The 43739-nt window shown below is 41.4% G+C and carries 36 protein-coding genes and 1 tRNA gene; 17 read left to right on the top strand and 20 right to left on the bottom strand.

The features are described 5' to 3' along the window. Positions 1 to 225: 225 nt before the first annotated feature. Positions 226 to 507 (top strand): hypothetical protein, encoded by a 282-nt coding sequence (locus L2737_RS21210; protein ID WP_102529805.1) that lies wholly within the window; start codon positions 226 to 228, stop codon positions 505 to 507. A gap of 275 nt (positions 508 to 782) precedes the next feature. Here L2737_RS21210 and L2737_RS21205 read toward each other — a convergent pair whose 3' ends face one another. Then, on the bottom strand, positions 783 to 2573 hold the full coding sequence (locus L2737_RS21205) for an acyl-CoA dehydrogenase C-terminal domain-containing protein (RefSeq protein ID WP_248957027.1): 1791 nt from the start codon (positions 2571 to 2573) through the stop codon (positions 783 to 785). 245 nt (positions 2574 to 2818) lie between these two features. Further along, on the bottom strand, positions 2819 to 3724 hold the full coding sequence (locus tag L2737_RS21200; protein ID WP_248957026.1) for an alpha/beta fold hydrolase: 906 nt from the start codon (positions 3722 to 3724) through the stop codon (positions 2819 to 2821). A 458-nt stretch (positions 3725 to 4182) separates the two neighbouring features. Between L2737_RS21200 and L2737_RS21195 the strand changes: the two genes are divergently transcribed. Next, positions 4183 to 4686 carry a TlpA family protein disulfide reductase gene (locus tag L2737_RS21195; RefSeq protein WP_248957025.1) on the top strand — a complete coding sequence of 168 codons (504 nt, stop codon included), beginning with the start codon at positions 4183 to 4185 and terminating at the stop codon, positions 4684 to 4686. Positions 4687 to 4887: 201 nt separating this feature from the next. Here the strand turns inward: L2737_RS21195 and L2737_RS21190 are convergent, their stop codons facing one another. Beyond that, positions 4888 to 6234: a coproporphyrinogen III oxidase family protein gene (locus tag L2737_RS21190; RefSeq protein ID WP_248957024.1), complete on the bottom strand. Its 1347-nt coding sequence runs from the start codon at positions 6232 to 6234 to the stop codon at positions 4888 to 4890. Positions 6235 to 6702: 468 nt separating this feature from the next. Between L2737_RS21190 and L2737_RS21185 the strand changes: the two genes are divergently transcribed. The 3 genes from L2737_RS21185 to L2737_RS21175 all read left to right on the top strand — a co-directional run bounded on the left by L2737_RS21185 (position 6703) and on the right by L2737_RS21175 (position 8865). After that, a complete protein-coding gene (locus L2737_RS21185; RefSeq protein ID WP_248957023.1) occupies positions 6703 to 7194 on the top strand; it encodes a DUF1097 domain-containing protein in 492 nt (163 codons plus the stop codon). Between the two features lie 423 nt (positions 7195 to 7617). Further along, the gene (locus tag L2737_RS21180) at positions 7618 to 8067 is read left to right on the top strand and encodes a hypothetical protein (RefSeq protein WP_102528820.1); all 450 of its coding nucleotides are present in this window, start codon (positions 7618 to 7620) and stop codon (positions 8065 to 8067) included. Positions 8068 to 8463: 396 nt separating this feature from the next. Then, positions 8464 to 8865 carry a hypothetical protein gene (locus L2737_RS21175; protein ID WP_248957022.1) on the top strand — a complete coding sequence of 134 codons (402 nt, stop codon included), beginning with the start codon at positions 8464 to 8466 and terminating at the stop codon, positions 8863 to 8865. 120 nt (positions 8866 to 8985) lie between these two features. On the opposite strand, the gene L2737_RS21170 is transcribed toward L2737_RS21175, so the two are convergent. Then, positions 8986 to 10566 carry a M28 family metallopeptidase gene (locus tag L2737_RS21170; protein WP_428848413.1) on the bottom strand — a complete coding sequence of 527 codons (1581 nt, stop codon included), beginning with the start codon at positions 10564 to 10566 and terminating at the stop codon, positions 8986 to 8988. A 280-nt stretch (positions 10567 to 10846) separates the two neighbouring features. On the opposite strand from L2737_RS21170, the gene azu reads away from it, so the two are divergent. Then, a complete protein-coding gene (gene azu / locus L2737_RS21165; protein WP_102528823.1) occupies positions 10847 to 11302 on the top strand; it encodes an azurin in 456 nt (151 codons plus the stop codon). A gap of 221 nt (positions 11303 to 11523) precedes the next feature. On the opposite strand, the gene gltS is transcribed toward azu, so the two are convergent. Beyond that, on the bottom strand, positions 11524 to 12753 hold the full coding sequence (gene gltS, locus L2737_RS21160) for a sodium/glutamate symporter (RefSeq protein ID WP_248957021.1): 1230 nt from the start codon (positions 12751 to 12753) through the stop codon (positions 11524 to 11526). A gap of 390 nt (positions 12754 to 13143) precedes the next feature. Here gltS and L2737_RS21155 point away from each other — a divergent pair, with 390 nt between their 5' ends. From L2737_RS21155 to L2737_RS21145, 3 genes are all read left to right on the top strand, one after another. Beyond that, the gene (locus L2737_RS21155) at positions 13144 to 13485 is read left to right on the top strand and encodes an FKBP-type peptidyl-prolyl cis-trans isomerase (RefSeq protein ID WP_102528825.1); all 342 of its coding nucleotides are present in this window, start codon (positions 13144 to 13146) and stop codon (positions 13483 to 13485) included. Between the two features lie 1126 nt (positions 13486 to 14611). Beyond that, positions 14612 to 14839 carry a DUF2188 domain-containing protein gene (locus L2737_RS21150; RefSeq protein WP_248957020.1) on the top strand — a complete coding sequence of 76 codons (228 nt, stop codon included), beginning with the start codon at positions 14612 to 14614 and terminating at the stop codon, positions 14837 to 14839. Positions 14840 to 14916: 77 nt separating this feature from the next. Then, on the top strand, positions 14917 to 15306 hold the full coding sequence (locus tag L2737_RS21145) for a GntR family transcriptional regulator (protein WP_248957019.1): 390 nt from the start codon (positions 14917 to 14919) through the stop codon (positions 15304 to 15306). A gap of 381 nt (positions 15307 to 15687) precedes the next feature. Here the strand turns inward: L2737_RS21145 and L2737_RS21140 are convergent, their stop codons facing one another. The 8 genes from L2737_RS21140 to L2737_RS21105 all read right to left on the bottom strand — a co-directional run bounded on the left by L2737_RS21140 (position 15688) and on the right by L2737_RS21105 (position 24683). Further along, positions 15688 to 16344 (bottom strand): 3-oxoacid CoA-transferase subunit B, encoded by a 657-nt coding sequence (locus tag L2737_RS21140; protein ID WP_102528827.1) that lies wholly within the window; start codon positions 16342 to 16344, stop codon positions 15688 to 15690. A gap of 10 nt (positions 16345 to 16354) precedes the next feature. After that, on the bottom strand, positions 16355 to 17071 hold the full coding sequence (locus L2737_RS21135; protein WP_229372436.1) for a CoA transferase subunit A: 717 nt from the start codon (positions 17069 to 17071) through the stop codon (positions 16355 to 16357). 129 nt (positions 17072 to 17200) lie between these two features. Then, positions 17201 to 18109: a hydroxymethylglutaryl-CoA lyase gene (locus L2737_RS21130; RefSeq protein WP_283108432.1), complete on the bottom strand. Its 909-nt coding sequence runs from the start codon at positions 18107 to 18109 to the stop codon at positions 17201 to 17203. Further along, positions 18109 to 20145 (bottom strand): acetyl/propionyl/methylcrotonyl-CoA carboxylase subunit alpha, encoded by a 2037-nt coding sequence (locus tag L2737_RS21125; protein WP_248957018.1) that lies wholly within the window; start codon positions 20143 to 20145, stop codon positions 18109 to 18111. Before L2737_RS21125 ends, L2737_RS21130 begins: the two co-directional genes overlap by 1 nt. Next, complete coding sequence (locus L2737_RS21120) at positions 20145 to 21005, bottom strand: enoyl-CoA hydratase-related protein (protein WP_248957017.1); 861 nt, start codon at positions 21003 to 21005, stop codon at positions 20145 to 20147. Before L2737_RS21120 ends, L2737_RS21125 begins: the two co-directional genes overlap by 1 nt. A gap of 23 nt (positions 21006 to 21028) precedes the next feature. Further along, positions 21029 to 22636 (bottom strand): carboxyl transferase domain-containing protein, encoded by a 1608-nt coding sequence (locus L2737_RS21115; RefSeq protein WP_248957016.1) that lies wholly within the window; start codon positions 22634 to 22636, stop codon positions 21029 to 21031. A gap of 155 nt (positions 22637 to 22791) precedes the next feature. Further along, positions 22792 to 23961 carry an isovaleryl-CoA dehydrogenase gene (locus L2737_RS21110; protein ID WP_102528832.1) on the bottom strand — a complete coding sequence of 390 codons (1170 nt, stop codon included), beginning with the start codon at positions 23959 to 23961 and terminating at the stop codon, positions 22792 to 22794. Positions 23962 to 24287: 326 nt separating this feature from the next. Then, a complete protein-coding gene (locus L2737_RS21105; RefSeq protein WP_102528841.1) occupies positions 24288 to 24683 on the bottom strand; it encodes a MerR family transcriptional regulator in 396 nt (131 codons plus the stop codon). A gap of 383 nt (positions 24684 to 25066) precedes the next feature. On the opposite strand from L2737_RS21105, the gene L2737_RS21100 reads away from it, so the two are divergent. Together L2737_RS21100 and L2737_RS21095 are read left to right on the top strand one after the other, a co-directional pair. Next, positions 25067 to 26986: a propionyl-CoA synthetase gene (locus tag L2737_RS21100; protein ID WP_102528833.1), complete on the top strand. Its 1920-nt coding sequence runs from the start codon at positions 25067 to 25069 to the stop codon at positions 26984 to 26986. Positions 26987 to 27296: 310 nt separating this feature from the next. After that, positions 27297 to 27773, top strand: coding sequence for a hypothetical protein (locus L2737_RS21095; protein WP_248957015.1), 477 nt, complete (start codon positions 27297 to 27299; stop codon positions 27771 to 27773). A 171-nt stretch (positions 27774 to 27944) separates the two neighbouring features. On the opposite strand, the gene L2737_RS21090 is transcribed toward L2737_RS21095, so the two are convergent. The 5 genes from L2737_RS21090 to L2737_RS21070 all read right to left on the bottom strand — a co-directional run bounded on the left by L2737_RS21090 (position 27945) and on the right by L2737_RS21070 (position 33750). After that, positions 27945 to 28694 carry an SDR family oxidoreductase gene (locus L2737_RS21090; RefSeq protein ID WP_248957014.1) on the bottom strand — a complete coding sequence of 250 codons (750 nt, stop codon included), beginning with the start codon at positions 28692 to 28694 and terminating at the stop codon, positions 27945 to 27947. A 193-nt stretch (positions 28695 to 28887) separates the two neighbouring features. Then, on the bottom strand, positions 28888 to 29898 hold the full coding sequence (locus L2737_RS21085) for a LysR family transcriptional regulator (RefSeq protein ID WP_248957013.1): 1011 nt from the start codon (positions 29896 to 29898) through the stop codon (positions 28888 to 28890). A 385-nt stretch (positions 29899 to 30283) separates the two neighbouring features. Further along, a complete protein-coding gene (locus tag L2737_RS21080) occupies positions 30284 to 30817 on the bottom strand; it encodes a hypothetical protein (protein WP_248957012.1) in 534 nt (177 codons plus the stop codon). Between the two features lie 38 nt (positions 30818 to 30855). Further along, positions 30856 to 33081: an aldehyde ferredoxin oxidoreductase gene (locus L2737_RS21075; RefSeq protein WP_248957011.1), complete on the bottom strand. Its 2226-nt coding sequence runs from the start codon at positions 33079 to 33081 to the stop codon at positions 30856 to 30858. Between the two features lie 21 nt (positions 33082 to 33102). Further along, complete coding sequence (locus L2737_RS21070) at positions 33103 to 33750, bottom strand: 4Fe-4S dicluster domain-containing protein (RefSeq protein WP_102528838.1); 648 nt, start codon at positions 33748 to 33750, stop codon at positions 33103 to 33105. Positions 33751 to 34141: 391 nt separating this feature from the next. On the opposite strand from L2737_RS21070, the gene L2737_RS21065 reads away from it, so the two are divergent. From L2737_RS21065 to L2737_RS21055, 3 genes are all read left to right on the top strand, one after another. Next, a complete protein-coding gene (locus L2737_RS21065) occupies positions 34142 to 36541 on the top strand; it encodes an OmcA/MtrC family decaheme c-type cytochrome (protein WP_248957010.1) in 2400 nt (799 codons plus the stop codon). A gap of 406 nt (positions 36542 to 36947) precedes the next feature. Beyond that, positions 36948 to 38477, top strand: coding sequence for an NADP-dependent phosphogluconate dehydrogenase (gene gndA, locus L2737_RS21060; RefSeq protein WP_248957009.1), 1530 nt, complete (start codon positions 36948 to 36950; stop codon positions 38475 to 38477). Positions 38478 to 38818: 341 nt separating this feature from the next. Then, positions 38819 to 39124, top strand: a complete 306-nt coding sequence (locus L2737_RS21055) for a hypothetical protein (protein WP_102529626.1) — start codon at positions 38819 to 38821, stop codon at positions 39122 to 39124. Positions 39125 to 39314: 190 nt separating this feature from the next. On the opposite strand, the gene L2737_RS21050 is transcribed toward L2737_RS21055, so the two are convergent. Next, positions 39315 to 40193 (bottom strand): 1,4-dihydroxy-2-naphthoate polyprenyltransferase, encoded by an 879-nt coding sequence (locus L2737_RS21050; protein WP_102529625.1) that lies wholly within the window; start codon positions 40191 to 40193, stop codon positions 39315 to 39317. 234 nt (positions 40194 to 40427) lie between these two features. Between L2737_RS21050 and tesB the strand changes: the two genes are divergently transcribed. From tesB to L2737_RS21035, 3 genes are all read left to right on the top strand, one after another. Further along, a complete protein-coding gene (gene tesB / locus L2737_RS21045; RefSeq protein ID WP_102529624.1) occupies positions 40428 to 41291 on the top strand; it encodes an acyl-CoA thioesterase II in 864 nt (287 codons plus the stop codon). 5 nt (positions 41292 to 41296) lie between these two features. After that, on the top strand, positions 41297 to 41692 hold the full coding sequence (locus tag L2737_RS21040) for a YbaY family lipoprotein (protein ID WP_102529623.1): 396 nt from the start codon (positions 41297 to 41299) through the stop codon (positions 41690 to 41692). A gap of 170 nt (positions 41693 to 41862) precedes the next feature. Continuing rightward, complete coding sequence (locus tag L2737_RS21035; RefSeq protein WP_248957028.1) at positions 41863 to 43098, top strand: MFS transporter; 1236 nt, start codon at positions 41863 to 41865, stop codon at positions 43096 to 43098. Between the two features lie 532 nt (positions 43099 to 43630). Here the strand turns inward: L2737_RS21035 and L2737_RS21030 are convergent. Then, positions 43631 to 43706: transfer RNA gene (locus L2737_RS21030), tRNA-Glu, on the bottom strand. Positions 43707 to 43739: the final 33 nt, after the last annotated feature.

Genomic DNA, 43739 nt, shown 5'->3' with positions numbered 1-43739 from the left:
GCTCAATCGAACTACGACAAGGAATGCTTTAGTTGCAGCTAAAGCCTGGGTCTCACATTACCCGAAACAGGGAAGTATTTGTAAATTAGGTGGGTTTATTATCCATACAAGTCGCTCAAGAAAGGACGTAAAACGCTTGGTTTGCGCTCATTCTTCGCTAATTATAACCAAGCATTTTGCGCCTCTTAGCGAGGCGTTATATGCCCTGAAAGGATTCGGAAATTCTTGAATAAATTTAACTATAGATTAGACGCCGCGCCTAATTTCAAGGCTAAAATAATTCGTCATATCGTATATGCATCTCTTGTGTTTTTAGCCACTTTCTCTGTAGTTTATTTTACGCACTATATGGGAGGTCTTTTAAACGTTGACGTTGACCAACCATTGAGAGAAATTCCAACCCAAGTTGTCCTCATGGGGTTAGCGGGAATATTTGTAACTTTTGTTATTGTATATGTGGTTGTACTCTGGGTGGCTAGAACGATATTTGTAAAGCTCAAGGTTTAAAACGGGCATATAACAAGTCAATGAAGAGCGGACCGCTAACGGTTGGTTGTGTTTCGTTCCTCAACAATTTTAACCAACCATTATCTGGCCTCTTATTGAGGCGTTACAAACTCGTTTCTTTCCAAAAGTGATTTTAAAAATGATTAAACTTTATTATAAGCAAGTGACTTTCATTCCTAGATAAATTATTAATCATCGTTATGATCATAAAACAGCGCCTATTGGCGCTGTTTTTGTTTTTTGGTGGCAGAGTTAATGCGGTTTAAGAGCACCGCTTAAAAGTCATTGTCATCAAAGGCTGCAATATTTGCGCTGCTCATTTCTACTTGTTTGCGTAAGCTACGTGTCTGACAACCCCAATATTTCATGTAAAAGCTGGCTGTGTTTAACTTAGCTTGATAAAAAGCCTGTTCATCAGTTCCAGCTTCAATGGCTGCAAGAGAAGTAGCTGCAATACGTGCCCACATCCAAGCGAGAGCCGAGATACCAAATAATTGCATATAAGGCATCGAAGCTGCACCAATCATGTCTGGGTTAGTGGCGGCTGATTTTGCAATAAAGCCAGTGGCTTTTTCTAAATCTGCAGCAGCATCCATTAGCCCTGCAATGTACGGCTTCATTGCGTCATTAGCGCTGTGCTCACCAATAAACTGTTTCACCATGTCTGACCAAAGGCTTAATGTCGCCCCTTTATCAGATAACAATTTACGACCCACTAAATCTAACGCTTGAACGCCGTTAGTGCCTTCATAAAGCATGGCAATACGAATATCGCGGACAAATTGCTCCATGCCCCATTCATTGATGTAGCCATGACCACCATAAATTTGCTGCGCATCAACACAGGCTTTAAAGCCTTGGTCGGTGACAAAACCTTTAACGATAGGCGTAAATAATGCCGCAAGCGCAGACGCTTGTTTGGCTTTGACAGGATCGGAGTGGCGCTCAGCTGTATCTAACCACAATGCTTGCTGGCCCATTAGTGCTCGGGTTGCTTCATTGAATGACTTTTGCGACAACAACATGCGGCGGACATCACCATGAACCAGGATAGGATCCGCTGCTTGGTCGGCATGTTTTATCCCAGATAATGCGCGGCCTTGGACTCGGTCTTTGGCGTACACCAAGGCATTTTGGTAGGCAATATCTGAAACACCTAACCCTTGAATACCCACACCGAGTCTGGCTTGGTTCATCATAGTAAACATGGCTTTTAGGCCTTGATGAGGCGCACCGACTAATTCACCTACAGCGCCATCAAATAACATCACGCAGGTTGAGTTACCATGAATGCCCATTTTATGCTCAAGTGCGGTGGCACTTAAGCTGTTTTCTTTGCCTAAAGAACCGTCATCGTTGACCATAAATTTAGGCACCGCGAATAATGAGATACCTTTGACGCCTTCAGGGGCATCAGGTAATTTTGCTAACACTAAGTGAATGATGTTTTCAGCTAAGTCGTGATCCCCTGATGAGATAAATATCTTCTCGCCGCTAATCGCAAACGTGTCATCGGCAAGGGGCTTAGCTTTAGTGCGCAGTAAGGCTAGATCTGTCCCTGCATGAGACTCAGTTAAGTTCATGGTGCCAGTCCATTCACCACTGACGAGTTTTTCTAAATACTTTTGTTTGAGTTTATCGCTGCCATGAACATGAATCGCTGAATAAGCCCCATGGGTTAATCCCGGGTACATGGCAAATGCCATATTGGTGGCGGTTTTCATTTCGGTGGCAAAGGTGCCAATCACTTCGGGTAAGCCTTGACCGCCGTATTCAGGGTCGCAGGTAAGGGTTGCCCAACCATCATCAATGTATTGCTGATATGCGGCTTTAAACCCCTTTGGTGTTATCACTTTTCCGTCTTCAAGCTTACATCCTTCAAGATCACCAGAGGCATTAAGCGGCAACATGATATCGGTGGTGAAGTCAGCCACGCCTTGTAAAATGGCATCGGTAAGTTCAGGGTCGACTTCATCAAAACCTTTAAGGTCAGTTTGCTGATAAATATTGAGTAACTCAGATAAGATGAATTGATAGTCGCGAAGGGGAGCTTGATAAATCGGCATAATACGGTCCTTTGTTGTTTGCTATCTGTCAAACTGCCGATACTAGCGAAGCAAGGTTAACAGACTCCATAACTGTTTATCGTGTCGGTTCAGCTGTGCAAATACATGGGCAGACAGCTGAACCTTTTGCTTATTATTTACTGTGCAATTTCGCTTATTTGTTAGGCGATAAACTACCTTAACCAATTTCGAGTAAAAACTCAGCTTTATTTTTAAGCGATGTTTTAGCTAGGTAAATGTAGGCTTTAAGTCATTATTTTATGGCTTTTCCAGAACGAGAATGCATGTTCAATAACTTGCTCTGGCGCTTCAACTTGTGGGTAATGTCCCACGCCGTTAAGGCTGATGGTATCTGCATCGGTTATCAGCTCTTGGTAGCGTTTAAGCATGTCATGCCCTGAAATAGGGTCTTCTAAACCATTAATAAAACGCATGGGTTGTTTATATTGTTGCAATGCACCGACCCAGCGATCACGATGTTCAACCCGTTCTTTCATGTATTGGATCAGCTTGTGAAAGATACGGTCGCCTTGGTTATGTTGGATCAGTTGCCAATATTTTCTCAGTTCAATATCGTCAATGTTAATACAACAGATATTGTCGAAATTACGTTTGAAAGCGTCATAAGCCATGCCTTTAGCCACAATAAAACCTATGGGGCTTAGTAACAGTTTTTGGATGAGAATTGGATGAATCACTTCGGGGAAAATGCCGCCATTAAGTAATAAACAGCTTAATATTTCAAAGCAAGGCGACGTTTGCTTTTGCTTAGCATCATTGTTTCTTGCCAATAATTCTTGAGTGACGGTATTACCGTAATCATGGGATAAAATATGAACTTGATTAATATCTAATGACGTAAGTACATCTTCGATTAAATTAGCTTGAGCAGCAAAAGAATAGGGGAAGTCTGTCGGCTTATCGGAATAACCAAAACCAATCATATCTAAGGTAATCAGATAAAAGTGTGGGCTTAAGCTATCCCAAATTGGTTGCCAATCATAACTGCAAGTGGGGAATCCGTGGATCAGTAATAATGCTGGTTTGGACTTATCGCCCTCATGCCTGACAAAAATGTTATTTTCAAAGTGTGGTTTAAAGGCATGTTTATGAAAACGACCTTGATTTAACCAATGGGTTAATTTTTGCATAGATATTCCCCAATAATCCATTTTGTTTTTTTTGTTTTATACCAAACTAACGTGATTAATCCTGTTTGTAAAACGTTCTTAACGTCGAATTCTTATTTTCAAACATGCGTAAACACTAATCTAAATCAGTCACTTAACAAGCCGTTGAAAAACTGGCGAGCTGTGTTCTCGTTTAGCAGTAAGCTGCCCTGAATAAAAAAGGTGTTTTAGTCGGTCTTAATATTCAAGTGCGAATGCTTATCGCTGATTGTCGACTTTATTAATAGGATTGAATGCTTATGAAACCTATCAACGGACTGACCTTAAACGGACAGAGCTTAAATGGACTTAATTTAAACAGGTTGATTTTAAATAGCCCGATTTTAAATAGGCAGAATTTAAACAGACTGATTTTAAACAGACTGATTTCAAACAGACTGATTTTAAACAGACGGTATCGTGAAATTGCAGCGGAGGTAATGACCTTTACTTTAATGAGCTTGTTAATGTTGCTTTTTTCAACTGCTGCGCGGGCAGATGAGACACTAACTGATGAACATCATTTTCCTCAAGCTGAAGCATTTATACTCAATGATGCCCAAGGCAATGAATGGTCATTGGCTGAGCAAGCGGGCAAACCGGTTGTGATTCATTTTTGGGCCACTTGGTGCCCTTATTGTAAAAAGCTTCAACCAGGGCTTGAACGATTAAGGTTAGCGAATAGTGAATCTGATCTTGAAATGGTGGCGATTAGCTTCAATGAAGATAAAGGTGCAATGCCAGCGAAGGTGTTAAAGGAGCGAGGCATCGACATGACAACCTTGATAAATGGTGACAAGGTTGCGAAACGTTATGGTGTAACAGGTACTCCAACGACTGTGTTTATTAATCGACAAGGACAAGTGGTTTGGGTGACGCGAATATCAGATCCAGATTCACCTAAATTAGTTCAGGCAATTGATTTTCTATTATCTGAGCAATAATGAAATAAACATGACCACCAGGTTGATAGGGATATAAAACAGCAACTAGCATTATAAAAACACTCTGCCTTATAAAAAATCCGCTTTATAAAATCAATCTGCTTTATAAAAAGAACCCGCTTTATAAAAAGCGGGTTATGTTTTCTGTATTGGTTTAACTGAATAAGCAGTTAAACCAAGCTTGAGCTTATTTGTGACGACTTATCCAGTAAAGATAGCAGACTCATCAGATTTGTTTTCTGCAGATTCATCAACAGCCATGGTTAAAGGCAAGTCTCGTGCTTGTTCACGTAAGTAATCCATACCAGCCAAAAAGCCTGAGAACATTTTCAGTGCAATAAATTGACCTCCAACCGTGGTCTGGTAATTATTGCCTTTCTTAGTCAAAGCCCCAGCGGAAATCAGATAACTCATTTCCAGTGGAAAAGCTTGCCAAAGTGTTTTGCCTGTATGGGCTTTAAACTGCTGATTGTCCAGTGTGCCGTGACCCATCATCATCATTAAGTGATGTTGTAATAGGGCTTTGGCTTCTAATGGTTTGGTATAACAGGTACCTGTTTGCCCTGATTCGATTCGGCTAATATAGTCAGGAATATCAAAACTTGAAATTCTAAACTGTTCACCAAAACGACCAAAAGCACCTGAGCCAACGCCAAAGCAATCTTCGCCATCTAAAACGTATTTATTTTCTACTGGCTGACCAAAGTTACGGCTGAATGTCCACGGGAACTCCATGATGTAACGTTCAGCCATTGCTTCTTTTACCGCTAAGAATTGTGGCCATAATTCTTCAGGACTACCTGCTAAACAACCTGCTTTCTTGCGATTTTGGCCTATGCCAACGGTTAATGGGTAAGTGGTGATTTGATCTGGGCTTAAGCGAATGGTTTGAGCTAAATCACTGGCAACAGTCTCTGGCGTTTGCATCTTAAAGCCATACATCATGTCCAAGTTAACTGTTGGGATCACTTCAATGGCGCGGCTAACGTATTCAGCTTGTTGCAAACCACTGCCGAATTTTTCAAATCGGCCACTGGCTTTTAGAATTTTATCATCAAAGCTTTGCACCCCAATCGACATGCGATCTACCAAACCTTTGAGTAAATGTGGATTACCTTCTTTAAAGTAGATTGGATCACTTTCACAGGACACTTCTCGTACCGTGGTAATAGATTTAATCATCTCGATGGTTTTAATCAACTCATCTTCTAATATGGTTGTCGTCCCGCCACCAATGTATACCCGATTAAAGCGATAACCTTGGGCTATCACCATGCGAATTTCTTGTCTTAACGCCTTAAAATAAGCCTTGGCGACACCTTCATTAAATTTAATTTTGTGAAATGAACAAAAACGGCAAAGGGTATGGCAAAAAGGAATATGAATATAAAGTGTTTCGATGGGCTTTTCTGGCACAGTCAGCTTAGTCACATCAGTTAATGCGACGGCATCTTTTAAACTGAGCGATTGCTTAATCGTCATCCCCATTACCCAGTCTAAAGAGCTGGTAGCAAGGTTCAGCCTAGAAGTAGATAAGTATTTTTTCATGAGCAAGCCTTAGTCTTTTGGTTTCACCAACTGTGCAAGCTTTTCATTTGAAAAGGGCGATTGGTTTGTAATCATTTATTAGATGGATATCAGCGTAAATGACTCAATAAGTCCAAACTGTTGTGTAAAGCATGAAAATGCAAATCTATACCTTTTTTATGTAGTTGATTTACCAAAATTTGATGCCTATCACTTGTTCAGTTTTAAATTCAATACTTATACGACAAAAAAATGATTGAAGCAGATTTCTAATGATTAGCAAAAGTGGTTCCTACAGTCGTCACAAGCTATATCTTAAATTAGTAATATTGAATGTTTACGTGTTTTTTATCGAAAATTTGTTGATTCATTCATCAAAACTGGGCTTGGGTCGCTTTTTTTTAGTGCCTGAATAGCGTAAATTAACCTCTATTGTGTTATTTTGTAAACACTCAGTTTCTCAATAAAGACTATTTCAAGAGGTTAGCTATGGAACATCGTTGGCAAATCGCGATTTCAGCAGGTTTATTAGCAGCATTGTGGGCAGGCGTTGCCGACGTTTTCCAATTAGTGACTTGGATAGGTTTTTTAAGTTGCAGCACTTTTTTTGCTCAAACCGAAACCGGTATTAAAGGCATGTTTATGGCCATGAGTACTAATTTATCGGGCGTGTTTTGGGGATGGTTAATCATTTCAGGCAGTAGTTTCTTTATATCTCCGATAATAGGTTATGCCTTTACGGGTATTGCTACAGCAGCAATGTGTTTACAGGCAAGTTATAAAAAGCTCGCTTTTATCCCTGGCGCTTTTATAGGTTGTTGCATTACTTTTGCAATGAGTGCAGAGCTTGCCGCGATTTTACCGCCATTATTCATCGGTGCTGTACTGGGTTATAGCATGAGCTTACTGACTGCTCAGTTGATTAGTATTACACCCAAAATACAAAGTCTATTTGCAGGCAATACTGCCAAAGAGCTTTAATCTTGTTATCCAATATTGTGACTTTAAATTGCGATTATCGTTAGGAAAACGCTTTTATCAACAGGCTAGTTATTGCCGATAAATAGCGTACAACCAAAGTGCTACATTTAAGCCTGTTAACACAACGTTTAACAGGCTTTTTTTAGGGGCTTATAATGGAGTTAGTTGATCATTTCAATACCAGCGTTTGTTGCTGAACATTCGGTGTCATTCTTAAGTATCCTTTTTTTATCTATATTCATCATAAGCTTGTATTACTTTTGAATGACATCACTTTATTTTGTCAGTATAAATTTTAATCTAATAAACTGAAAAGACTGACGTTTGCATTTAATCATGCGTTTATAGCCCATTTGGCTATACTTTCTATGCACATTTGGTCGCTATATCGTGACCAAAATGATTGCAATAGGAGTGAACGACATGAACAAGACCTTAATATTATTGTTATGCGTTTTAGTAAGTGGTTCTGCATTTTCAAAGGATAGATTAGAAGTATTTGAAGATTATGATCTTGGCACCGAAATAATGATGATGACGACGGTGCGTGTTGATCCGAATATGGGTGATATTTACCTAGCGGGTTTACGCAGTAGTTGGGTTAAAGCTGTAAAGCTACAAAAGGAGCTTGGTTATATTAAAGATTGGAAGATATACGGCAGTGATTTACCGACGAGCGGTGATTTTAATATGTTGCTGGTGGTCAGTTTTGCTAATGCTGCTGATATCGAACCGAATAAAACTAAGTACCAAGAGTTTATGAAAAAATGGAGTGAGTCAGACGAGAAAAAGTCTAACGAAATTTCAGCCAAATACCCTGAAGTTAGAACCTTAACCGGTGAATATAGAATGCGAGAAATTATCTTAAAGTAAGATAATCGGAACTTGTTCATAGAGTGAGATGTATTTGAATCGGTTCCGAACTCGTTACCTTCTTGAGTAGGGGGCGCTTACAGATTTAACCCTAGCTATTTTCTCTTTCTTTGTTTATCTCTTTTTTACAATCTCAGTCAATCTAGCAACTGCTCATCTTAGCGCGCTATTATTTTTCACCAACAGCTTCTTCATCTTCATCAACAGCCTTGTCACCACGCTTCTCATTTCAGGATTTCACTCTTTAGTTTGATGCTATTACGCTATCAAATGGTTATCAGAATTGAAGCTTTATTATAAATAAATGTTCATAAAAGAAAGGACAGGGGTTTCTAATTTACACTGATATGCAATCTCGCTAGGATGTCGATTTTTAAGCATCTAGCAAGGATATTCATGAAGTCTGCGACACTGTTTACCTCAATCATCATTTTCATAACCATAATGATTTCAGCGCCAGCCAAAGCGGCTCCAGAAGTGGGACTTATGGTCGGTAGTGACTCAGGTATTAATATCAAAATGGATAATTATAAGTTTGGTGTAGGCTTAGATGATTTATCATTTACCTTAGATAAAACATTCAATTTTCAAGACCATCCCCATTTTTACTGGGGCATTGGCGGTAAGGTTGCTGACTCTAAAAGCAATGATATTCAATTAGGTGCTAGAGCAATATTTGGTGCTCACACTAAGGTAGAGCGATTCACCTTTTTTATCGAAGCACAGCCAACCTTGTATTTACTGGATGATGTTAAAGTCGAGCTAGAAGCAATAGGCGGTGTGCGCTACCACTTCTAGAATGAATTATTGTCTTTAGCTTCGTTCTTTATCGCATAAATTAGAAAGCGAACCTTAATTGGTTCGCTTTTTGATTTACTGAGCTTTTACAGTAATGACAGAAAAGTCATATAGTGCCTATTACCGTGCATCTTCAGCTCGGCGTTTTTTGAAATCAGATTCTTCAATCCATTTTGGCCAATCATCATTATTAGCAAGTTTTTCAATGATATCTGAGATTAATGCCAAATCTTGCTTTACGCCACCAAGGTCCCAATTGGGATTATAATCATCGGCAGTTTGATGGTATTTATGTGAAATGTATTCAGGGTCGGTGTCGCCTAGGCTCATAAACATTAACCCTGGCACGCCCTGTTTAGCTAATGCAAAATGATCTGAGCGGAACATTAAACCATTTTGAGGACGGGGATCAGCTTTAACTGACCGACCTTGAGCTTTAGCGGCATTATCTAAATACGTTTCTAGTTCAGATACATTTTCACCATAACGCAAAATGTAATCGACACCTTTACCAACATTCATCCCATCGATATTTAAAAATGACACAATTTGTTTAGTGGGTACAGGTGGGTGAGCAGCAAAATATTGTGCGCCAATTAACCCTGTTTCTTCAGCAGTAAAGGCGGTGAAAAGAATAGCGCGTTTTGGAGCTAACTTTTGTTGTTTAAAGTGACGCGCTAATTGCATGACGCCAGCAACGCCAGAAGCATTGTCGACTGCGCCATTATATATATGACTTTTACCATCTTTAATCGTTTTACCAAGGTGATCCCAATGGGCATGCATCACTAAGTACTCATCACCTTGGCTAGTGCCTGGAATTAACCCTGCGACATTATAAGATGTGGCTAATTCAATATCGTTTTTTACAGACAAATTAGCTTTAAGGTTTAATGGAATAGCGTTAAAACTTGGTTTTGCAGCTGTGTCTTTTAATTTATCGAAGTCTAAGTTTGCGGCCTTAAAAATTTGTTTGGCTACATCATGTTGTATCCAACCCATGACACCAATATAAGACTGGTTTTTATCCTCATCGACTAAAGTGTATTTAGTATTGGTATTGCTGTTTTGTACGACATTCCAACCATAGGCTGCCGGTGCGGTTTCATGCACAATAAAAACGGCTTTGGCACCTTGTCTTGCCGCTTCTTCATATTTATAAGTCCAACGACCGTAGTAAGTCATAGCGTTACCCTTGAAGATGCTAGGGTCTTGGGTCGCAAAACCAGGATCATTTACTAAAATAATCACGGTCTTACCTTGTACATCAAGGTTAGCGTAATCATTCCATTGATACTCTGGGGCATTAATTCCATAGCCGACAAAGACTACATCACTATTATTTAGCGCAAGCTGAGGTAAAACTTGTTCAGTTCTGGCGGTAAAGTCGCTGCCATTATTGAAAACTAAATCGTCAATTTTTAGCTGCATGTTTTGGTCTGCGGTAATTTTAGCCATAGGCACAGCTTGGCGATAACTGTCACCAAAACCGGGTTCAAGCCCCATCGCTTTGTAGGCATTTTCTAAATACTCAACAGTCAGCTTTTCTCCCTTAGATAAAGGACCTCGGCCCTCAAACTCGTCGCTGGCGAGAGTTTTGACATCTTCATGATAAATCTTTTGATCAAATTGAAATGGCGCAGCATCAACGCTTGGTAGCAAAAGCAGACTACATACGGTCAATAAACGAAAAGTTTTCACAGGTTACGTCCAGTATTTAGGGGGAAAATTCATTGTAACAGTATGATGGCGGAGAGAAAGTGTCGAGTGTAACGATAAGTTACAACTTGATTTTCAATGGCGTTATTAACAATATTGCCGAACTGTTGATGATCACTTTGAGTCAGTCACATTCGTAGTAGGCTAATTTAATCTTTAACTTATTTACTATTGATAATCATTCTCATTTACTTGTTATTGATTTAGACTGCCTTTGCTAAGCAGCGCTGCTGCAATCAATACCATATTATAAGGGAGCAATATGACTCACATTACTAAGTTAACAGCGACACTAGCGTTAACTCTCGCAAGTTTAAGTGTCAGTGCTAATGACTGTGAACTGACTATTACAGCCAATGATGCAATGCAATTTGATAAGAAAACATTAGCTGTACCAGCAACATGTAAACAAGTAACTTTAAACCTGAAGCATTCAGGCACGTTACCTAAATCTGCGATGGGACATAATTGGGTGTTAAGTACGGCCGAGAATATACAAGCAATCGCCAATGATGGAATGACTGCAGGTATTGAACACAGTTATGTTAAACCAGACGATACCAGAGTCATCGCACATACTGGTGTTATTGGTGGTGGTGCAGAGACATCAATCACTTTTAGTATTGAAGGGTTAGACAGCAGTGCAGCTTACCGATTCTTTTGCTCCTTTCCTGGGCATTGGGCGATTATGCAAGGTAGCTTTGTTATAGAGGCTTAAAAATAGCATTTATATGCGAAGGTTTTTAACAGAAACTTTTACATAAGCTTTTAACACAGGTCTATAGCAAATACTGTTAAATTTACAGGTTTAATTGGCTTTGAGTTAATTCACTTTGAGCTTACTCAATTAGGATAAACTCTAACGAGCGAGTGTTAAAAATCAACAGGCGAACCTAAAATGGTTCGCCTTTTTGTTAATTTAAAATGTGTGAGAGATAGTTAAAAGCTCACGAACATATTAATAATCATTGCATTGATGATGTCGATGAAAAACCCGCACACTAAAGGGACGATAATAAAGGCTCTATGGGCGGCGCCATATTGCTGTGATACCGCAGTCATATTAACAATTGCAGTTGCTGTTGAGCCTAAGGTTACCCCGCCAAAACCTGAACAAATCACTGCCGCTTCATAATCTTTACCCATCATTCTAAAGACGACAAAAATGGTAAAGACAACAGACAGAATGACTTGTAAGGTCATTACAACGGAGATGTAAGCGAAGCTGCCCTCGAGTTCCCAGATTTTAAGACTCATTAGCGCCATGGTTAAGAACATACCTAAACAAATATCTTGAATTAAGCTTAGCCCTCTTGACGCTTCTTCAATGTAGGTTTGGTCTCTGTCTTGATTGCGATTCAGTATCGCTCTACCAACGTTGCCGATAATAATACCTGCAAGTAAACAGGCGACAAACATAGGTAACTTAAGGCCTGCGCCTTGCAAACCTAAATCAATAAAATAGCCTATTATCAAGGTGACATTAAGCCATAGCCAAGCGCGCAGTACCCCAAAATAATCGACTTTAATTGATTTACTGTTTTCTTGATGGCTAGCACCAATATCCAGTTCATCATCTTGATTGGGTTTGACCTTATGACGCTTCATTAAATAGGCGGCAATCGGGCCACCAATAACACATGCTGCGATAAGACCTAGGGTATTTGAAGCTATGCCTAGTTCACTGGCGTTGGTAATGCCTAACTCTTCAACAAAGGTTGGGGTCCAAGCCATTGCGGTTCCAACGCCGCCGATGAGAGAAATCGAACCTGACATTAAGCCGGCTTTAGGATCTAAGCCAAATAAGCTTGCAACACTTACCCCCATGACGTTTTGCAGGATAATAAAGGTGCTTGATAAAAATAGTAAAATTAGTAACGGTTTACCGCCTTTAATTAAGGTCGCAAAATCAGCTTTTAAACCAATCCCCGCAAAAAAGTACAGTAATAATATATCTCTTACTTCGAGGTTAAATTCGATTTGAAGTCCAAAGGCATAATACAGAACGCCGACAATAATAGCGCAGAAAAAACCGCCAACAACAGGTTCGGGTATGCTGTATTTTCTAAGCACCTCATATTGCGAGATGATGCCTTTACCAATAAATAAGGTAATAATGGCTAAGGTGAATGATACGAAGTCTTTCACTTCGACTAACTGGGGTTCCATTTTTTGTCCTCTTGAAAGGGTTGTGGTTTACAAACTGGCTTATCTATTTAGGTTAAAGCGCTATCTTTAAGAAATAATTTTAAAGGTGTTAGCTGTTGGTTTAATCGATAACTCATTATCAGGACATCAACTTGATACAAGCTTGATGTAAGATTAAATAGTTGTAATTACTCATTTAAATTACCAGTTGGTTCAGCTGATATTCAGTTTTAGTGAACAATTGAAATTGATGAGAATAGGGCGGTTGAGGGAGATGTATTGGTTAGCTGGAAAAAGTTAATTAGCGGTTAGAAACGATGCTGAATAACTGATTCTTAGTTATTTTTAGCATCAGAATAATGCCCGTTTGCTGTTATAATCTCGGCATTATTTTATAGAAAAGGCATTCGTATGACTTCCCTTGCAGAACTTAATATTACCGACATCACGGTTGGTGAAGGTAAAGCCGCAGAAAAAGGTGCACTAATCACCTGTAAATATACCGGTAAATTAGCCGATGGCAGCGTATTTGATAGCTCAGAAGCTTTTCAAGTGGTGATCTCCGCTAAACGGGTTATCCAAGGTTGGTATCAAGGTATTATTGGTGACAACCCAATGAAGGTAGGCGGAACACGCCAACTGTCAGTCCCTGCTCACCTTGGTTATGGCGAACGCAAAATTGGCGATAAAATCCCGCCTAATTCTGATCTATTCTTTGAAATCGAATTGTTAGAAGTGCTAACACGAGATTGATGAATGGCAACAGTCATGTTGCCATTGTTGTTTATGGCTAACCTGTTCGTAGGTTTAACTGGTTTTTAATTAAGTTTACTTTGTTTTGCTTACAACCTGACGGTTGCTAAAGTCAACGTCGTGGGTATTCCACCCACTCCCGACCAAGAGGGGACACAACAGCAATCCCCCTCTTACTCTTTCTAAGAACCATCCCATGCCGCTCCGACGAAGTGTTGATCCTTATGCTTAATTAAGCGAATTTACTACCGCCTTAGATTGGTATCTGAAGTATAAGGATATACAAATGTCGCGATGACATGGACGTCAAAAAGCGGCCATGGCTCAATCTAAGGCTGTGTCGGCGTCGATAGGCAGGATGCCTGAATGGCATGTTGTTTTGTTTATGACCTTCGGTCACTGGGATGAAAGTCGTGGCGCTTCGCCCACACCAGATGAAAGGGAAACAACAGCATTTCCCTTTTCGATATCCTTTGCCGCTCCGACGAAGTGTTTAACCTCGTACTTATTAGCGAATTAACTACCGCCTCAGATTCGCCATCCATGGCTCAATCTGAGGCTATGTCGGCGTCGATAGGCAGGATGCCTGAATGTCATGTAGTGCAGGGATGCACGAGAATGACCTGCCTCCATCAGGTAAATTAGCTTAACGCATTCGGACACTTCCAACGGAGATCATTGAATCAGCAAGTTAAATTGGAGTCTTTCGAATAAGTATACTCTGACGGATGGTTGGTTATGACTTGCGGTCACTAAGATTTAAAGTCGTGGTGCTTCGCCCACACCAGACGAAAGGGAAACAACAGCATTTCCCTTTTCGATATCCCTTGCCGCTCCGACGAAGTGTTGATCTTCATGCTAAATAAGCAAATTTGCTACCGCCTCAGATTCGCCATCCATGGCTCAACTGAGGCTATGTCGGCGTCCTGCCTCCATCACGTAAATTAGCTAAACGCCCTCAGACACTTCCAACGGAGTGAATTGAGCCCGCAGGTTTCATTGGTATCTTGGCTAAAGCACCCCCTTTGAAATCTATATATGGTGTTTTTGGTGTTAGTTTTCACTACATGTTGTGTTTTTTGGTTGTTTTGTTACTATATAAAGGCATTTCACAACAGAGGTTTATATGCCAAGAAAAAATCAACATGCAATTCCACATCCTGAAGGTGGATGGGGAGTTAAAGGTGCTGGAAACGAAAGGTTCACTAGTCGACACACTACCCAATCTTCTGCAATAGAAGTTGCAAGAGAGATTGCAAAAAATCAGAAATCAGAATTATTTATTCATAGGCAAGATGGTCGAATTCGCAAACGGGATTCTCACGGAAATGATCCATTTCCACCTAAGGGGTAATTGATTTTAAATTAACTGTCAGAAGCAAGAATTCTGATTATTAAACTCTATTATCCATTATATAAATAGGAACCATTATGAATTTAGATGAAAAATTAACACTGACAGGTTTTAAAAACTTAGCCCATCTAGCTGATGTTATTGAAGCACCAAAGTTGAACCTTGAAGAATATAAAATAGAACACCCAAAACTTTTTAACGCATTGATTGACGGAGTGGCATCTCAAGTTAGATTGAATAAAATGTTAAACCAACATTTCCAATTCAGGATTGTTTTTGAATATTTAAATGAGCATTATAAATCTGGTCAGAATTTGCCCTCAGAAAATGACTTAGCTCTCGAAATCGGTTCAGTGAAAAGCGTGATAAGGGAGCAATTAGCTAGATTAGAATCACTAGGTTATATAGATATTATTGAACATGGAAAAAGAAATGTTTGGCGTTCAAACTTATCATTTGACAGTTAAGGTCTATATTTTTTGATAAGTGTAATGAATGTTAAATATCCTCCATTGGAAGTGTCCGATGACGTTAAGCTAATTGACGTGATGGAGGCAGGACGCCGACATAGCCTCAGATTGAGCCATGGATGGCGATTCTGAGGCGGTAGTTAATTGGCTTAGTCAGTCAGAGGAAAAACACTTCGTTGGAGCGGGTGGGTGTTCCAAGAGGGAGTTGCCGTTCACTCCCTTTTGGTCTGGTGTGGGCGAAGCGCCACGACCTTGATTTTGCTGTTATCTTTGTTGTTAAAAACACCCCAAAACTTAAATCACACCAAACAAAAAAGCGAACTTCAATGAAGCCCGCTTTAGTCTTTAATCTAATTTAAATTGAATCACATATTCAATTTAAAACACCATTTCTGGTACATGCTCTGGCACCACCAACTTACCCGCAGTTTTAGATTGGATCTCTTCAACCGACACTCCTGGGGCACGCTCTAACAAGTGGAATGCGCCGTCTTTGATTTCCATAAAGGCTAAGTCAGTCATCACGCGTTTAATGCAGCCATAACCCGTTAAAGGCAGCTCGCATAAAGGCAGTAACTTAGAGTTACCTTTTTTGTCAGCATGCATCATGGTGACAATAATATTGTCAGCCCCAGCCACTAAATCCATGGCGCCGCCCATGCCTTTAATTAACTTGCCAGGGATCATCCATGAGGCGATTGAACCATTAACATCGACTTCAAAAGCGCCCAGTACGGTTAAATCAACATGGCCGCCGCGGATCATCGCAAAGCTTTCTGCTGATGAGAAAAACGATGCGCCATCGACAGCGGTGACGGTTTGCTTACCTGCATTGATAAGGTCTGCATCTATGGTGTCTTCAGTTGGGAACTCACCCATACCTAATAAACCATTTTCAGATTGCAGCATCACGCTCATGCCTTCAGGAATATAGTTAGCCACTAAGGTCGGAATACCGATACCTAAGTTAACGTAAAAGCCATCTTGCATTTCTTGGGCTACACGTTGAGCAAGTTGTTCTCTTGATAATGCCATGTCTTGCTCCTTATTTTGCTGCCGCTGCGTTTGGTTTGACAGTGCGTTGTTCGATGCGCTTCTCGAAACTTGCTTGAATTACGCGGTCAACGTAAATACCTGGGGTATGAATATGGTTAGGGTCTAACTCACCTGGCTGCACAATTTCTTCAGCTTCTACCACGGTGATTTTGCCAGCAGTCGCCATCATAGGGTTAAAGTTCGCTGCGGTTTTACGGAAGATTAAGTTACCCATGGTGTCAGCTTTCCAAGCTCGAACAAGGGCAAAGTCAGCGGTCAATGAGTCTTCAAGCACGTAATGACGGCCTTTGATTTCACGGGTTTCTTTACCGTCAGCAATCGGTGTGCCGTAACCAGTAGCGGTGAAAAAGGCAGGGATACCAGCGCCGCCAGCACGGATTTTTTCAGCTAAAGTGCCTTGTGGCGTTAAGATGACATTAAGTTCACCAGACAACATTTGTTGCTCAAAAGTGGCATTTTCACCAACATAAGAGGCGATCATCGTGGCAATTTGGCGCTCTTTTAGTAGCAAGCCTAAACCAAAGTCATCCACACCGGCATTATTTGAAATAGCGGTTAATCCAGTGACGCCCATTTTGACCATGTGATTAATCAGGCCTTCTGGAATGCCACATAATCCGAAACCGCCGACCATAATGGTCATATCATTACTGAGGCCGTTTAGGGCTTCATCGTAACTGTGAACGACTTTGTTGAGTCCTGCCATCATCTTGTCCTTTTCTGTATTGCGCGAGTGGCAATTAATGCCCATCGCGATGTATTTGGTCTGCTATCTACTTATTACTTATTAGCAAAAAAGTTTATTAGCTAAAAAGCTTACTTAGCTAAAAACGGTTTATTCTGCGCAAATAGCTTGTGCCACTTTTGAGCCTGTTGTTCTGCCTAAAGTGTGGCTTATTTGCTGACCTGCTTTAGCAAGCTTAGTTAAATCAATGCCGGTTTCGATGCCCATCCCGTGCAGCATGTAAACCACATCTTCGGTAGCAAGATTGCCTGATGCGCCTTTGGCATACGGGCAACCGCCAAGGCCTGCAACGGATGAATCAATCACGCTAACGCCTGTGCTTAAACAGGCTGCGATATTAGCTAATGCTTGGCCGTAGGTGTCATGAAAGTGCAGCGCCAGTTTTTCAACCGGGACTAATTTAGCAACGGCTTCAACCATCTTACGGGCTTTAATGGGCGTGCCAACACCTATGGTGTCGCCAAGTGAAATCTCGTAACAGCCCATTTTGTAAAGTATTTCAGACACTCGGGCGACTTCGTTAATATCAATGTCACCTTCGTAAGGGCAACCGAGGACACAGGAAACATAGCCGCGAACGGGGATGTTTCTTTGCTTAGCCAGTGCCATGACTGGCTCAAAGCGTGCTATCGACTCCTCAATAGAGCAGTTGATATTGCGCTGACTGAAGCTTTCAGATGCCGCGCCAAAGATGGCAACTTCATCGGCGCCAGCGTCAAGTGCAAGTTCCAGCCCTTTTAGATTGGGGGTTAGAGCAGAGTAGACCACGCCTTGTTTACGCTTGACAGTTTTAAGCACGTCACCTGAATCAGCCATTTGTGGCACCCATTTAGGCGACACAAAACTGGCGGCTTCAATACGCTTGACCCCTGCATCGGCGAGTTGCTCAATTAAGGTCAGTTTATCTTGGGTGCTAACAGCCTTTTCATTTTGTAAGCCATCACGGGCGCCAACTTCAAAAATACAGACTTTGTTAGGAAGACTCGCTGCATTCATCATTAGGCTTCCTTTTCTGCAACTTCTACATTCAGAGCTTCGACATTAAGCGCTTCAACATTTAATAGCTGAGCGCCATCGGTCACGAGTTCGCCGCTTTGGAAGTAAAACTCACTGACCACACCATCAAATGGCGCTTCAATGGTGTATTCCATTTTCATCGCTTCCATCACTAATAAGCCTTGCCCTTCAGTGACGCTATCGCCCACCTCAACTAAGTGAGTGACCACAGTGCCATTCATTGGCGCTTTTAATTTATCCGCGCTGTCTGCTGTGTCTTCGGCAACTTGTGCCTGAACCGCTTTAAAGTGGTAACTGCCTGACGGTAAGAAAAGAGTAAAATCATCTCCTTCATGGCTGACTGGGACTTTACTTTTATGGCCGTTAATTTCAGCTAATAACATGTCATCAACTATGGAACCAGCAAGCTTGAGCGCTTGACCGTTTAGGCCAAGGTGCAGTGCATCACCTAAGTCAGTAATGACTAAGTTTTGCAACATTTGAACATCATCGAGTAGCGCTACATGGTGCACGCTGGCGCTATTGAGCCTAAAGCCACTGACTTGTCCCCAAGGCGAGTATGGGTCTTCGCTATTGGTGGCGTTAACCTTTGCGGTCTCTTGACGAGAAAGCACTTGATAAAGGCCTGCTAAGGCGAGGGCATTATCCGACTCATTGGTGACGTCACCAATTAAACTGCTGGCGTAACGTTCGATAAAGTCAGTGCAAAAATCAGCTTCAGCAAATGCGGGATGCTCAGCGATATTAGCTAAAAACTCGATGTTATGTTTAAGACCGCTAATTTGGTATGAGCTTAATGCATGAGTCAGACGCTGCAGCGCACGTGGGCGAGACTCGTCCCATACGATTAATTTTGAAATCATCGGGTCGTAAAAGTTACTGATGACGTCGTTTTCACGAATACCAGAATCAATACGCACATGACGGTTTTGATCAGGTTCACGTAAGAAGTTTAATTTACCCGCCGCTGGCAGGAACTCATTACGGGGATCTTCAGCATAGATACGTACTTCAAATGAATGGCCGTGAATACTGACCTCATCTTGCTTAAGGGGTAACTCACTGCCGCTGGCCACCATTAACTGCCATTTTACTAAGTCTTGTCCTGTGACCATTTCGGTTACTGGATGCTCCACTTGCAAACGGGTATTCATTTCCATGAAGTAAAAGCTGTCGTCGGTATCTAATAAGAATTCAACCGTACCTGCGCCCACATAATCAATCGCTTTGGCTGCAGCAACAGCTGCTTCACCCATTTGCTGACGCAGAGCATCAGACAAACCTGGCGCTGGCGCTTCTTCGACCACTTTTTGGTGGCGACGTTGAATTGAACAATCACGATCAGATAAGTAAATGGTGTTGCCAAAAGTATCGGCAAATACTTGCACTTCAACATGGCGAGGCTGACGTAAATAGCGTTCCATCAACAGTTTGTCATTACCAAACGATGATGCTGCTTCACGGCGAGCGGAGTTAATCGCATCAAGTACGTCTGCTTGGCTTTCGACAATACGCATGCCTTTACCGCCGCCGCCATAAGCCGCTTTAATCAGCATGGGATAGCCGACATTTTCTGCTTCAGCAAGTAAGGTGTTGTCGTCCTGTGCATCGCCATGATAACCCGGCACTAGCGGTACATTGGCTGCGCCCATAATGATTTTTGCGGCGCTTTTACTGCCCATTGAGTCAATGGCATCGCTGCCTGGGCCAATGAAAGCTATACCGTTTTGCTCACAGCTGCGAGCAAAACCTGCATTTTCAGATAAGAAACCGTAACCTGGATGTATCGCTTCAGCACCTGATTTTTTGGCGATATCTATGATGACATCACCCTTTAAGTAGGACTCTGCTGGTGCGCTGCCACCAATATGAAATGACTCATCTGCCATGGCAACATGACGGGCATTGGCGTCGGCATCGGAATATAAAGCAACAGTGCGAACGCCCATTGCGCGGGCGGTATTAATAATGCGACAAGCAATTTCACCGCGGTTAGCAATTAATAATTTGGTAAACATTATTTGGCTCCTTGTGCATCAGTCTTGGCGTTTTGTTGTTGGTTGCTTATCCAAGCTGGCGAGCGTTTTTCAAAGAATGCATTAAGGCCTTCTTGGCCTTCATCTGACACACGAATTCGAGCAATTTGCTCACTGGTATGGGCGAGGGTAGCGTCATCAATAACGCCATCTTCAAGGTGCGACACTAAGGTTTTAACCCACGCCATACCTTGAGGACTGTTGCCATTAAAGGCTTCAATAAATGGTTTTGCTGCAGCATCTAAGTCATCATTTATTTCATGAATAACTTGATAAGTTAATGCAACCTCTGCGCTAAATCGCTCGGCGGTTAGCATGTAGCGCCTTGCTTGGCGGTTACCCATTGCGCGAACCACGTATGGGCTTATCACTGCTGGAATAAGCCCGAGTTTGACTTCGCTTAAGCAAAAACTGGCACGTTCATTGGCAATGGCAATATCGCAGCAGCAAATTAGCCCAAGTGCGCCACCAAAGGCTGCACCATTGACTAAAACGATAGTCGGTTTAGGGAACTTATCTAGCACAAGCATTAACCTAGCCAGTTCGTTGGCATCGCTAAGGTTTTGCTCAAAGTCCATTTTTGCTTGTTTGCGCATCCAATTTAAATCAGCACCTGCACTGAAGTTTTTACCGTTTGCTCGCAGTATCAATTGCTGGCATTGACTGTTGATAGCAAAGGCTTCAATGGCGCTGATCATTTCGCTAATCATCACTTCATCGAAGGCATTATGCTTTTCAACACGGTTTAATATTAGCTCAGCAACACCTTGGTTTAGCTGGCATTGGATGTATTGATAATCATTTTTTAGAACGTCATTTTTTATGGCTGTTGTGTTTGTCATTATCTGCTCCTATTTATCCGCAATTACATGCGGAATACACCAAACTTGGTGTCTTCAATAGGCGCATTTAATGCCGCCGATAAGGCTAAACCAACCACATCACGAGTTTGCGCAGGATCGATGATTCCGTCATCCCATAAACGAGCACTGGCATGATACGGATGACCTTCTTTGTCGTATTGCTCAACAATCGGTTTTCTGAATGCTTGCTCGTCTTCATCAGACCATTCTTGGCCTTTACGGGCGAGACCATCACGGCGTACTGTCGCTAATACGCCTGCCGCTTGTTCACCACCCATGACTGAAATGCGTGCATTGGGCCACATCCACATCATGGTTGGCTCGAATGCGCGGCCGCACATGCCGTAGTTACCTGCGCCATAACTGCCACCAATAATCACGGTGAATTTAGGCACATTTGCACAGGATACGGCGGTAACCATTTTCGCGCCGTGCTTGGCAATGCCTTCATGTTCGTACTTTTTACCGACCATGAATCCGGTGATGTTTTGTAAAAACAGTAATGGAATTTTTCGCTGGCAACATAGCTCAATAAAGTGAGCGCCTTTTTGGGCTGACTCTGAAAACAAAATACCGTTATTAGCCACAATGCCGACGGGGTAGCCATGAATACGGGCGAAACCGCAAACCAGCGTGTTGCCGTAATTGGCTTTGAATTCATCAAAATCTGAATCATCGACCATACGGGCGATGACTTCTTTGACATCAAATGGTTTTTTAAGATCGGTGCCGACAATGCCGTAAAGCTCGTTAATATCAAACTTTGGCGGTTTAACAGGACTTAATTGCGCGGCAATTTCTTTTTGATGATTAAGGCGAGAAATTGATTTACGGGCAAGCTCAAGTGCATGGTCATCATTTTGGGCTAAGTGATCGGCAACCCCAGAGATTTTGGTATGCACTTCAGCGCCGCCTAACTCTTCTGCTGAGACTTCTTCACCGGTTGCCGCTTTCACTAATGGCGGTCCAGCTAAAAAGATGGTGCCTTGCTCTTTTACGATAATCGATTCATCTGCCATTGCGGGTACATAAGCGCCGCCAGCAGTACATAAGCCCATCACGACAGCAACCTGCGGAATGCCTTTAGCTGACATTTGCGCCTGATTATAAAAGATGCGCCCGAAATGGTCGCGATCGGGGAATACTTCGTCTTGGCGTGGTAAGTTTGCGCCGCCAGAATCGACAAGGTAGATACATGGCAAATGACAGCGACTGGCAATGTCTTGGGCGCGTAAATGCTTTTTGACGGTAATAGGGTAGTAAGTGCCGCCTTTAACGGTTGCGTCATTGGCGATAATCATACATTCAACGCCACTGACACGACCAATACCTGCGATTACGCCTGCTGCTGGAACGGCTTCATCATAAACTTCATAGGCGGCAAATTGGGAGATTTCTAAAAATGGCGAACCTGGGTCGAGCAGTTTTTCTACTCGTTGGCGCGGGAGCAATTTACCTCTCGATAGATGACGTTCAAGGGCGACAGGGCCACCACCTTGCTCAATCTTAGCGAGTTTGATTTTTAAATCATCGACGAGTGTGGCCATGTCGTTATGCTTGGCTTTAAATTCATCGCTGCGGGAGTTAATACGGCTGCTCAATTGCGTCACAATTCATATCCTTAATGAGTCAAGTGGCGCGATAGCATGGCTGAGACAATGGGGGGAACTCCCAACCATGCTTCGCAATAACACTTTCAATGTGGCCATTTAAAAAAAGGCTTAGGTTATGCTTTTTGGTGTATAGATAATTAGCGTTTTGCTGATTATTTTGTTTCGTTAAACAGTTCACGACCAATCAACATACGGCGAATTTCAGAGGTGCCTGCGCCGATTTCATATAGCTTGGCATCACGCAGTAGTCGGCCCGTTGCATATTCATTGATATAACCGTTACCGCCGAGTAACTGAATTGCATCGAGTGCCATTTTGGTTGCTAGCTCTGCGCTGTATAAGATAGCGCCAGCGGCATCTTTACGGGTCGTCTCACCGCGATCGCATGATTTTGCTACGTTGTAGACATAAGATTTTGCAGCATTCATGCCTGTGTACATGTCAGCGATTTTGCCTTGAATAAGCTGGAACTCACCGATTGATTTACCAAACTGTTCACGCTCGTGAATGTAAGGCACAACAATATCCATACAGGCATTCATGATCCCAAGTGGACCACCGGATAGCACAACACGTTCGTAATCTAAGCCGCTCATCAACACTTTGACGCCGTTATTCAGACCGCCAAGAATGTTCTCTTCTGGTACTTCACAGTTATCAAATACCAACTCACAAGTGTTTGAGCCGCGCATGCCTAATTTATCGAGCTTTTGCGCTGTGCTGAAACCTTTGAATGTTTTCTCAATGATGAAGGCTGTAATACCGTGTGGGCCCTTGTCGATATCGGTTTTAGCGTAAATCACTAATGTGTCAGCATCAGGGCCGTTAGTGATCCACATTTTGTTGCCGTTAAGAATGTAACGGTCACCTTCTTTGCGGGCATTAAGCTTCATTGATACCACATCAGAACCTGCATTAGGCTCACTCATCGCCAATGCGCCGATATGTTCGCCGCTGACAAGTTTAGGTAGGTATTTTGCGCGCTGCGCATCGTTACCATTACGGTTAATTTGATTAACGCAAAGGTTTGAGTGGGCACCATAACTTAGGCCGATAGAAGCAGATGCACGGGAGATTTCTTCCATTGCGACCACGTGGGCAAGGTAGCCCATGTTAGCGCCGCCAAACTCTTCAGGCACAGTTACACCCAGTAACCCCATTTCGCCTAAAACAGGCCACATGTGGTTAGGAAATGCATTGTCTTGATCAACTTGTGCAGCGATTGGAGCAATCTCGTTGCTGGCAAAGTCGTGGATGGCGTCGCGAAGCATGTCCACGTCTTCGCCCAGGCCGAAATTAAGGCTTGTGTAGAGTGATGTCATTGTCTTGTGTCCTGTTGAATATAGGTTACTGCTGCCGTGAAACTATGTTGTTTCTTGGGCTTATAATTTTTATGGTCAAGCTTGTTATGTTGTTATTGGCCCATCTCTTTGTACGGGCTCAATGTTGTTTTACTTGTTACTTCAAAAAATAGCGGCGATGAGTTCCGCTACCTCTTGGTGTTACTGCTTGGTGTAACTATCTGTATTAACGTGCTATTTGCTTTAGTGCTATTTACTGGAGCGCTATATGAGCTGATGCATACCTTTTGAGATTAACTTCTATTTGTTGAGTTATTGGTATCTCAATGGTTACTTAAAATAAGTATTTAAGCTTCTTCTTTAAGGGCTGCTCTACATTGTTGCTCTGCCGAATTAAGCTCCATTAATACCACTTTAATATCGTCCATTTGCTGTTGCAGTGATGCTTTCTTTTCTTCGACTAAATCAAGCATGGTGTGCAGTTGCGATGTGCTGCTTTTGTCAGCATCGTAAAGTTCAAACAAACGACGGGTTTCAGCTAGCGAAAAGCCTAGGCGCTTACCACGTAAAATAAGTTTTAAACGTACACGGTCTTTCAGACTGTAAATACGGGTTTGCCCACGGCGTTTAGGTTTAATTAACCCTTGGTCTTCGTAGAAACGAATACTCCGTGTGGTGATATCAAATTCCTTTGATAAATCACTAATTGAATAAGTGGATTGTGGATTTAAATTTGCGCTCATCGTTTCACCAAAAGTACGTCTTTTGATGCAAGATATATGAAGTTTACGTAAAGGTAAAGTTTGCTGCCAGTTTGTAACGGCTTTTTTAGCGGGGATTTTTGTAAATCGTGCTTGCCAATCAAGGTGGACATTCACCAGTCATAGCTCAAGTTAGCACTAGGCATTATATCAAGTTTTGCTAAATAGGTGACATGAAAATTTATACGAGTGTTTTAATTTCAATACGTTAACTCATTAAGTGCAGATTAAAAATCCTTATTTAATCCCTGAAATGCTATATCCCTTGGTCTAATAGGGTTTATTTTTTAACCACGCCATAATGAAATAAAAATAATCACTACGATTTAAAATTAACTGACAAGCAGTTTACTGGAGAGTAAAAGATGGCTGGATTAGGAAAGCAAATGCATCAGCAATCTTTGCAAGATAAGCAAGGGTTTTGGCAACAGGCAGCAGAGGCTGTAACCTGGTTTACACCATTCAAGCAAGTGCTTGATGAGTCTAACGCGCCGTTTTATAAGTGGTTTGCTGGTGGTGAAATGAACACCTGTTATAACGCAGTCGACAGACATGTAGAAGCGGGTCATGGCGAACGAACTGCAATCGAATATATAAGTCCAGTGACGCAAAACCAATACAGTATTAGCTATCAAGAATTACTATCTCAAGTAAGCCGTTTAGCGGGTTATATGCAGTCTATCGGGATTGAAAAAGGCGATAGGGTGGTGATTTACATGCCAATGGTGCCTGAAACTGCTTACGCGATGTTAGCGTGTGCGCGGATTGGTGCTATTCATTCTGTAGTGTTTGGCGGCTTTGCTGCAAATGAGTTAGCGACACGGATTAACGACGCTAAACCCAAGTTAATTCTTTCGGCTTCGTGCGGTATCGAGCCATCAGGCGTAGTGAAATACAAACCGCTTTTAGATGAAGCATTAAATCAAGCTAGCCATGAAGTGAATCACTGCGTTATTTTAAATCGTCCCCAGTATAGTGCTGAGATGCAACCTGTGAGAGATGCTGACTGGCAGACTGCAATAGCGGATGCCCCATTTGTGGATTGCGTGCCTGTTGAATCAACTCACCCTTTATATGTGCTGTATACCTCGGGCACCACTGGGCAACCCAAAGGCGTTGTGCGTGACAATGGTGGTCACGCGGTTGCTATGACTTGGTCGATGAAGCACATTTATAATATTGAAGCAGGCGATGTATTTTGGGCTGCATCTGATGTGGGTTGGGTGGTTGGTCATTCTTATATTGTTTATGGGCCGTTAATGGCTGGCGCAACAACACTAATGTATGAGGGGAAACCTGTAGGCACCCCTGATGCTGGCGCTTTTTGGCGCATCATTGAGCAATATAAAGTTAACAGTTTTTTCACCGCGCCTACTGCCATTCGTGCGATCAAACGCGAAGACCCTAATGGTGAACTGCTTAAAGGCGTCGATTTATCTTGTTTAGGCCAAGTGTTCTTAGCGGGTGAGCGATGCGATCCTGATACGCTTTATTGGGCACAAGATAAACTCAATAAGCCAGTTATTGATCATTGGTGGCAAACCGAGACTGGTTGGCCTGTTGCAGCGAATTTGATGGGGGTTGATCCCATCGAAGTAAAAGCGGGATCGCCAGCACGTCCAGTACCGGGTTATCAAGTAGAGGTACTCGATGCCATGGGTGATGAAGTACCTGCTAATGAAAGCGGTAACGTGGTCATTAAGCTGCCATTGCCGCCTGGTAATCTTACTACCCTTTGGAATAATGATGCACGATATGTAGACAGCTATTTGTCGATGTATGAAGGGTACTATTTAACGGGTGATGCGGGTTACATTGATGAAGATGGTTACCTGTATATCATGAGCCGTATTGATGACATTATAAATGTCGCAGGGCACCGTTTATCGACTGGCCGCTTTGAAGAAGTGTTATGTCAGCATGATGCAGTGGCTGAAGCTGCGGTCATTGGGGTACAAGATAAGTTAAAGGGCCAAGTACCACTCGGGTTAGTGGTGCTTAAAAATGGCGTTAACTTATCAGATGAGCAACTTTACAAAGAGTTACTGGCTTTAGTACGCCATGAAATTGGCCCAGTCGCTTCTTTTAGATTAGTGAGTGCAGTACAAAAGTTACCTAAAACTCGTTCAGGCAAAATCTTACGTGCCACCATGCGTAAAATCGCTGATAACAATGAATATACTGTGCCAGCGACTATTGAAGATCCAATGACATTAGATATTGTTCGCACTGCGTTAACTAAGATGGGGTATGCTGATTCGCTTACCAAAGAACTTACTGTGTAGTTTGTTAGTGTTATTGAAAGCGAGCCAAATGGCTCGTTTTTTATTGCCTTTAAAATAATGATTCGATATGAACTAGGTCGTCATGCGTTAAAACGGGACTGGATTACAGCGACAATTGGTCTAAAATGGGAGTTACATGCTGATTTATAGTGTTATTTAATCAAATTGAATTGTTTTTAATTTATAATCTTTGGGTGTCATTCAGCAATGATGCAGTCAAGGTAGGCAGATTACATTGTCGAGTAGCAACTAAGTTAGTGATGCAGATAAGTGTTAACCAGTAAATATGACAAAGGTTTGATCAACGTATATGAATAATATTAAAGAATTACCTGAAAAGATTAATACTAAAACCAGCCGATTATTTTGGTTAACCGTTTTTACTGGTGGGATATATCCGATAATTTGGTTATTTGCTAAGTATCCCAAAATGGACGAGATTACTTCAATTCGCACTGCTGATGATTCGTTTATTATTGCGATAGCAGTTTGCTTTGGTTTTGGTGGTGTGTTGTCACACAGTGACTTTGGCTTGATGAGTGGTATCGGCAGTTTATTACTTTTTGGCGCTTTCTTTTTATATGTATTTTGGTCATTTAGAGCGCGAGCGGCATTGCAAGATTATGCCCACGTGAATTTCGGCATTGATTTGAAAATGAATAAAATTATCACAGTCGTGTTTAACATTTTTTATATCAATTACTGCATTAATCAACTGCCTGAAGAACAACAAAAAGGTCATCCAACTTACGGTAAAGGTTCAATCAATATTACTGAACTTAAGTAAGCGACTTTGTCGCCCTATACTCATTAGACGGGCGCGAGACGAGCACAAAAAAGAGAAGCTTAATGCTTCTCTTTTTTATGCAGAGCCGTAATTTAAGATGATACGGTATCAAAATATTTATTGAACAATTTTACTGTCTTTTGGTTTGATGCTTGTTCGATTTGTTGTTTTTTAACTCATTTTGCGTAGCATTTTATCTGGCAGTACTCTTAAAATAAGTTGGATAAATGCCCATGGGTAACTCGGCACATAACAGTTAGCCGGCTCTTTATTGATAGCTTTGACCATAGCTCGACAACCGGTTTCGGCATCAATCATAAATGGTGCACCATCAGCGTGATCGTTAATCTCAGTTTTAATGTATCCTGGATGCACACAAGTAACCGCTATTGGTGTATTCATAACATCGAGTCGGATCCCTTCGGTTAACGAAGTCAGTCCAGCTTTAGTCGCGGCGTAAACCGTCATCGCGCGCCTGAAACCGCGCAGAGCACTAATTGATGAAACGGTGACCAGATGCCCTGCATTTTGTTGTCTGAAAATTTTCATTGCTGCTTCACACTGAGCTAATGCGGCAACAAAATTGGTTTGGGCAGTCTGTTTATTGGCTTCAAATAGCCCTGTGCCGATAGAGCCACCTTTACCCATGCCTGCATTAACAATAACCCTGTCGACATTGCCCATTAACTCTTTGAATTGGTCAAACACGTCAAATACTTGTTGATGATCGTTAACGTCTAAGGCTAGTAACCAGACTTTGACATTGGGGTAAGTGTCGTTGATTTGGGCTTTTAATGCTTCTAAACGATCGGTCCGCCTTGCGCACAAACCTAAGTTAGCGCCTTGTTTCGCGAACTCAAGTGCCATACCTTGGCCTAGCCCTGAACTGGCGCCAGTAATAATAATATTTTGTCTAAACATCTTGATTCCATTCTTCGCAATCTAGTGATAAAAGCCTGTTTTAGGAGGGTTTTAGTCTTTTTTAGTTTGTTGATTATCTTGCGGGGAACAGCGCTATGTGTCAAATAGGCGGATTTAAGGCAATAAAAACGCCAACTAAGTTAGCCTAGTTGGCGTGGTATAACTGGGTGCATGCGTTATGAATTTATTGCGATTAACGCGATAATTGGCAAGCTTTAATACAGCCATTGGCACCCGTAGCAATCAGCTCTGCTATCTTATTTTTAACGCAGTTTGATAACTTGCGCTCAGTTTTACGAGTTTGCATATACAGCGTCATATTAGGTTTGTTGCGCATTAACTCAGCGCGCTCTGTTTGCGGCACGATTTGCGCGCGTAAAGCATCGTCATTAGTTAAATAATCAACCGCACCTTGAGAAACCACTAGCGTGATGGCATCTGTGCCAGTTAAAAAGTCGTAAATCTCATTTAAATTATTGGTTTTTGCTGCGACTTTTAATTCTCGCATTCTGCCATCAGCAAACTGCTTTAACGGCGTGGCTTCAAGCTCGCTGTTGAAGTGCATTACTTCCGTTAAAATGACAGGGTAGTTTAATACGCGATCTAAAAGGGGTTTATAGATTTCATCCCAAATGGGGTGATCATGTTTAGCGACGACAAAAGTGTCTGTTACTTCACAAATCTTTTGGCTTTGAATACCAACATGGATAGACGGATTACAGCTAATAACCATATCGCACTGGCTATTTAACAGCATTTCTTCATCATTTGAGCCATTGTCTTGCAGTACTGCAGACTTGACACATGCACTGCCGCAATGGTTCTCACATTGGCAGTTATAAAGCTTTCTTAATACGCCATTGGTAAAACCTGATGGAGCTTTAATAATAATGTCACTGTCTAAGCTTTCAACGCTTTTATTTATCTCTTGGGCAAGGTCGATGTGGTTTATTTCAATTTTCTTTAATATTGGATATAAGCGCTGTGACTTATCGGTAATTTCTAATCCTGACACTCTTTTTACAAACAAAGGATCATCAAAAGCTTCTCTGAGCCTTGATAAACAGCGGCTGATTTTTGATTGAGGGACGCTAAATGACTCAGCTGTTAATTTTCCGCTTTGGAATTCATATAGCCTTAAAAAAACTAATAAGGTCATGTAGTCGAGGTTTAGTAACCTTTCTTGTGTTGTTGTAGGGTTCATTATGCACGCTTATTATGGATTAACCTTGTTAGTAATGTACCAATTTAGAGGTAACTGAGCAGAGAGCGTTGTAATAATTTATACCTTAATCACGCTTTTGTATGATTTATACTATCGAACTGTTAACTAACGATAATTAAAAAGAAAATCATCCTAAAGTTTATTTTGTATACTGAGTGAAATAGTGAATTTCAATATGTTATATGAGTAACAGAGAATCTTGCCTTAAACTGGCTTTTGAAATTTAACGTTGAAATTTAACTTTTAAACTTAACTTTTAAACTCATTCTTGAATCTGATGATAACGTTGCAGATAAAAGAAAATGCCAATCTTTCGATTGGCATTGTTAAATTTTATCCTTCAACTCATTAATGAATAATGAGTTTACGCTGACCATTCAAAAGGATCATGATCCGCTAGCACTTTGGCATAGGTTGTTGTCATGGTTTTGATAGAAAAAAAGTAACCCTCACTTTTAGTTTCATAGGATTGAGCATCCAGCTGAAAATGAATATCTTCACATCCTGCTGTTTGATCAAACCTCTCTATCAAGCCTACTAACGCTGAATGCTCAAGGTTATAGGGTGGATGGGTGAAATTTGATGCCGCGACTAATTCACCCATTGAAGAGTAACGGCGAATATAGTCCGCCATAGTTTCAATTAACTTACCGTCTTTAACACCCACCCACTGAGTAGCATAGCTGCGGACAATGAACTTTTTAGAATAAAAGTAATGTTCAGTTTCTGCAGCAATGATGGCGATATCTTGATATTGACTATCTTCAATCAGGGCTTGATGTGCGACTTCTACATCTTCAATTTCAAGATCAAGTCCAGCAACGGCAATGACCTGTTCGGCCGTCACAAGACGACCGTTCTTACTGAGTAAACGAATATAATCGACTAGTTCAATCATGAAATAACCACCTTTCTTTATTACTAACTAATCAATGCTTAAGCTGGTAGCAAGGCTAAACTTTCTAGTTTATCTGCGACATAGCCCAGTTTGAACTTCTCTAAGGTGGCACGTGTAGGCACGCCTGTGTCTTTATCCCAACCCATTTCGGCATAGAACATGTCTAAACCTATTTGGATATCGTCGCGATCCATTTTAATCGTGCCTTCATCGCCAAAGTTCATGTCATGATCTAAATCGTAAACCCATTCAGATAACACATCATGTTTTTCACGTTGATTTGGCTCATTCATTTGCAACACTGTTAATGCTCGGTGCAGTTGCAGTACCGTTTCAGCTTTTGCATCAAGCTCTGCTTCAGAGGTCTCAATCCCTGTGACGAGACTGAACATTTGCGATTCAATTGAGCTATCACCAATGTAATCACGATTTACGTCAGGTGAAACCAATAGCGGGAACATCCAGTTACATAAAGTCAGTGAATCATGCAGTACGTTTTTCACTAAACACCATTTAGCAAACTTAGCTTTAGACGTGTTCATTTCAGTGTAATGTTTGACTGGGTCAAATGCACCCGGGCCCCACATTGATTCTGCGACCTCTGCAATTTTCGCCCAAGGAAGGCCACAATTGATTAAATTAATGTGTGAATGACATTGTGGGTCACGGTTAAATACAGTGTTGAGCAGTGCGCCAACTTGTCCTGCAGACTCACTGGCATGATGTACACCACCAACCATTGAGCGATTGAATACTTTTACATGGGAATCTAAGAATACGCTATAAGTCTCACCGTAGAATTCATAACCTTCATCACTTTCAAGTGCAAATGTCAGTCCTGCCATTCTTGGTGATTCGACTTCGTTTAGAATATCTTCAATGTTATAAAGTTCACCATCATCGTTGATAAAATTATGTAAACCTTGACCCAGCATACGGCCAAAAATGTTTGAGCCATTATAAGATGCACCATGAGCAATTCGAGTATAGTAATCTTGCATGAAGTGAGCATCTTGGTCAGCGTACTGGGCCCAATTAATCGCTGCATATTCTTCTGCAGGTAGAATTATTTTCCAAAAGTCGCGTGCGGTAAATTCACGCATGACATGAGAAAGCTGGCCATAGGCGCTCCAAATGCCATTATAATCCATATAATAAGCACCAACGGTTTGAATATCGGTGCGTTTTTCACCACTGCTTGGTTTACCCATTGAATACCATGGATCAAGGAATCCTAAACATACATTTGTGATGTTTTCAGTTGGTAGTTTGTATTCGGTTTTCATTTTTGGGTTCTTGATTTCGCAGAAACAGCGAATAGGACAAGAATGACAACCACCAGGACGCTTGAAGATTTTATTGGCTTCGTCGCGGCCAAAATACATTTCGGCCATTGAGCTGCGCATGCCCACTTTTTGGCGATCGTCCCATGGGGTTTCTTCTAATTCAACAGGGGTGTCAGCTGCGCCCCATTTTACGCCTGGCCCACCGCGCCAGCGGCTACCAGAAGAGCTATATTCTGCCCAAGATTGCGGTTGGTTAGGCACAACGCCGTTATTATTCGCGCCAATGATACCAAGAATATGATCATCTAATGCTCGCAGTTGCTCATTGGTTGTGGATTCAGCGATATCAACTGTGCCGGTACCAATAATACCAATTGCTTTTAATCTCTTAGAACCTAGAACTGAACCATGTCCACCAGCAGAGTGACCACCTTGGGTTTGGATTGTTGATTGGGCAACGAGGTTTTCACCGGCAGGACCAATTGCTGCCACTTGGGCTTGCTGTCCCATCATTTTGCTAACAGCAGCAAAAGTATCGAAAATTCCCACTCCCCATAAAGATTCTGCGGGTTCTAATGTTACCGTATCATCGACAATCTTTAACCAAACTGGCGTGTCTGATTTACCTTCAACGATAATTGCATCGTAGCCTGCAAATTTAAGTTCGGGTGAGAAGTGCCCGCCAAAATGGCCGTCAGTAATTAAGTGATTACGAATAACAGGGTTGCGTGAAGTAATAGTTGTTCTTGCTGAACAAATAGCACCAGAACCACTTAATGGTCCTGCTGAAATAACTAGTCTATTTTCTTCATCTGTTGCTTTAATACCATCAACATGATTGTCCCATAATACTTTATAACCGATCCCCATGCCGCCAATATAATCGTGGTAGGTTTCTGTTGTTTCTTTAGTAATTACTTTTGTTGTTAAATTAACTCTTAAAACATAACCGGCCCAGCCGCCATATGTAGTAGTCATAATTATTCCTTTTAGTTTTGTTTAAACTAATTCTAAATATTTTTCATGAAGCTCAACTTCAGCAACTGCTTCTTCCCAGGTGTAAAACTTAATGGCACCTGTAGGACAAACTTGAGCGCAATTAGGATTACCTTGGCAAAGGTCGCACTTAAGTGATTTACGCGTGGTTTTATCGATAGTAATGACTTGTTGGGGACATTTATCCGCGCAGTAACCACAGCCAACACATAAGTCATCATTTACTTCTCTTGCACCGGTTTCTTCATTGACTGAAATGGCTTGTTGCGGACATACCGTCATGCAGACATCACATTGACGACAGGTAGACGGAACAATGGTGCTATCACCTTGTTCGCCGCGCTGGTCTTCATAATTGGCTTGTACGCCATGAGGGCCAAAGTTTAAGTTTTTAGCGACTTTAATTCTTGAGGTGCTTGGGCTGACAGCTGATTTCCCGTGGCTCCAACTGCAAGCAATTTCGCAGCGACGACAACCGACACATAGCATTGGATTAACCACCATAAGGCCGCCGGGAAGAACTTCTACAATAGGGGTGTCAGCGTCATCACTGCTACCACACCCTGTTAGAAAACCAACTAATGTACCGCCGTATACTGTACCAACAGCAACTTTAGCGCCATTAGCAAGTAGTGCTCTCCTTGTAATCATATTTGTTTCCTCTTAATTATAAATATTGCTTTTATGTTTATATTTATAACTTAAGTATTGTTTAATTAAATTAAAAACAAGTTGACTATGATCACGTTTGTTTTCTTGTTTTGATTGGAAGTTACAATATATATCTCCCGTCACACTTTTAGGGCCTGTATTTCATTATTTGGAAATGGTAATTTTATTTGCTGTTTTATATTGGTTTGCGGATTCTACTAGCTGGAATTTTGGTTTTTAAAATATGCATTTTAATAAGTGAAACTTTAGGTTTTTTAATTATTATTTTTATATTTTAAATGGTTTCATGATTTTTATCACAATAAGATTTTAATAAATAAATAATGATTAATAAAAATAAAAATGCCATGGATTAATAAAAGGAATAACAATGATGAGCAGATTGTTAACTAGGAAATATAAGAAGTGGTTAACTCCACTTGTTCTAGTTCCAGTGGTCGCACTTACAGCATGTTCCGGTGATGACGGACATGATGGCGAAGATGGTGAGCCGGGTGACATCAATATTTCAATATCTTCAGCCCAGTCTTTAAAAGCTGAAATCGAAAAAGTGACTATTGATGATGCATTACAAGTTTCTTTTGAGTTCTACTTAAGTAATGTCAATGGCGTTGCTGTAAGTGGTCTAGCTGACTTAGATTCGATTCAAACATTAGGTGCGGGTATTGCCAAACTTGGCGATCAACAAAGACGTATTAGACCGTTAAATGAAGCTGACAGTGCCAGCGTGCAAAGTACGGCTGAAACGGATTTATCTCCACAATGGACCAGTTATATTAATAACGTGGTAGAGCCTGGAGAGGTTGCTGATAATGATTTAGAACCGGGCTGGGATAAAAATAAAGGCACGCAGTGGCAAGCAAGCATAGAGTCTACTTGTAAAGAAGCCTGTATTGAAGCCATAGGTAATGGTTTATATCGTTACACATTCTCGCAATCTTTAGACAGCTATTCGAATATTGATGGCATCAATACTGAGTACGTTGCTGAAAACATTCACCGTGTTTATTTAGAGTTGTTGCCTTATTCTGGGGCTACAATTGATACGATGTTGGTTAATACGACATTTGATTTTGATCCACAAACTGGCACAGCCGCAGCAGATGCAGATAGCCGAGTGTTATTGGCTTCTGAGCAAAGCTGTTATCGCTGTCACACAGCCGATCTGTCTGCAGAGAATAGCTTACTTATGCATGGTAGCAAGCGCTTCGATTATGAAGGCTGTGTAATGTGTCATACCAGTTATTCTGGCGACCCTGAAACAGGTGCAAGCATTGGTATGGCGAGCGTAGTGCATAAAATCCATAAGAGTGATTACTTAGTGATTGGCTATAAGGGCTCAGTTCATGACTACAGTGATTTATCTTACCCAGGTGATATGCATCAGTGTCAGCAATGTCATATTGAAGATGCTGCGCCTCAAGCGGATTTTTATCAATACCCAGGTCAAGAAACCTGTTTAAGTTGTCATGAGAAATATGCGCCAGAAGGCTGGAATGGCACCGCTGTTGGTTTATTCCATGATCGTGATGCATTTCCTGATGCGTGGGCAATGAGTTGTAGTGGTTGTCATCCTGATAGCAATAACCCATTAGGTTCAGCAATATTTCATAATGCCGCGGTCAGTGTGACGGATGCGTTAGCTGAGCAATATCAATTTGCTATTACTGATAGTGTGATTGATGAATTGCAAGATACCTTAACGGCGACCTTAACCTTTAATCAATTAAGTGCTAATCCAGATGTCGATCCTGCAATTGATAACTTATGGATTGTGGCTTCAGGTAATGCGCAGCAAACAGTGATGCCTGAGAATAACGGCCAGCGAAAAGTGTGGGATATTGTATCTGGCGCTGATGATATTACGATGACTAGAGATGGCTCAGTGGTCACTATTATTGTTAAAAATGCTGGTGTTGCTGACTTTGATTTAGATTCAGTAGGCACTCTGTACGCTAAAGTGATGGCGTGTGGCGATAAATCTACTGGCCTTGTGGCTTCTTGTGACGCGCAAGATACTGATTCAAATATTGTGGTTGCAGAAGTTCCAGCCGATAGTGCTGTTGCATTAACGGCGAATGTGTCGGCTTATGCAGAGTTGGTGAACAACCAAAAATGTGCCGCTTGTCATGATGACCAGTTCCAGCAACGTGTAAACGATGCCCACAGTAAAATTTCGACTCCTGGTAATGGTGCTACCTGCGGCGCATGTCACTCACCACAAGTGGCAACCACACTTGCTGATGGTAGTTGTCAAAGCTGTCACACCAATGACATGGTCAAGTATATGAATGCAACGCGCAAGCATACACCGGGTGATGCCAGTGTGAAGGCGTTCAGAACCATCAGTAACAGCTTAGGTTATCGTGAATTAGTGCATTCTTTACATGCTAATACTCGTACAACCGTAGGTTACAGTGGTAGCGAGCGAGAGGATATGACTTATCCTGCTGCAGCGAATGACTGTCAGGCTTGTCATGATGAAGGCCAGCTGACTATGGATACTCTGTCTGCGCAAAGTTCAGTTATTGTCGCGACACCGAATGCGACAATGACGGGTGAAGTGGCTGAGTATTCTCCAACTGTCGCAGTTTGTGCTGCATGTCATAACAATGAAGCTAGTTGGGCTGCCCATGCTCAAAGTTATGGTGGGGTGTTCCAACAAGATGCGAGTTCAGGTGCGATATATCAACCTGGAGATGAATCTTGTCATACTTGTCATGGCGAAGGTAAAGGCTTTGGCATTGATGTGATGCACGGCTTTAATTAACCTAAAGCCCTAGCGTTATATTGATAGAAGGTTGTTTGAGTAAAGTCAGTCCGATTTACTTGAACAACCTTTTTTATTAAGACATTTTATCAGTGCCTTATTGAACATTGTTAATGCTCGTCCGATTTATCCGCACTTCTGTTTGTATCTAACATCTATTTGTATTCAACACATATGAATATCCAAAATATTGTATTTAAACGGCTTAGTCATAATTTACATTAAGAAGGGTATGTTATAACTGATTGTGTTTATTAGTTAAAACTTGTTTATTTCTCTGCCTTCCAATTTATGCAATAGAGTGTGCACATTTTGCGACTGTAATTTTGTTACATAAATCCGTATAATCCCCCTTCAAATGGATTCGCTACGCGCGATTAATCTCTGTGACCTTTGGAAAATAATAATGAATACCCAACCATTCCGTTCAGACATCGGCGTTATCGGCCTCGGTGTGATGGGCAAGAATCTCGCGTTAAACATAGCTGATAATGGCTACCAGGTAGCCGCTTTCGATCTTGACAGTGAAAAAGTAAATGCTGCTATTAATCAAGAAACAGCAGAAAGAAAAGCTGATAAAGCACCCCGAATGCTTGGCTGTAATAATCTTACTGAAATGCTCGCATCATTAGTAAAACCTCGTGTCATCGTGTTATCTGTTCCTGCTGGTGGCCCAGTTGATGGTGTGTGTAATGCACTGATTGATGCCGGTATTGAAACTGACGACATCATTGTCGATACAGGTAACAGTTTATGGACGGATACTGTAGAGCGTGAAGCACGTTTTAAAGGCAAATTTGTGTTCTTTAGTTCAGCTGTTTCAGGTGGTGAAGTTGGGGCGCGCTTTGGCCCGTCATTGATGCCAAGTGGTAATAAAGATGCATGGCAATACGTTGCACCTGTCTGGAAAGCGATGGCAGCGAAAGTCGATCCAGAAACAGGGTTACCAATAGAGCGCTTTGAGCCAGGAAACCCTGTTATTGAAGGCGAGCCATGTACTACTTATATTGGCCCTGCGGGTTCTGGTCATTATGTGAAAATGGTACATAACGGTATTGAATACGCCGATATGCAATTAATCTGCGAAGCTTACCAATTACTTCATGATGGCTTAGGATTATCGGCTCATGAAATTGGTGATATTTTTCATGGTTGGAATCAAGGCAGCTTAAACAGCTACTTGATGGAAATCAGCGCTGAAGTATTGCAACAAGACGATCCATTAACTGGTAAGCCGTTAGTGGAAATGATCTTAGATAAAGCAGGCCAAAAAGGAACAGGCTTGTGGACTGCGGTAAGTAGTTTACAAATTGGCTGCCCAGCACCAACCATTGCTGAAGCCGTGTATGCGCGAGCTGTCAGTACTCAAAAAGTCTTGCGAGTTGACTTAAGCACTAAGCTTGCAGGCCCAGCTAAGGTTACGCTAACTGATGCAGAGAAAGCCGAGTTTATTGCTAACCTTGAGGATGCATTATATTGCGCTAAAGTCTGTTGTTATGCCCAAGGCTTCCAATTAATGGCGATGGCTGCAAAAGAGCAAGATTGGTCTTTAGACTTTGCTGAAATTGCTAAGATCTGGCGTGCAGGATGTATCATTCGCGCGACGTTCCTGCAGTCTATTACCAAAGCTTACCAAGACGATGCCGAGCTTGCGAATCTTCTGATGGCTAAAACCTTCAGTGATAGTTTATCTGCTAAGCACATGAATTGGCGTAAAACAGTTGCCGCATCAGTTATGCAAGGCATTCCTGCGCCGTGTATTAGTTCTGCAGTGGCATATTACGATAGCTATCGCAGTGAAACGCTACCAGCTAATTTACTACAAGGTCAGCGAGACTTTTTCGGTGCACACACATTTGAACGCACTGATAAACCTGCTGGCGAGAAGTACCATTTAGATTGGAGTGCAAAAGAGCGCACATTGTCTAAGGTGTAATCATAAGCAGCTAATTTTGTCGCTTTAAATAAAAGCACTTCTCCGCGAGAAGTGCTTTTTTGTTATCTGTAAGCCCAGTCGTTTTATAATGACTATCTTATGACAACTTAAATAAGGTTTTATTGACATTAAAATATGCAATCTATCTATGACAAAACTTTTTTTGATAAAATTAGTCTCTAATAAAGACTCATTCGTATTTGGTCTGATTTTATATTAACTATTAGTCTGATTTTTTATATTAATAGCAATATTCATGTTTCTCTGTAGTTAACAACCTTGTAACTGAGTCAACTCTAATATAGGTTAAATAAGATACTAATAAAGATGAGGGAGTATGCATGCCAACGAAAACGGATAAGAAAAAAAGACTAGTAGAAGCCATTGAAACTCTTACTTCCGAATATGATAAATATTCTCAAGCCGCTGTAAAACAACTGCCCGCGTTAGAAACCAAGAATAATGAGTCTCTTGAAAAGTTATTAGAAGTGGTATTATTGCGCGAATCACTGAGTCAGAGAACCACTAATAAAGCACCAGCATCAGTAAAGCTAAGAGCTTCAATTGCCGATGTTATTTTGCTCAATGATGACTTTGACAGGAAGTTGATTTCAGCTAATGCCGCTGCTGCCGCAGAAGCCAGTTAACTATTTTAACGTCAAAGTCTTTAATCGGTTCTGAGTGTCATCAATAACAGTAAATAATTTTTGAGACTGTGTTGAAGCTAATTAATAAAAGTATTTCTTTTTGAAAAATACTTTATGGTAATTAGTGTGAAGATTGAATTTTAAAATAAATAATAAAGGCTTCTCATTAGAAGCCTTTATGTTGTGATATTTACGCTAAGGTAATGACTAAACCAAGGCTGAATAAGAAACTAAATATCATAGTTAATTTGGCGGTTCGACCTAAGATTGGGTTAAGGGCTTCACCACTGGTATTACTGAATTCACCGCTAAGTTGACGGGCGTACACTAATGCTAGTCCTGCAAGCAATACTGGGATTCCAGGCAAGTAACCCATCAAGAAACCACCAATAATTATCCCGAATGGTAAATACACTAATGCTTGGTAAAGCACGCGAGCTTGAGCCTGACCTATACGAACGGCAAGAGTATTTTTACCGGCCTTAGTGTCAGTTTGAATATCTCGGGTGTTATTTACTAGCATAATCGCTGCGTTAAACATGCCTATGGCACTACCTAACAGCCAAGCACTGATGCTAGTGTCGCCAGCTTGAATATAGTAACTTCCCACGACCGCTACCAGCCCAAAGAATACAAATGCAGCCACTTCACCTAATCCATGAGAGGCGAGAGGGTAAGGACCGCCGCTATAACAAACTGCCCCCAATAACGCAGCTACAGCCAAAACTGCGATCGGCCAACCACCATGTACTATCAATGCAGAACCCACGATGAGTGCGAGTACGAGACATAAAATCATGGCATTACGCACGCTATTAGGTGAAATCATACCGCTTTGGGTTACACGGACTGGACCCACACGCTCGTCAGTATCAATACCGTTTTTAAAGTCGAAATAATCATTGGCTAAGTTAACGGCTATTTGTAATAAAATAGCGCACAGCATTGAGATACAAGCAATTGTAAAGCTGAACTGCTCTAAGTGTAGGGCTAAAATATTACCAATTAATAAAGGACCTATTGCAGCAGGTAGTGTGCGAGGTCTGATAGCTAAAATCCAAGATTGCATATATTTAGGGCTTCAGGGTGTCGAGTTAAATTAGGATAGCCTAATAGCATAGCAATTTTTTGGAATTAAGTAAGCGGCTATGATCGCGCTATGAAGTAAAAAGTTGTTGTTATTTTTGCTTAATTTTATCAAATTTTGTTTATATATGAGTAAATTCTAGAATATTTTTACTAATGATGTGTGGTTCTAAGGTAACCTAAGGATATTGAGTTTGGCAGAGCCGCTAGGATAATTATGAGCCAAGTATTAAATGATTTACTTTCATTGCTCTCATTAGAGCAAATAGAACTAGGCCTGTTTCGTGGTCAAAGCCAAGATTTAGGCTTTGGGCATGTATTTGGCGGTCAAGTGATGGGGCAAGCATTAAGTGCTGCAAAACAAACGGTAAGTGAAGATAGACAAGTACACTCTTTGCATTCTTACTTTTTGCGCGCTGGCGATGAAAAGCTACCGATTGTTTATGATGTTGAGAACATGCGTGATGGTGGCAGTTTCAGTGCAAGACGGGTTAAAGCTATTCAAAAAGGGCGTCCAATTTTTTACATGACTTGTTCTTTTCAAGCACCAGAAGAAGGTTACGATCACCAAGCGGAGATGCCTGTTGTTGCTGGGCCTGAAGGGTTATTGAATCAGCAAGAGCTGGCACTCACTATGCGCGACAAAGTACCAGCAAAAATACTTGAAAAGTTTATGGCTGATTCACCGATTGAGATGCGTTTAGTCAATCCTATTCATCCTATCGCACCCGACTCAACAGAGCCGAAGCGCTATGTGTGGATGAGAGCGAATGGTAACATTCCGAGTGATCATAGTGTGCAAGAGTATCTGTTAGCTTACGCTTCTGATTTCAACTTCTTAGTGACAGCGGCGCAGCCACATGGCGTATCATTTCTAACACCAGGTGTAAGAATGGCAACCATAGATCATGCAATGTGGTTTCACCGTCCATTTAATTTTTCCGATTGGTTGCTTTATAGTGTTGAAAGTACCAATGCTAGTGGTGGTCGTGGTTTTGTTAAAGGACAGTTTTTTGATCAACAAGGGCGTTTGGTTGCATCTGCTACCCAAGAAGGCCTACTAAGAATGACAAAAGGGTAAAAAGTATGAAATATGGTTTTAAAGCGCTGCTTTTAGGATGCATGACATTGATGCTGACAGCATGTGTCACTGTTACGCCTGATGAGCCAGTAATCATTAATGGTTATGCAGGCTACTTAGAGAAAATTACGCTGCCACAGAACTGTAAAATTAATATCGCGATTATTGGTTTGAATACCCCAGGTTTGATTATTTCACAAAAAACCTTTGATATTGCCCGCGCACCAGTACCGTTTAAGTTTACTTTACCGGCTGACAGTATTGATAACGATATTGAATATGGCGTGGTTGCGATGATCATGTATCAAGATAGACCGATTTTTCAAACTTACGAAAAATTCCCAGTGATTAATAATGATAAGTTCACCACCGAAGTTATTATGAAAAAAGTTGAGCGTTAGTTTCGTTCCAGCTCTTAGCTAAACCTCAAAAATGTAGAGTACGTCTTAATGTTTATTCTTTGGAATTAAGACGTAACTCACATCTTCCAAAGTCGTGAATTGCATAAGTTGTATATCACGCAATAATCAAATTTCATTTCTTTTTATTCGAGGCTTAAGTTGTGCCTGAATTGCGTGCGGTAAATGAAGTTGATCAATCAAGATCTGAGCTTCGCCTTATCTGGGCTTTGTGTTTAGCCTCTATTGTTGTTTATATCAATTTATATGCTGTGCAAGGCATGTTGCCATCCATTGCTGAGCATTTTGATGTTACAGGCGCCAATGCGACGTTAATTCTTTCTGTGACGAGCTTCTCTCTTGCCTTTTCTTTATTAATTTATGCCGTGATCTCAGATCGTATTGGCCGTTTGGCGCCGATAATGGTCAGCTTATGGTTGTTAGTCGCGTCTAATATTTTACTTATTTACGCAAAAGATTTTGATGCTTTGCTAATGGTGAGGTTATTACAAGGGGTTTTGTTAGCCGCAGTACCTGCTATTGCGATGGCATATTTTAAAGATCAATTACCAGCGAGCTTTTTATTAAAGGCTGCTGCTATTTATATTATGGCCAATAGCTTAGGCGGTATTGGTGGCAGATTAATGGGGGGCTTACTGTCGCAATATTGCACATGGGAGCAAGCAATGACGGTCAATTTCGCCGTGACTTTAGTGGGTATTTCCATAGTGACCTATCTGCTTCCAAGAAGAGAACTAAAGCCAGAAAAAACACAAACCTCAATCGGTGTGCTTGCGAAAATTAAGCAAGATGTGGGTGGTTTTATATACCACTTAACCGATAATCAAATGCGTTTAGTTTATGCCATTGGCGGGCTGGCATTTATGATGATGGTAAACCAGTTTAGCTTTATCCAGCTGCACTTAATGGATGAACCTTATCGCTTTAGTCGTTTTGCTGCTACGTTAATTTTTCTTTGTTATTTGAGTGGTACATTAACGTCTTACTTTTCTGCTAAGTGGGTAGTAAAGTTTGGTGCACTTCGTTTATTTAAAGGTGCATTACTCGTCATGCTGGTGGGGACGTTATTAACCTTAATAGATACCTTACCTGCGATTATAATTGGTTTTTTACTGACAGCCAGTGGGTTTTTCTTAACTCATAGTTGTTGTAATTCATTTGTAGCTATCAGAGCGTCTACTCATCGAGCAAAAGCAACCTCGCTCTACCTTTGTAGTTATTATCTTGGTGCGGCGCTTGGAGGGCCTTATTTGATGCTATTTTGGCACCAGTTAGAATGGCAAGGTGTTGTTATCGGATCTTGTGGGCTTATTACATTACTCTGTGTCGCAATAATGCGCCTAACTTATCATCAATCAAAGACTGATGACTTAGCAGTACGAAGCTAAGGGATTTTAAAAAGTTTATATAAGAGGCCAATAGGCCTCTTTTTTGTGCCTGCTTTTTATCGCATGTGAACCAAACAGTTTTATAAGTGATTTTTAACCAAAGAATTTGTTTCGTGTTTATGCTCCCTCGTTTTTATCTAAGTGGATTAATGCTTTAACTGCACTAAAGGTGCACTTTTTACTTTATCCTTAATTCCACGTGCTACGTCTAGAATGGGCTACAAATGAGCCTAACTCGGAACCTTAGATGCACATGAAAATCAATGAACTACTTTTACAGTCATTTTATCTTGAGGCTGAAGATTAAATATTGTTAGTGACATGCAGCAAGTTGAATTTCATCTTGGATTGAAACTTAGACTTGTATAGCTAGAAAAGATAATTAGGAGATGATTGGGTATTAAGCCACAACAACATTAGCATTTAGCTAGCTTTAACATATTTGGAAACTGGTTTGCTGGTCGTTGTCAGCTAAATTTTAGACATAAAAAAACCACAATTAAGTGGCTTTAATAACTCTTAAAAAAGAGAGTGGTATCCCCTAGGGGATTCGAACCCCTGTTACCGCCGTGAAAGGGCGGTGTCCTAGGCCTCTAGACGAAGGGGACCCGGACTGCATTAGACTCTGCAAAGAGTGAGTA

The sequence above is a fragment of the Shewanella electrodiphila genome, from assembly GCF_023283985.1.
GTDB lineage: Bacteria > Pseudomonadota > Gammaproteobacteria > Enterobacterales > Shewanellaceae > Shewanella > Shewanella electrodiphila.
This window is presented reverse-complemented; position numbering and strand designations above follow the sequence as displayed.

Bases quoted from the DNA above. Each gene is read 5' to 3' on its own strand.
- L2737_RS21130 (WP_283108432.1), bottom strand. From the start codon at position 18,109: ATGATGAATGCAGCGAGTCTTCCTAACAAAGTCTGTATTTTTGAAGTT.
- L2737_RS21200 (WP_248957026.1), bottom strand. From the start codon at position 3,724: ATGCAAAAATTAACCCATTGGTTAAATCAAGGTCGTTTTCATAAACAT.
- gndA (WP_248957009.1), top strand. From the start codon at position 36,948: ATGAATACCCAACCATTCCGTTCAGACATCGGCGTTATCGGCCTCGGT.
- L2737_RS21195 (WP_248957025.1), top strand. From the start codon at position 4,183: ATGACCTTTACTTTAATGAGCTTGTTAATGTTGCTTTTTTCAACTGCT.
- L2737_RS21050 (WP_102529625.1), bottom strand. From the start codon at position 40,193: ATGCAATCTTGGATTTTAGCTATCAGACCTCGCACACTACCTGCTGCA.
- L2737_RS21105 (WP_102528841.1), bottom strand. From the start codon at position 24,683: ATGAGCGCAAATTTAAATCCACAATCCACTTATTCAATTAGTGATTTA.
- L2737_RS21080 (WP_248957012.1), bottom strand. From the start codon at position 30,817: ATGATTGAACTAGTCGATTATATTCGTTTACTCAGTAAGAACGGTCGT.
- L2737_RS21145 (WP_248957019.1), top strand. From the start codon at position 14,917: ATGAATTTAGATGAAAAATTAACACTGACAGGTTTTAAAAACTTAGCC.
- L2737_RS21055 (WP_102529626.1), top strand. From the start codon at position 38,819: ATGCCAACGAAAACGGATAAGAAAAAAAGACTAGTAGAAGCCATTGAA.
- tesB (WP_102529624.1), top strand. From the start codon at position 40,428: ATGAGCCAAGTATTAAATGATTTACTTTCATTGCTCTCATTAGAGCAA.
- L2737_RS21085 (WP_248957013.1), bottom strand. From the start codon at position 29,898: ATGAACCCTACAACAACACAAGAAAGGTTACTAAACCTCGACTACATG.
- L2737_RS21120 (WP_248957017.1), bottom strand. From the start codon at position 21,005: ATGACAAACACAACAGCCATAAAAAATGACGTTCTAAAAAATGATTAT.
- azu (WP_102528823.1), top strand. From the start codon at position 10,847: ATGACTCACATTACTAAGTTAACAGCGACACTAGCGTTAACTCTCGCA.
- L2737_RS21185 (WP_248957023.1), top strand. From the start codon at position 6,703: ATGGAACATCGTTGGCAAATCGCGATTTCAGCAGGTTTATTAGCAGCA.
- L2737_RS21095 (WP_248957015.1), top strand. From the start codon at position 27,297: ATGAATAATATTAAAGAATTACCTGAAAAGATTAATACTAAAACCAGC.
- L2737_RS21175 (WP_248957022.1), top strand. From the start codon at position 8,464: ATGAAGTCTGCGACACTGTTTACCTCAATCATCATTTTCATAACCATA.
- L2737_RS21110 (WP_102528832.1), bottom strand. From the start codon at position 23,961: ATGACATCACTCTACACAAGCCTTAATTTCGGCCTGGGCGAAGACGTG.
- L2737_RS21135 (WP_229372436.1), bottom strand. From the start codon at position 17,071: ATGGCAGGACTCAACAAAGTCGTTCACAGTTACGATGAAGCCCTAAAC.
- L2737_RS21090 (WP_248957014.1), bottom strand. From the start codon at position 28,694: ATGTTTAGACAAAATATTATTATTACTGGCGCCAGTTCAGGGCTAGGC.
- L2737_RS21190 (WP_248957024.1), bottom strand. From the start codon at position 6,234: ATGAAAAAATACTTATCTACTTCTAGGCTGAACCTTGCTACCAGCTCT.
- gltS (WP_248957021.1), bottom strand. From the start codon at position 12,753: ATGGAACCCCAGTTAGTCGAAGTGAAAGACTTCGTATCATTCACCTTA.
- L2737_RS21075 (WP_248957011.1), bottom strand. From the start codon at position 33,081: ATGACTACTACATATGGCGGCTGGGCCGGTTATGTTTTAAGAGTTAAT.
- L2737_RS21205 (WP_248957027.1), bottom strand. From the start codon at position 2,573: ATGCCGATTTATCAAGCTCCCCTTCGCGACTATCAATTCATCTTATCT.
- L2737_RS21155 (WP_102528825.1), top strand. From the start codon at position 13,144: ATGACTTCCCTTGCAGAACTTAATATTACCGACATCACGGTTGGTGAA.
- L2737_RS21140 (WP_102528827.1), bottom strand. From the start codon at position 16,344: ATGGCATTATCAAGAGAACAACTTGCTCAACGTGTAGCCCAAGAAATG.
- L2737_RS21070 (WP_102528838.1), bottom strand. From the start codon at position 33,750: ATGATTACAAGGAGAGCACTACTTGCTAATGGCGCTAAAGTTGCTGTT.
- L2737_RS21125 (WP_248957018.1), bottom strand. From the start codon at position 20,145: ATGTTTACCAAATTATTAATTGCTAACCGCGGTGAAATTGCTTGTCGC.
- L2737_RS21065 (WP_248957010.1), top strand. From the start codon at position 34,142: ATGATGAGCAGATTGTTAACTAGGAAATATAAGAAGTGGTTAACTCCA.
- L2737_RS21040 (WP_102529623.1), top strand. From the start codon at position 41,297: ATGAAATATGGTTTTAAAGCGCTGCTTTTAGGATGCATGACATTGATG.
- L2737_RS21150 (WP_248957020.1), top strand. From the start codon at position 14,612: ATGCCAAGAAAAAATCAACATGCAATTCCACATCCTGAAGGTGGATGG.
- L2737_RS21180 (WP_102528820.1), top strand. From the start codon at position 7,618: ATGAACAAGACCTTAATATTATTGTTATGCGTTTTAGTAAGTGGTTCT.
- L2737_RS21100 (WP_102528833.1), top strand. From the start codon at position 25,067: ATGGCTGGATTAGGAAAGCAAATGCATCAGCAATCTTTGCAAGATAAG.